This is a genomic window from Massilia sp. TWP1-3-3 (genome assembly GCF_049897805.1).
GTDB lineage: Bacteria > Pseudomonadota > Gammaproteobacteria > Burkholderiales > Burkholderiaceae_D > Telluria_A.
The window spans coordinates 1-57281 of the sequence record NZ_JAFCWX010000012.1; the positions used below are offsets into that span (position 1 = coordinate 1).

A 57281-nucleotide genomic window follows, 5' to 3' on the forward strand; every position below is an offset into this window, starting at 1 on the left:
TGCGGCGGTGCTGACCGGGGTCATGTTTGCACTGGCCAGTGTCTGCGAAGTACGCTATCTGGACAAGATTCTGCGCCACCAGGCAGTCAAGCTGGGGGCGAAGAGTCGGGACCATGATCCGGATCACCCTTGGGAGCGCCGCCCTCCGGATTAAGTGGCGCGCACAAATTCAAGCATGGCCCCTGCCAGCCGCTTTCAACGTGGTCTATCCGGCAGGGGCGATTCGAGCCGAGCGGATGCGAGATCGCCCGTTCAGGGCGTACCCCTGCGTTCGCCCGGAGCTCCTCCAGAGCGGTCGGCCACGGAACCAAATCTGCCGCCACTGTAATGCTCCCGCCCCATGAACGCCGGCGGAAAAGGTCCTCCGAAAAAACATCGCGACAAGTTCGAAAATTCAACCTCAAATAGGATGGTACGCCGCCCCTAAAATACTGCGGAACGTAACACACGCCAAGCGATTGGCATGGGTTTATGGGAAATCCTCAACAGTTTGGCAATCGAAGTGATTAAATGCCAACCGCACTCTCTGCTGGACGGGACAGCAATTGCTCCAGCAATGCAATGCGATGACGGTGCGGTGTGGTGATGGCGTAAAAGCTTTCCTGCAAGATCGTTGAATGCCCAACGGTCACGAGAACACCGGCCCGTAGCTCATCTTGCACCACGACTTCTGGCAGCACCGTCAGCCAGCCACTGTCGCGCGCAATCAGGCGAAGCATGGCCATGTCATCGACCTCTGCTCGAATGCGAGGACTCACGCCTGAAGACGCGCACAGCGCATCGAATTGGGCGCGCGAGGCGTGCCGTGGACCTGGCAGAGCGATGTCTTCCCCGTCGAGGTCATCAGGAATGCGCAGGCTTTGCGATTTCCAGCGGCTCGCCGGCCCCACCACCGAGATCGACTGGCTACCAAGAAAGCGGCAATGTAGCGGACGGTCTGGATGGACTGGAACGGTTTCGTTGGCGAGGACCACGTCGAGCTGGTGCTGAACCAGTCGCGCGATCAGCCCTTCCAGCAATCCAGACTCCAAAGTCAACACAATGGCAGGGTTTGCGAGCAATGGCCGGATCCAGTTCTCCTGGTAGTTGCGTGAGAGCGTGGCCACGCTGCCCACGCGAAGCCGAGTGATTCCGACCGATCGCCCCTCTAAGCGACCCAGCATCTCCTGGCCAAGGCCGAAGATGTTGTCGGCGTAGGCGAGCACTAACTGTCCAGTGTCGGTCAGTGTCAAACGACGACCTTCACGGATGAATAAATCTTCGCCGATGCGCTCTTCCAGCTGACGAATCTGGGCTGAGATTGCCGATTGGGAAGTATGCAACTCCTCGGCCGCACGGGTCAGGTGCCCCAACTTGGCGACGCGCCAAAAATAAAAAAGATGATGAAAATTAAGTTGGTCGAGTTGCATCGTTCTGTTTTATGTATCAATTCGTTCTGATCAATGTATTTTACAGAACGAATGAACGCAAGCATCATCCTCCCATCAAAATTGAAGAAAAAAATGCCATGAATGTTCCCCACATCCTCTTCTCGACCAGCGCGCTAGCGCCGGCCGCTTTCATGCTGACAGCGGCGCTGCTGACCCGGGTGGACCGGTTCTCGACAGCAAGGTTGTGGCGAATCTTTCAGGTCACCTCTGGTGGCGCACTGGCATTGACGATTATTCTCGTCTGCGCCGGTCCTACCGGCGCGCTCTGGCCTTCGGTCTTGCAAACATCGACCTTCGGTCTGATCCTGGCCCTGCTAGTGCAATTTCTGGCCACGATCATCGGTAGCTTTTCCTCCCGCTACTTGCAGGGGGAAACGGGCCAGAAAAGCTATGTTGCCGCACTTGCCACAGTAGTGGCTGGCGTGCATCTGCTTTTGATGGCCGACCACTGGCTAATCCTGATCGTCGCATGGGCAGTGGTAGGGGTGGCCCTGCAGCACCTGCTGTGCTTTTACCCGGATCGCGCCTTCGCCCAATTGGCGGCCCATAAAAAGCGAATAGCGGACCGGCTGGCCGATGGACTGCTGCTCATCGCTGCAGTCCTGGCGTGGGTAGAAGTTGGCAGCGGCTCATTATCGGCGCTATGGGCGCATATAGCGCGGGAGGGCACGTCCACTTCCTTGCAACTGAGCGCTCTGGCGCTAGTATTGGCCGTTGTCCTGCGTACGGCATTGCTTCCGGTGCATGGTTGGCTGATCCAAGTCATGGAAGCGCCGACCCCGGTGTCGGCCTTGCTGCACGCGGGCGTGGTCAATCTTGGCGGCTTCGTGCTGATTCGCTTCGCACCGCTGCTGGAACAAGCTGCTCCGGCGCGCGCCCTGCTACTGGCGTTCGGCCTTTCCACCGCTGTGTTGGCGGGCATGGTGATGTTGACCCGTATCAGCATCAAGGTCCGACTCGCTTGGTCCACCGTGGCCCAGATGGGATTCATGTTGCTCGAATGCGCGCTGGGACTGTACACACTGGCCGCCCTGCACCTCATCGGCCATTCACTCTACAAGGCCCACGCTTTCCTGTCCTCGTCGACGGTCGTGCGCCGGACCCGTCTGCAGGCATTGCATCAGTCTTCGATGCCAACCCCCTTCAGTCTGGTAGCAGCTCCGGCGCTGACAATCTCGGTCGTACTTCTGATGTCCTTGCTATCAGGTCATGCTGCATGGCCGTGGTGGTGGTGCGTTGTGCTGGGCCTGGCCTGGGCGCCATTGCTGTGGCTTCGCGCTGTGGCGGGCAGTCTGCCTGCGAATTTTGGGCAGGCGCTGTTCGGTCTGTTGATAGTCATCGGCCTCACCGCTGGCACGATGGTTGCGCATGCGCTGCCGCTTGGGATACAGGATAACCCCCATCGGAATCTTGGGCTCATTGCGCTGTCGGGCATGGTGGCGCTGTACTTTTGGCTAGCATTGCTGCAGCTACGGCCAAGGCTGTTCTTCACCTGGCGGCGCTGGAGCTATGCCGGCTTCTACTTGGACGAGGCCTACACCCGGATGGCTTTGCAATTTTCCTCTTCGCGCTGGATGGTTGAATCCCGCAACAGCACTGGCCGTCAAGCCGTCACTGCTTCGCTGGCCGATGTCCCGCGCTGAACTGTTAAACAGGAGAACTTCATGATGGATACCTTGACCCCTCTCGCCCAGTCAGACACGCATGGCATCGGCCATGACGACGCGGTGAATGCTCAGATCGAACAAGCCTGCACGCAAGCCTGCCAGGCGATCGCGCCCGCATGGCCCTTGGACCGGGCCATCGCGGTCAACCCGCATTGGTCACGCGTTGGCATGCCGGTGCGGCAAGTCGCCGCGCGCATGGCAGCCCTGGCCAGTGTCCAGGTTTTCCCGCCGCGAGAGCAGCAACGGCGCGCCTGGAGCGAGGGCCGAATCAGCCCCGCCGATCTGGAGCATGCGCTGCGCCAGTTGGATGAGGCAAGGGCGATTGGCTTGACCGCTCGCCAGTGTATAGATGCCTTGTCATCGCGGGTGGCGTTGCAACAGCTACCGCTGCTGATTGATGTGCTCGACAGCGATCCGCTACGCCATACCCGGCTGTCGTGGCGCCAAGCCATCACGCATCAGGTAAGCCAGACCTGCGCGGCTTTCTTTGATGAGCATCAGGCCGACTGGCAGCCTGAACGAACCGGGGGCCTGTATGCATTTTGGCGAGACACGCTGCAGCACGACCATGGCATTGGCCTGCTCATGGGCTTGCCCGATATTGACCGTGCAATCGACGCGCTGCCTGCCACCGCACAGGACGCAGAGCGTTGGGTGCTGAAGCGTCTGGGCCTGCCGCACACGGTATGGGCGGATTACCTGGAGGCAGTGCTGCTTACCGTCAACGGCTGGGCTTCCTGGTGTGCCTATCTGGGCTGGCAGGCAGGACTAGAGGGGCATCAGGACGCGCACTTGCGTGAGCTGCTGTCGATCCGCCTTGCCTGGGGCGCTCTGCTGCTGGAATGCAAGGACGATAGCGCGGCCAAGCATGCGTTCACGGTATTGCAACAGGCATGGGGTCAAGCCCCTCGACTATTGGCAGAGGCCGAACAAGCACTACTCATCGATGAGGTTTGGCAAGTGGCCCTGGAGCTTGGCTACCAGCGCACCTTGGCACAAAGGCTGCTCTCAGCAAGTAGTTCAACCATGGCACAGCAAGAGGTGGAAGTACAGGCGGCCTTTTGCATCGACGTTCGTAGCGAGCCCTTGCGCCGCGCGCTGGAGACGGTGTGGCCTGCTGTCCAGACCCTTGGGGTTGCGGGGTTTTTCGGTCTGCCGGTCGCCTACACGCCCTTGGCTACGCAAGCACGGCGACCGCAATTGCCAGGCCTGCTCGCTCCGGTCTTTGAGGTGACGGATTGCATCGTGCAGCCGGGTGATGCCAACTGCGAAACTGATGCTGCGCTACAAAGTACCGCTGGTCGCGCACGCCAGGCTCGCCTCCGTCTAAGCGACCAGTGGCTCTCTGGCAGCCGATGGCCGGGCGCAGCATTTTCTTTTGTTGAGGCAGCGGGCCTCGGCTACCTGGGTAGACTCGGCAATTGGCTTCTACCCAGCAAGCAGGACCGCCCCAGGGACGACCTGGAGGGCTTGCCACTACGCTATCGCCGTCTGTGCCGCCCGCAGCTCGTCGGGCTAGACTTGGATGCCAAGGTCGCGCTGGCAGCCGGCGTGCTCCATGCCATGGGCTTGGAGCACCAACTGGCACCACTGGTCCTGTTGATTGGTCATGGCAGCCAGTCCGCCAACAACGCCCACGCCGCCGCGCTGGAGTGCGGTGCATGTTGTGGCCAGACAGGCGAGGTAAATGCGCGTAGCTTGGCACAGTTGCTCAACGAGCATTCAGTGCGCGAAGGTTTGCAACTAAGGTGCATTCCGATTCCCGACACCACGGTGTTTATGGCGGCGCTGCACAACACCACCACGGATGAAATCGAAGCCTTCGACCTTGATCTCTTGCCTCCTGCAGCACTCGTCCGGTGGGAACAGCTGCGCGCCGTATTTGCCCAGGCGTGCGATCAAGTGCGCCGAGAGCGCTCTCCCAAGCTTGGACTAGATCCGCTTGCGTCTTCCGACGCTCTCTTGAGCCAGTTGCGGCGTCGTGCCAACGACGGGGCGCAAACGCGCCCGGAGTGGGGTCTTGCCGGCAACGCGGCATTTTTAATTGCACCACGCCACAGAAGCCGCGGAGTCATGCTCGGTGGGCGATGTTTTCTGCACGACTACGATGCCAGCCAAGACGCTGACGGGAGCGTGTTGGCGCTGTTGATGACCGCGCCGATGTTAGTGACGCACTGGATCAACTGGCAGTACCACGCGTCCACCTGTGATCCGGTCCGGTTGGGCAGCGGAAACAAGGTGCTGCATAACGTCGTGGGCGGAAACCTCGGCGTATTCGAGGGCAATGGCGGCGATTTGAGAATCGGCCTTTCCCGCCAGTCGCTGCATGATGGTGAACGCTGGGTGCATGAGCCGCTCAGGCTGACCGTGATCATCGACGCGCCTCAGGCGGCCATTGAAGCAGTCATTCGTGAACATGCAGTCGTGAAGCACTTGCTGGAAAATGGCTGGCTTCACCTTTGGCGTTTCGAGCACGCTGGCTTTGTGCGCTATGTGCACGGGAACTGGCCCGCAGTCCTTTTTGAGGGGGCTTGAGGTTGCGGCACGCCGACTGTGTTGGTTGTATGGCCATCAAGGCTGCTCCAGTAAGTTTCGTACACTTCCGGTGTGGCTAAGTACGACGGTTTGGATGGGAATACGATTTTTTATCACGTCGTTAGCAATTTCGATCAGATGTCGATACAGACGGCATAGATTATCGATCGCTGGTGCGTGGCGTCAGATGAGACCCTGGAATCATTCGGTATAAATGGTGTCACCAGCAACCATTTTGACGAGACAGGATCAGACATCATGAAAAATTTTAAACGTAATTGCCTGGCAGCGATGCTATCGAGCTTAGTACTTGCCGGCGCGTATGCTCCAGCCGAGGCATCGAGCCACCGCGAGGCGCCTTTCCTGACCAACGCCCCAAAAGTTGATGGTACCGACTTTTACATGTTCCGCAGCTACGCTCCGGGTCGCGAAGCTTACGTGACGATGATCGCCAATTACATCCCATTCCAAGACCCGCAGGGCGGCCCGAACTTCTATCAGTTCGACCAGAACGCGCTCTATGAGATCCACATCGACAACAACGGCGACGCAAAGGAAGACATTACTTTCCAGTTCCGCTTCAAGAATACCTCGAAAAAAACGGCGCTGGACATTGGCGGCAAGTCCGTGCTGATCCCGTTAATCAATTCATCGACGATTTCCGGCGTCAACCCGCCTTCGCTGAACGTGCGTGAAACTTATAGCATTGACATGGTCACGGGCGATCGCCGCCGGGGCAACCGCACCCGGCTGATATCAGCCACGGGTGGCGCCAGCGAATTCGACAAGCCGGTCGACAACATCGGCGACAAAACCTTCGGCAGCGCCACCGCTTACGAAACCTATGCGAACCAGCACATATATGACATCGCAATGGGCGCCTGCGGCACGGGCCGCGTCTTCGTCGGCCAGCGCAAGGAACCGTTCTACATCGCGGTCGGCAAAATCTTCGACTTGTTTAACCTCGATCCTCTCGGCTCTCAGGTCAATGGCAACCGGAATGACCTCGAAGGCAAGAATGTCAGCACCATCACCATGGAAGTGCCGATCGCCTGCTTGACTCACGGCACGGAACCGGTCATTGGCGGCTACACTACCGCCAGCATGCGCCAAGGCCGTCTGCTCAACCCGGCGCCGGGGCCAGGCATTAACAATGCGGTCAAGGAAGGCGGCGCATGGAGCCAGGTTTCGCGCGTGGGTATGCCGCTGGTGAACGAAGTGATCATCGGGCTGGACGACAAGGACCGTTTCAACACCTCCAGGCCGAAGGATGACGCCCAGTTCATCAACTACGTCACCAATCCGGTGCTGCCGGCCGTCGTCGAGAAGCTGTTCCCGTCGGCCAAGGCGCCGACCAACTTCCCGCGCACCGACCTGGTCACCGTTTTCCTGAAGGGCCTGCCAAACCTTAACCAGCCTGGCAATGTTGTCGCGTCTGAAATGCTGCGCCTAAATACGCTGATCGCACCGACCCGGGCGGCGTTGCAGAACCCGCTTGGGGTTGCCGCCGGTGACAATGCCGGTTTCCCGAACGGGCGGCGGCCCGGAGACGATGTCGTCGACCTTTCGCTGCGCGTTGCCATGGGCGGCCTGTGTGTGCTGACGGGCGACACCGACAAACTGAAAGTGGGCTGCAAGCCTTCCGACGCCCCGGCCGGCAGTCTGCCGCTGACCGATGGCGTGCGCAAGACAGCCGCCGACTTCAAGACCGTGTTCCCTTACCTGAACACCCCGCTGCCAGGCAATGGAAGTCACGCATGCACAAGCTGCTCGCAGCCAGACGCAAGCCGGTAATGCCAACGTCAAGGAGATACCATGAAGCGACTCAATTTCATCCGCGCAAGGCATGCAGCAGCCATCGTACTGGCCTTGCTCGCCGCCGTCGCCCTGTCAGGCTGCGGCGGCCATCACAGCGACGATGATGGCGACAACCCTACACCAGCGCGCGATGCCTTCTTTGCGACCGTTTCTGCAATCGTTTCGGCGTCGTCCGAGACGACCGAAGCGAACACGATCGATGTCGTCGTCACCACCGCGCCGGAAGATACCGAGCCTGAACTGCTGCGCTGACCCGACACGCCGCAAGAGCGCTCCGGAAGCTGGGAATAGGGATGCCGTGAAGCGGTTATGTTCTTTTGAACATAACCGTTCTTATGGAAAACAGTTCGTTGTCGAAGGTGCTGGCTGCGGGGGCGATTAGTGCAGCGGCAGGAGTACCGGAGGCGACCTGCGCCGCGACCACGGCGCGCAGTGCGTAGTGCGTAGTGCGTAGAACAAAGTCTCAGCGGCTCGTACTTCAAGATGTCGTCGGCCTAGGCTTTCTGTGCGCAAACGCGTGCACAAGAAAATCACTGCGCCGCAACTGATTCCAGTAGCAAGCTGTCCTACCGCACACACTACATACGCACTCGTGTGAATGTTTGATTTAGATCAAAGTACGGTCATTGCTCCAGCTTTTTTAATGCAAAGCGGAGATTTCACCAGTCAGATAGCTGGAAGCGACTTTTTCTACTTCCTAAGGATGTCGATGAACTGGCCAACACACCACGGGGCGATGGCAACACGGATCCGGTCGCACGACTGGACTACAACTTGTCTGGGGCCAATCCATACTTGGCCGCAGAGCTTGCGCGCAGCGGTTGAAATCGTTTTGCAGATGAGCTTGCCGGCGATCCTGTGCTGGGGACGTCATGCGATTGTTATTGCCAACGATACCTGCTCGGCGCTATCGCCCGGACGCGACAAGCAGCGGACCGGCTGTGTACTCGAGGATAGCTGGCCCGATTGCCCGGCTTTTCGCGACGGCATCTATCTCGCCCGCAACGGCTGCGCCAGCTTTGAACGCGACGTACAGCTCGAGGTCGGCAGCAAAGGCAGCACGAGGACCGCATGGTTCAGCCGAAGCTATTCCCCGCTGCACGACGAAACCGGACAGGTTGCCGGGGCGCTGGCGGTATTTGTCGAGACCACCGATCGCGTGCTTGCCGAAGCTTCCCTGCGCGAAAGCGAACACCAGTTGTCCGCCATTTTTACCCATGCACAAGTGGGGCTCTCGCTCCTCTCATTGGAGGGAAAATTTCTCCGCGTTAATGATTCCCTGTGCCGAATGCTTGATCGCCCGCGCGAGGCGCTGGTGGGCTCGAGCGTCATGGACATCACCTATGCAGGAGACGTGGAGCAAACGAGGCATACCTTTGGCAAGGTGATCGCGACGGGAGAACCGCAAAGTATCGACAAACGCTACGTGCGCCCTGACGGAGAGTACGTATGGGCCAACAGCAGCATCTCGGGACTCGAGAACGGGCCCGGGCGCACCTTCACCATCCTTGCGGTCACTGTCGATCTCACCGCCCGCAAGCTGGCCCAGGACGCGCTAGCCGATAGCGAGGCAAAATTCCGCGCGCTGGCTGAGGCATCTTCCGCGCTGATCTGGCAACTGGACGAGAAAGGTTCGGCGATCTATATCAACCCGCGCCACGAGGTACTGCTGGGCATTCCACCGGATCAACTGCTCGGCTATCGTTGGGCCTTCATTGTTCACCCCGATGACCGGGCTGCCGCGATGGATGCTATGCGCAATGCAGTGGCGACGCAACAGCCGACGCAACGCCGGGTGCGGATCCGCTTCGTCGATGGCGCATGGCACTGGATGGAGGCGCACGCGGCGCCCTGGTTCACCGCCACCGGTGACTACGCTGGCCATGTCGGCATCGCACTCGACATCGACGACGCGGTGCGTGCGCAAGAAGATCTGCTCATTAGTAACGAACGATTGAAACTGGCAATTGAAGGATCAGGCGACGGCATCTGGGATTGGGATTTGGCGAGCAACCAGATCGTGTACTCGCCGCGGGCAATGCATATCCTGTGTCTCAGCGAGCCTCAGCCGGATGATCCTTTCCTGGGGATCGAACGGCATGTGCATGCCGACGACATCGGCTTGCTGAGGGCGGAGCTGCAGGCCTGCATTGACGGCACAAGACCGGCGTTCAGGATGGAATATCGGGTACGCACTGTTGATGGCGGATGGCGCTGGGTGCAGGCCCGGGCAACCGTCGTCGCGCGCCATATGCATACCCAATTGCCGCAGCGTATGACGGGAACCATCACCGACATTTCGGAAAAACGCAGGTCGGAGCAGGTGGTATGGGAGCATGCCAACTTCGATCTGCTGACCGGCCTGCCAAACCGGCGCCTGTTTCGCGACCGTCTCGATCATGAAATTTGCAAGGCTCAGCGCACCGGCCTTCCGCTGGCCTTGCTGTTTATCGACCTGGACAGGTTTAAGGAATCCAACGACCTGCTCGGGCACACCATTGGTGACGACGTGCTGGTGGAAGCGGCAAGCCGCATTCGCAACTGCGTGCGTCAGTCAGACACGGTGGCCAGGCTGGGAGGGGATGAGTTCACCGCCATTCTCACCGAACTCGACGGCGGTATGCACGTGGAGCGGGTAGCGCAAAAAATCAACGAGACGCTTTGCCGGCCTTTTACATTGGGCAACGAAGTCGTGTACCTGTCTGCCAGCATTGGTATCACCTTGTATCCAAACGATGCGCTTGACGCCGAAAACCTGATCCGCAATGCCGACCAGGCGATGTACGTGGTGAAAAGCCAGGGACGTAACCATTTCAGTTACTTTACGCCGTCCATGCAGCACGAAGCCAATGAACGGCTGCATCTGATCAGCGACCTGCGCAATGCGCTTTCGCGCAAGCAGCTTCGCGTGCATTACCAGCCCATCATCGACCTGATGAGCGGGCGGCTGGTCAAGGCCGAGGCACTGCTGCGCTGGCAGCATCCCACGCGCGGCATGATTGAACCTCTACGTTTTATCGGTTTTGCGGAGGAGACTGGACTGATCAGCGAGATCGGCGACTGGGTATTTCGCCAGGCCGCACGTTGCTCTCGCCAGTGGGGCAAACATACCGGTGCGCCTTTCCCGGTCAGCATCAACAAGTCGCCAGTGCAGTTTGTTTCGCGGCTTAACGAAATCAACTGGCCGGATTACTTGCGAGAGCTGGGGCTGACGGGCAGTAGCGTGTCGGTGGAAATTACGGAAGGCTTGTTGCTCGATGCGTCGCCCGTTGTGACCGCCAAACTGCTGCACTATCATAACGCCGGCATCAAGGTGGCGATTGACGATTTTGGCACGGGCTATTCGTCTATCGCCTATCTTAAAAAATTCTCGGTTGACTATCTCAAGATCGACCAGTCATTTGTGCGCGACATTGCCTTCGACATGAGTGACCGGGCCATCGTCAGATCGATCATCGCCATGGCGCATGAGCTCGGGCTGGAAGTGATCGCCGAAGGCATCGAGACATTGGAGCAGAAAAAGCTGCTGGTGGACGGTCAATGCGACTTCGGGCAAGGGTTTCTGTTCTCGAAAGCGGTCCCGGCAGATGAATTTGAACGCTTGCTATGCGCGTCGGTTCGGGCCTGACCAGCCGATGAACTGCACATTGGGCAATTTAAGCGGGTAATCGACCAGTGAGTGCGTCGGTTGGATTAGCTCGGCGAGTGCGGTTGCGGTCGAGGCTGCAAAAGGAGTGCTGCCCCAGACAACTTCGGAAAGTTGTAAGCTGGTTGTCGCCAAAACAGGATTTTGGCGCCGCTTTTTTGAGCGCAGTTCTTTGCCCTGTTTGTTTATGGCCTCATCGGCACTTTTTTCGGATCGAGGCGCACGATCCTGACTGGTTCCCAGCTTCTCCTATCGCCACTGCGGCGCTCCGGACGTATGGCTTTTGGCCGCTTCATGATCGGGGCGTTTGCGCAGCAGCACGCCGTCCAAGTCCGCGTGACGCTATGCCCTCGTAACGAATTGGCTAGGGCTGTGACGTTGTTCCTCGTTGTTCCTCGTTGTGCCAACCTATGCACGTGCCGAGCCGCGGGCCGGCTGAGAGATAGGACGACACCGATTTTTTGCAGCGTTACAAACATGGCGGCGCCCTTCATCGGAGTGCCGTAATGGCAGTGCCACACCATCTGTTTTTGCGACATGTTTTCCTGCGCACAAATATCGCGCATTCCCGCGCTACTTTGCCGCTGTTTCCCGTTTCGTAGACCTGCCAGCCCACTATTTTTCGGCTTTTGATCTCCATGAATAGATACAAATAGGCGTAGAGTTTCATTTCTCATGACCGGCGTTAGCAAATGCGGCAGCGCGCTAGTCAGGCGTCCAGCAAGGCTGAGTCTGTTCACAAGTTACGTGTCGTCAAGCATGTAGCACAAGTGCTCACGAAGACTTTTTTAATCCATCGGCATCCGGCTTGACAGAGGGAGATGGTGCACCGAATAGAATTTTCTATTTCAGCGCTGCTCGAACCATGCTTTTACCGCATCGAATTCCTTTAGAGACTCTTCATAAGGCATGTTGTCGGGCACCACGCCGTGCCCGCCGAGCGGCACGCGGCGAAAAGTCACGTCGCGATTTTGCGCACGCAATTGGGCATACATGACTTCGGTCGACAGGATCGGTGTGCTGTTGTCACGCATGCCGCTTCCCAAGTACACCCGCGCCCGCGCATGCGACAGGTTGTCAGCCGAAGACTGCGCGAAGAAGCTGCTCCAGCGCAGATAGGTGTGGCCCCATGCAAATTTGCTGGTACTCGAGGAGTCGGCGTTGATGTTACTGACGGTTGCGTCCAGTTCCTGCAGGCGGCGCAGCTTTTCGCCATCGTCTTCATTCAACCGGTAAATGTTGGCGGCGAAGTCGTACAACTGGGTTGGCCCGCTGCTACCCAGCAACGCAACGTGTGTTACGTCGGGAATCGCGCGCGCCAGGCCCGCTGCCATCGTCGAACCCTCCGATATGCCGATGATCAGCACGTGTCGGGGATCCACATTTGGCAGCGTCAGCGCGTGTTGCACGGCCAGCCTCAAGGCGGTCAGCCACTGGTCATAGGAAAAATAAGCATTGAATTGTTTGGGGCAGTCTTCCGCGCCCTTGAGCGAATCAATTGACAGTGACGGCTGGTAAGGTTTTTCGACCGCCATCAGCACCACGCTGCCCTGTTTCAGCCACGGTATCCACGGAAGAAAGCCGACCGCCGGCTTGCCGCTCTCGACGTTCGTAAATGGCGGCGTACAGCCGGATCCTTGAATGAAGAGCACCAGCGGTGATTTTTTGGCCGCATGGGAGAGATAATAGCGAACCGGCGGATCGCCATTTCGCAGCAGGGTATATCGGCTATGTGGAAACATCCCGAAGTTGAGCGTTTCTTCTTGTACGCTCGGCGCTGCCGAAGCGGCGCAGGCGGTTTCGGCAACGCCCGCCGCTAATAACAGTGTGGCGATGAGCGAGGTAATATAAAGGCAGCCGGCCTTTCGCTTGTATTGCTGGTGCGAGAATTGTCCCACCCAGGGCATAAAGCGCAGCACCCGGTGATTTGTCGGCACATGCTCCGGCGCAGTGCCGCTCCACTGCGCAGTCGCCCCGCATTGCCGGTGGCTCAGCGGGTACTCCATAAGGCTGCAAATGTAGGCCTGGTACCTGCGAATGCAGGCCACGACCAGCTCCTTCGGGAAACGCATTGCTTTATCTCGTAGCATGTCCGATAACCTAGTGTTGACGTCGCAGTGTACCTGATCGAGGGCGCCGCGCTGCCAGCGAATGACCCTTTCGCGCCAGTCAACGCCCGGTGTTCGATCCGGTCCGACTGCGGTTCGCTGCGGTAGCGGGCACGTTCCGCGACGCGGCTGCCGCCTGTAATCGTCCAATACTCTGTGTTGCCTCCGGCATGCCGGGCCAGACAGCGAGCACGCGCCGATAGGCTTCGATGGCGAAGGCATAGTCGTCGTTTTTGTCATAGGCCATGGCAAGGTAAAAAGCAGCTCTCCCGCTCTCAGGATACAGTGTGTTCGCCAGTTTGAAAATTTCGATGGCCGGCTGATAACGTTTTTGCTCCATAAAAGGTTCGCCCCAGGAGATCAAAGCACGTTCGCCCGGTTTGAAAGTAACTTCGCGCCTGGTCATCTCGCCATACACATCCGTCAAATTCTTGTATTTGCGCAGCGCAAATGCACTGGCCAGCGTCGCCATGGTGGGGGGATTTCCTTGCGCACCTTGTGTGTCGAGTGACAGCAGGTGCGCCGGTACACCGTTTTCCCTGGGCGTGCTGTGCATGAATTTGCGCGCCGGTGCATCGTTTTTCAGGTAGGCGTCGAGGAAAGCATGCACGTATCGGCCCATCCAGCCGTGCGCCAGCGTAGCCTCGTCGCGCGAGTACTCGCCGAATCGATGCTCCGGTCCCAGGCGCAGCGATTCCGACTGAAACGCCGCGTGGGCCATGGTGTACATGGTGGCGTTGTAAAGGTCGGCGTATTTCATCTGATTCATGAGGCTGTAAGTGGGTACCTGCTTGCTCCTGTTCATGACTTCCGCCGTCTGCGGTATCGCACCCAGATACAACATGGGCAAGGCCAGCCGCTCCGGCGTCGCATACGCGGCCGCCTGGACAATCGACGGGAAATATCGCACCGAGCCGTCCAGCGCGACCAGCGCGTTGATGCGGTCATCCTTTGCCGCTGCCAGCACGTTCGCCAATCCGCCGAAGCTATAGCCGACCACTGCCAGATGGGATCGGTCGGCTTGTGCGAGGGTGCCGGCAAATCCCGTCAAGAACGAGATATCGGCCGCCTGCGCTTCGGCCCCTTCGAGATCGGTATTGATGCTGCGGGTGTGTACGCCCGTGCTCGCTGCGGCGAGTACCAGGTAGCCGTGGCTGGCGAGGTACTCGCACAAATCGGCGTTCTCGTGCGCTGACGAACTTGATCCTGGTGCGTAAATCACGACCGGGAATTTTCCCGGTGCGGCGGGGGCATCGCGAACGGCCGACATCGCCCTGGCGCGCTCGGTGCGCTTTTGCGCATCGCTCAGGTTTGCATAGTTTTCTTCCACATTTGCCGCGACCGCCTGGTCTACCTCGGCAGCACTGCGCCCAAAATGGACTTCGGTCGCCGCCAGGCGCAGGTAATCGTCATAGCGAAGCGGCGTGCCGGCCACCTTGTTGGCCGGGTACCAGATCAACGTTTGCAGCGGGCGTGCCCGCTCACCGCTGGCAACAGTCCCGCTCGTCAAATCGGTCTTGTCCTTGTAGACGCGTGCGTAGTCGTATTGCTGCACGACGCGCAGGCCGACACCGTGTGCTCCCTGGCCATCCGGAAACCTGACCTCGGCGGCGGTGCAGTAGTGCGCGCTGGCGCCCCACAATATGAATAATAGGATTTTACGCATGCAATTCCTGAGAAAAAATTAGAGGAGGAAGTCGTTTGATCGCGCCCGCTTGCATGCCTGCACTTGGCCCATATGACAACGGGACAGTATCAGTCGCGCCCCCAATGTTGTCAACAAGGAACGGGGGCGGCATCCGTTCCTGCTGTGCTCCCTATCCGTATTCCCCACTTTTGAGGCTGTTGCCAAAGGCGCGACGGTGCAGCAGCACTGGCGACCCATAGAACCGACGAGTCATGTTCTCCTTGAATCGATTGACGGCCACGGCGACGCTTGATTGCTGGTCCCAGGCAAACAGGGAGCAGCCGGCGGCGATTGGTCGCAGGCGCCAGGCGGACGGCACCAAGCTGTTATTTTTGCACTATGGATATCCTCACGTACTTCAACAAAATGGCTGCGGCCTTGGGATTGCGATTGGCCGCGGCCGGACTTAAAAGGGGGCTTTGCTGGTCATTACCGTGCCGAACAGGGCGGGAATGGACAGCGTCAGGTACCCGTCCCTGGGCGCGGCGCCGGTGCCGTCGAGCGCGTCGATAAACTGCGCCGCGCGGGCTCCGGCCGGCAGGCGCGCGCGCACCATTCACGCCTTGTTGGCGTTGTTGACGGCGCAAATGGCCCAGGTGGCGCCGTCGCGGCGCGCCAATACGATCACGTTTTTGTCGATGAACAGTGGCGCGTCGGCCCGCCTCGTCGCCGTGATACACGGCCGGCGCGCCGGGGAACATCATTTGGAAGAACACGGCCAGGCCAAGACGGCGCCGCGCCGGCGCGACGGTCGCCGGATCGGTGAGCGCGCCTGGTCGTGCGTCGAGAGCAGGTTCATGAGCGCGTAAAAAGCTTGCGGCGGATAGGCTTCGCGCATCAGTTCCAGGTTCTGGTAGGCGCTTGTGGCGTCGGCCCCGGCGGCGTAGTCGAGCACCGCGTTCCTGAAGATGTAGTTCATCGTTGAGTCGAACGTGTCGCCCAAAAAGTACTTCGAGCTGTCGAACCAGGTTTCGGCAATTGTCAGCGCGTCGGGCGTGCCTTGCTCACCGTGCGGCAGGACGAAGGGCGCACGGTGGTCTGGGTGCGGCTGGGCGCCACTGTGTGCGAGCGTATCGAGGTGGAGCAATTCGACGCCGTCCTGCGCGACCTGGGGCTGCCGGACGTCGACGGCATCGCCTTGCTGCGCGAACTGAGGATGATGGCGGGCAGCCCCGCCAAGGCTGCGCTGCCCGTCATCATCCTTAGCTCCCGCGACGGCTTGGAGGAACGCTTGCGCGGCTTTCATGCGGGTGCTGACGACTACCTGGTCAAGCCATTGCACGTTCCCGAACTGCTGGCGCGCCTGCGCGCCGTGGTGCGGCGCACGCAGGGCGAGGGCGGCGCGATGGTCGGCTTCGCGCTGGTCATCCCGGGCATGACGCTGGTCGGCCTGGTCAATGCGCTGTACGACGCCAAGTCCACGGCTGGGTGCGCTGGAGCGAGAGCGATGCGGCCAGCGGCATCCGGCTCGAGCGCATGCACGAGGTGGACGACGAGTGGATGCTGACGCGCTCCGGCCTGCGCTACCTCCTCTCGCCCACGATCGCCAGCCTGCCGTTTTTGCTGATCATCGCCCTTGGCGTGATCCGGATCGGCCTGGGACCCTTGCGGGTGATCGCCGCCGCAATCGAGAGCCGGGCCGGGGCCGACCTGAGCGCGCTGCCCTCTTCACCTTACCGGGAATTGACGCCGCTGATCGAGCCGATCAACCGCTTGATGGCGCGCCTGCGCCTGCGCCTGCGCATCGAACACGAACACGAACACGAGTTCCTGTCGGACGTCGCGCACGAACTCAAGACACCGCTGGCGGCGATCCGGATCAATGCCCATCTGTTGTGCGCACGGCTCGACAAGCTGGTCGGAACAATCGATGTCGGCCAGGGCTTGCGCGACGGCGTGGGGCGGGGGGATACCGGGCAATGACCACCGGGGCAGCGGGCTGTGACTAACCATTGCCGAAAGGGCGGCGGCGCGCAACGGGGCGACCATCTCGCTTGGTGCATCGGCCGGCAGCAGCGGCCTGGAAGTGGGCGTGCGCTTTGGTGGGTAGGGTCTATGCCGCGCGGGGTTTGTGCGACGGCGTGCACCTTCGCCGCAAATTGTGGAAAAATCCCAACGCTTTAATTCGTCATCATCATCTAGTCGGTAAATATTTTTTTGGTGCGCGACGTGCGATTTATTTCGGGCGGGCGAACGCATTCAAGGCTCGCCAAAGGACGACAATCTTTGTCAGTCGGCGCGTGCTGCCAGTCGCCTTGCGCGCTTGCCGACGCGGCATTTGAATGCGTGCGCGGCACGCAAAATCGCGGCGCAAAGCACGAGCGCCGTGTGCATTGGAGGCGCGCAAAAACAGCTTGCCAGGCGATGATTGGAAAGGGTTCGCGTACGTCTTGCAGCCAGGTCGACGGCCTGCACGCGCCGCCGCTGAGCGCAAAAATTGCGCCTTGCGATGTCGGCGTGCGCAGTAGTTTGGTCGCGTCGTCAACTGCGCTGCACGCGCATGCGCGTACGTTTGGCGAACTCAAAATGCGCGGCGAAAAACGCGTGCTGAAAATTTTTTCGTGACGAATCAACGCATTGCAAATTTGCGGGCCGCGCGATGGCGTTCGACGGCCGCTAAAGTGAATGCGCGCCCGGTGATCTTTTTTTGCGCGCGATGTGCGTGCATCGGCGCCGTTGGCGCGGCACAAAAACCGGGTGCGCGGTGTGCGCCGTCGGTCGTCGCACCGACCACGTTTGCATGCGCGGCGCGGCGCGGCTCTGCGTTTTTTTGCGTGGCCGGGTTGGCCGCGCGGCGGCGTGCAATGAGCGCAAAGCCTTCGCAAAATAACGGCGCGCAACGGCGGCCGTGATGCGACAAAAAATGCGCGTCATCGTTTTCAAAAACGCGTCGTCAACGCTACATTGACGCGCCGATTGGCGCGCGCAAAATGCATCTTGAAGAAGACCCTATGTGCGTTGGGCGCGTTCGCCGCAAAAAAAAGTAAATGAATCGTCGCGCGCCTGTTGCGCACTGACAAGGTTTTCGTGTACTTTACGTGATTGAATTTGTCAAAACGTGAACGCGCATTTTGAAGGCGCGAACTGAGACAGAAAACCGATGAAAAATAGGACGCTGATTCAACCAGATATGCATTTAACTTCTACGAAAAAAACAAGCCGCACTGCCTGATCCTGTTCAGGCATGGCGGCTTTTTCTTTTCGGGTTTGAAGCGGGTCGGGATGGGAGCAGCGCACTGGAAGACCGTATTCGTCGTTCCGTTTTCAGGAATGACTGTAGCTGAAGCGCTGCAAAAGTGAGGAGTTGCAGCAGTTCAGCTGGCGCCGAATTCATTAGCATAAACAAGGATCACGTTTGTGCCGATGAATAATTCGCCTGGCCTAGTTACGGGCCGGACGGGTTTAAATCTTGTAGCGTGATTTTTTTCTCATCTCAGATGAAGGAGAACTTAAATGGCAACAGCCGCTAAGAAACCAGCAGCAAAAAAGCCAGCCGCGAAAGCAGCTGCCGACAAACCAGCAAAGAAGGTAGCCGCTAAACCAGCAGCGAAGCCAGCAGCGAAAGCGGCAGCCAAGCCAGCCGCCAAAGCCGCAGCGAAGCCAGCAGCCAAGAAGGCGGCAGCGAAGCCAGCAGCGAAGCCAGCAGCGAAGAAGGCAGCAGCGAAGCCGGCAGCGAAGAAGGCAGCAGCCAAGCCAGCAGCAAAGAAAGCCGCAGCCAAGCCAGCAGCCAAGGCAGCCAAGCCAGTAGCCAAAGCAGCCAAGCCAGTAGCCAAAAAAGCGGCAGCAAAGCCAGTCGCTAAAAAAGCAGCAGCGAAGCCAGCAGCCAAAAAAGCAGCAGCCAAGCCAGCAGCGAAAAAAGCAGCGGCCAAGCCAGCAGCCAAGCCAGCAGCCAAAAAGGCCGTAGCAAAGCCAGCAGCAAAGCCAGCAGCAAAGGCAGCAGCCAAGCCAGCGGCGAAGAAACCAGCAGTAACTAAAGCAGTAACTAAAGCAGTAACTAAAGCAGTAACTAAAGCAGCAGCAAAGCCAGCAGCGAAAGCAGCAGCAAAGCCAGCAGCAAAAAAGGTGGCGGCTAAGCCAGCAGCAAAAAAGCCGCTTAAGGCTGCACAGCCAGCAGCCAAGCCGGCCGTCAAGCCGGTAGCAGCGCCTGTAGCAGTCAAGCCAGCAGTGCCAGTCGTGAAGAAAGCGGCTGCGCCTAAAAAGCCGGCGGCGCCAAAAGCGGTAGCTCCAGCACCGAAGCCAGCAGCAGCTCCTGCACCAGCAGCAGCGGCCGCGCCAGCTCCGGCACCGGCAGCGAAAACTGTGTTGGCTCCAGCAGCAGCATGGCCTTTCCCGACCAGCAGCCGTCCGTAATTGGCAGCTTGTGCCTGGTTAAGGCAAAATACCGCTGTGTGACGCTTGTCACGCAGCGGTTTTTTTTAAGGAGTCCTCGTGCTCAGTATTATTCAGTTGATTGTCGATGCGATTGCCACCATCCTGGGCGGGGCCTTGCTGCTGCGCTTCTGGATGCAGGCAATCCGCGTGCGTCCGCCGCCGTCGGTGTCGCAATTCACCTTCACCCTTACCGACTGGGTCGTGCGCCCCTTGCGCCGCATCGTGCCAGGGATGGGCGGTTACGACTGGGCCAGTCTGATTGCGGCATTCCTGATCGTGGCGCTGGCAACCTCGATTTTCCTGCTGGTGCCCGGAGCCACGGGACCGGACGTGGCCAAGCTGGCCCTGTACCGCTTCCTCACGTGGATCCTGTACGGCTTCATGGCCATGATGATCGTCGAGGCGGTGTTTAGCTGGATTAACCCGCACGCGCCGCTGGCGCCCTTCGTGCGCGCCCTGAACGAGCCGTTGCTGCGCCATCTGCGCCGCGTGGTGCCGCTGCTCGGCGGGCTGGACCTGTCGATGCTGGTGGCGCTGATCCTGATCCAGATTGCCCAGATTTTGCTGCGCATGCTGTTCGGCTATCAGTGACGCGGGCGTGGTGTTCGGTGTTGCGCGGCGGGGTCCGGCTGGCGGTGCAGATCACGCCAAATGCCAGCAGAACAGAAGTGATCGGCGTGCTGGGCGAGGCGCTCAAGCTCAAGCTGCAGGCGCAACCGATCGAAGGCAAGGCCAATGAAGCGCTGGTCAAGTACCTGGCCAAGGCGCTGGATGTACCCAGGAGCGCGATCACGATCACGCACGGGCTGACCGCCAAGAAGAAGCTGCTTGAGATTATTTCGGCGACGTTGACGCCCGATGAAGTAGAAAAGCGGCTGGTGTAACGCTGTATCCGTGCAGCGGCGCGCACACTGCGGGGTGTGCGCAGCCTGCTTGATTAGTAGCGGTACCCGAACTCCACCTCGAAGCGGTCGGCAATCTGCTCGGCCGTTACCACATGGTTCTGCCCGCCCTGATGCGCGATCTTGATCGCACCCATCAGGCTGGCCAGCTTGCCCGTGGTTGGCCAGCCGTAGCCGTTGACGATGCCAAACAGCAGTCCTGCACGGTAAGCGTCGCCGCAGCCGGTCGGGTCGACGATCTGCTCGGCCTGCACGCAAGGGATTGCGTGGCGCTCGCCCTTGACGTAAATTTCCGACCCCTTTTCGCCGCGCGTGATGATCAGCGCCTCCAGACGCTCTGCAATATCGGGCAGTGTCAGGCCGGTGCGGCTCATCAGCATTTCGAATTCGTAATCGTTGGCCGTGACGTAGCTGGCTTCGTTGATGAAGGCGATCAGCTCGTCGCCGCTAAACATCGGCAACTGCTGGCCCGGGTCGAACATGAACGGCACGTTTTGCTCGGCGCAATCTTTGGCGTGCTTGATCATGCCGTCGCGCCCGTCCGGGGCGATGATGGCGATCCGCAGCGCGCCCTGTTCACTGACATTGTTTTCATGCGAAAACTGCATCGCACCAGGGTGGAAGGCATTGATCTGGTTGTTGTCCAGGTCGGCCGTGACGAAGCATTGGGCCGTGTAGCTATGCGCAATTTTGCGGATGCCGCGGGTGGAAATGCCCATCGTCTCGAATCGCTCGAGGTACTCGCCGCCATCCTGGCCGATGGTGGCCATAATCAGGGGCTCGCCGCCCAGCATCTTGAGGTTGTAGGCAATGTTGGCCGAGCAGCCGCCGTATTCGGTGCGCAGAGTGGGCACCAGGAACGAGACGTTCACCTTGTGCAGCTGGTCGGCCAGCAGGGTTTCGCCAAAGCGACCGTTGTATTGCATGATTTTGTCGAACGCGAGCGAGCCGCAGATCAAGGTGGTCTTGGTCATGATAAAGCCTTAAGGATAAAAAACTGCAATATGGAAGCCTGAAGCTTTCAGCTGTTTGAGCTCAAAGACGATCTTGACCTGCTGCTCGCTGCGCCCGGCAAAGCCCTTGGCCGGTGCCACGCTGGCCGGCAGGAACTGGGCCGGCGTGAACACGCGCCGCACCAGCGCCTTGTCGGCAGCGTCGGTCAGTTCGAGCTCGAGGTAAGGCCAGGCTTGCGTGAGCGTGCCTTCATTGCGCAGCAGCGTGGTCAGCTGGAATTTGTTGGCGCCGAGCGATTGCAGCTCGCCCGTGTCGAGCACCATCGTTTCAATCTGGGCGGGAAGTTCGATCTTGCAGCGCAGCAGCTTGCAGCTGGCGGCCAAGGCCGGCGTCAGTGCCGGGTAGCGCGCCGCCAGCACGTTGCGGAAAATGGATACGCCCTGGGCGAGCAGGACCAGCATCAGCACGACCGAGCCGGCGCCCATGGTCAGTCGGCGCCGGCGCGCGGCCTGTTCCTTTTCGCGGTGCAGACGGACGAATTCGGGCTCGTCGGCCTCCAATTCGGGGTGCACCTTGCGCGGCTCGGGCGCGGGCAGTTCGCTGACCGGTCCTTCGTCAGGGGCGATGACCGATGGGCGCACCAGCGGCAGCGGGCCAAAATAGAGGTCGTGTTCGGCTGCCGGCTTTTCCAGTTCGTCCGGGCAGGGCCAGTCCTCCGGTTCGTCGCTTGAGAGCTCGCCATCGTCGGCGACCGATAATTCGAGGGAAGGAGCGGGCGCGGCATTGTCCCCGTGGCCGTCATCATCGCGCTCATCTTCGAGCTCGGCTTCAAGGCTGGTTTCAGAGACGGGATCGGAAACTGGCTCCGATAAATCGAAATCAAGCACATAGCCGGGCGGCAGCTTGATGGGCGTGGCGGCCTCGACGGCGGCGATTTGCTCGTCGAAGGCGGCGCTGGCGCTCGGCGCTTCGGGTTCCGGTTTCGGTTCGGCCGGTTCGGGCTCGGCCTCGAACGCAAAAATCGTCTCGGGCGCCATATCGTCTTCCGGCCCGGGCGAGGCAATTTCCGGGTCCGGAATACTGTCGGGGATGGCGGCAATACCCTTGGGAGGCGGCGCGTCGAGGTCGACCAGCGAGGCATTGCCGTCAAAAATCTCGCGGCAGGTGCCACAGCGTACTATGCCCCCACGTAACTTCAACTGGTCGGCAGCGACCCGGAAAGTCGTTTTGCAGTGGGGGCAGACTGTGGCGAGCGCCATGCCTTTACTGACCGCGCGCGGGAGGGACGGTGTCGCTGCCGAGCTGGCCGTGCAACGCAACCCAGCCATCCTGCTCCGCCCACACGCCAAGCTTGATATACGGCGCGTACGCTTCGGCCACTTCTTCAGCCTGACGCGCCAGCACGCCGGACAGGATCAGCGATCCGTTCGGGGCCACGCGTCCCGCCAGCATCGGCGCCATCACCTTGAGCGGGCTCGACAGGATGTTGGCGACCACGATGTCAAAGCGTCCGCTTGCATGCTGGGCCTTGGCCGAGACGGCAAAGTCATTGGGCAGGTAAAAGTCGATCTCGCACTGGTTACGCGCGGCATTGTCGTTGGCCGACTCGATCGCCTGCGGATCGATATCGACGCCGGCAACGTCGCCCGCGCCCATTTTTTTGGCGACCATGGCCAGGATGCCGGAGCCGCAACCGTAGTCGAGCACGGTTTTTCCGGGGGCGGGATGCGCCTCCAGCCATTCCATGCACAAGCGCGTGGTCGGGTGGCTGCCGGTGCCAAAGGCCAGGCCCGGGTCGAGTTCCAGGATGATGGCACTCGGGTCGGGTGCTTCGTGCCAGCTCGGCACGACCCAGATATTCTTGCCAATGTGGATAGGGGCGAACTGCGATTGCGTCAGGCGCACCCAGTCCTGGTCGGACACGTCGCGCACCGTAAAGGCGGGCGCCGCCGCCAGCCCGATGGCCGCCGCAGCCTCGGCCACGATGGCGGCCTGGTCGGCGTCGACGTCGGTCAGCGCGACCACGCGGCTGTGTTCCCACGCCGCCTCTTTGGGCTCCATGCCAGGTTCGCCGAACAGCGGCTTTTCCTGGTCGGTGCCTTCGTCGGCGTCTTCCACGGACACCGACAACGCGCCGGCTTCCATCAAGGCGTCGGACAATGCCTCGGCGTGCCCTTGCGCAATTTCAATGACGACTTCCGTCCAGCTCATGCCTGTGCCTTGCTTTCCGACTTGTTGGCGAGGGCGCCCACTTTCGGCAAGTCCGGCTTGTCGGCCAGTTTTTGCTCAAGATAGTGGATGTTGGTGCCGCCTTCGATGAAGCGCGCATCGATCATCAGTTCGCGATGCAGCGGGATATTCGTCAGGATACCCTCAACCACCATTTCCGACAGCGCAATTTGCATGCGGCGAATCGCCTGGTCGCGCGTGGCGCCGTAAGCGATGACTTTGCCGATCATCGAATCGTAGTGGGGCGGCACGTAATAACCGGCGTAAGCGTGCGAGTCGACCCGAATGCCGGGGCCGCCCGGCGCGTGCCAGGAAACGATGCGACCAGGCGAAGGGGTGAACTTGAACGGGTCTTCGGCATTGATGCGGCACTCGACGGCGTGGCCCGAGAGCATGATGTCGCGCTGGCGGAAACGCAGTTTTTCGCCGCAGGCAATGCGGATCTGTTCCTGGACGATGTCAATGCCGGTGATCATTTCCGTCACCGGGTGCTCGACCTGCACGCGCGTGTTCATTTCGATGAAATAAAACTCGTTGTTCTCGTACAGGAATTCGAAAGTACCGGCGCCGCGGTAGCCGATCTTGCGGCACGCTTCAGCGCAGCGGTCGCCGATTTTTTCAATCAGCTTGCGCGGAATGCCCGGCGCCGGCGCTTCTTCGATCACTTTCTGGTGGCGGCGCTGCATCGAGCAGTCGCGCTCGCCCAGCCAGACGGCGTTCTTGTGTTCGTCGGCGAGGATCTGGATTTCGATGTGGCGCGGATTTTCCAGGTACTTTTCCATATACACTTCTGGATTGCCGAACGCCGTGCCCGCTTCAGTCTTGGTCATCGCGACCGCGTTGAGCAAGGCCGCTTCGGTATGCACCACGCGCATGCCGCGTCCGCCGCCGCCGCCGGCCGCCTTGATGATGACCGGATAGCCGACCTTGCGCGCGGTGGTGATGATTTCCTTTGGGTCGTCCGGCAACGCGCCTTCGGAGCCGGGCACGCACGGTACGCCCGCGCGGATCATCGCCTGCTTGGCCGAGACCTTGTCGCCCATCAGGCGGATCGATTCGGAGCGCGGGCCGATGAACACGAAGCCGGATTTTTCTACCCGTTCGGCAAAGTCGGCGTTCTCGGACAAAAAGCCGTAGCCGGGGTGGATCGCTTCGGCGTCGGTCACTTCGGCCGCGCTGATAATGGCGGGCATGTTCAGGTAGGACAGGGCGGACGACGCCGGGCCAATGCAAACCGACTCGTCGGCCAGCTTGACGTACTTGGCGTCCTTGTCCGCTTCGGAGTGGACAACCACCGTCTTGATACCCATTTCGCGGCAGGCGCGCTGGATGCGTAGCGCGATCTCGCCACGATTGGCAATAAGGATTTTCTCAAACATGGTCGTCGATCAGCCAATCACAAACAGTGGCTGGCCGAACTCGACCGGCTGGCCGTTTTCGACCAGGATCTTGGTCACAACGCCGGAAACGTCGGAGTCGATTTCGTTGAGCAGCTTCATCGCTTCAATGATGCACAAGGTTTCGCCTTCCTTGATATTGGATCCAACATCGACGAACGCCGGGGAACCAGGCGAGGACGAACGGTAGAAGGTACCGACCATCGGCGACTTGACGATATGGCCGGTAGGCTCGGCGACGACGGCGACGGGCGCTGCGGCAGGGGCGGGGGCGTGCGACGGTGCGTAGTGCTGCTGCATGCCTTGCGGCTGCATCATCACCATCTGGTTTTGCGGCATGGCGGACGACTTGACGATGCGTACTTTGCTTTCGCCTTCAGTCACTTCAAGTTCAGCGATATCGGACTCGGCGACCAGGTCGATCAGCGTCTTGAGTTTTCGTAAATCCATGTGAAACCCCTTGGAATTATTTTGATTTTAAGAGTATGCGGCCAGCGGATAAAAGCGTAACCGCGCAAATGCTTGAAGATGCCAGGAGATTAACGCTTTTTCAAAGCGAAGTCTATGGCAAAACGATATCCTTCGGTACCCAGTCCACAGATGGTGCCTTGGGCAATTTCCGACAGAAAGGAGTGGTGGCGAAACGCTTCGCGTTGGTAGATGTTCGAAATATGGACTTCGACGAACGGGATCGCGACGCCGGCAAGGGCGTCGCGCAAGGCGACGCTGGTATGGGTCAGTCCGCCCGGATTGATGACAATCGCGTCCACGCCCTCGGTCCTGGCGGCGTGAATACGGTCGATCAGGGCGCCTTCGTGGTTGCTTTGAAAACACAATAGCGTCGCGCCCGCCGCCTCAGCCTGGGCTGCCGCAGCTTGTTCGATGTCGGCCAGGGTGTGCGTGCCGTACACCGCAGGCTCGCGCGTTCCCAGCAAATTCAGGTTGGGACCGTTAAGCAGCAGGAGCTTTTTTGCCATTGTTGGGATCGATCGTCGCGAAAGTCACGCATTTTGCCGCCAACGGTTCCCATTGGCAAGCGAAAAAAACCGAACGCCGGGTCGGTTTTCAAAGGGTGGAGTCTACTCTATTTAGTGCATCTGGCGCCGTCAAGACTTCAGCCTGGCCAGGTCGGCCTTCAATTCGTCGAACTTGAGCTTGCCAAGATAGGTCTTGAGGACCTTGCCGTCGGCGCCGATCAGCACCGTGTAGGGCAGGCCGCCATTGCTGTTGCCGAACTGGCGCGAGAGGTCCGTGCCGCTCATGCCGGCCACATACAAGGGATAGGAAATTTTCAACTTCCCGGCAAATTCGGCGATGTTGGCAGGCGAATCGATGCCGATGCCGATCACGTTGATGCCTTGGGCGGCACTGGCCAGGGCCAGCTGGTCAAGTTCGGGCATTTCCTGCACGCAGGGTGCGCACCACGGCGCCCAAAAATTGACCACCAGCGGCTTGCCTTTCCATTGGCCCAGAGATTGGCTGGCGCCGCTGGCATCGTTCATGGACTGGGCGAACAGGGCGCCGACCGGGGTCGTCGCCGCGGCCGCTGCAACGGCAGTTGGCGCCGGCGCGGGCGAGCGCGCCGGGGCGGCAGCTTCGTGGTGCAGGGCCAGGTAGGCGCCGAGGCCGGCGAAGACCAGCGCGACGATACTATAGACAAGGACGTTATTTCGGGTCATGCGGATTCCTGGGTTGGTGCTGCTGGTGGTGAAACTTGCTGCATGAGGGCGCGCAGTGCGGCCGCATCGGCGCGCGCCGGCTTGCCGTCGGCGCGCGGCTTGAGGGCGCCGCGCAGGTCGTTCAGTTCGTACAATTCGGCGTGCACGCCCTCCTTGTGCCACAAAAAGCTGACGGTTTCGACCGGCTCGAAGCGCGCACCCTTGAAATGCGGCGTTTCCGTCAAGTCAAAATCGACCTTTTTATCGAGCAGGAAAATCTGCACTTCCTTGGCACTGTCGGCAAACAATTGCAAGGCGATGTCGTCGTGTTCGCCGGCGCTGCCCGTCAATACGGGGCCGGTGACATACGGTTTGAATTCGGCCAGCGCATCCATGACTTGCAGCGCGATAGTGCGCAGGCGCAGCAAGCGCGCCGGTTGCGTGTCGAGCTGGAACAGCGCCTGGTAGCGCAGTACTTCTTCCTCGATTTCGGTATTGTCGGGCAGCACGCCGGACGTGGCCTGCATGTCGCCCAGCACTTGCGTGGCAGCCTTGCGCTTGGCAGTCGCGTAGTCGGCGCCGTCCTGGGCGACCATGCGCGCCGCGGCGACGGCGATCTGTGCCCGCATCTGGGCGAGCTCGTCTGTCGGGTTCAGCATGGAGGTGGTCATGGTCATGGGCAAGGGCAAGGGCAAGGGCAAGGGCAAGGGCAAGGGCAAGGGCGTGGTCATTCAGGGCGGCGTCAGCTTGAACATCATGCGTGAGATATTACCTTGGAATGGAAAAACGCATGGGGTCGGGTAAAATCGCGTATTCATTCTTTCGGTCAGCGTTTACACATGCATATTCATATACTCGGCATCTGCGGCACCTTCATGGGTGGCCTGGCGGTACTGGCCAAGGAAGCGGGCCACAAAGTGACTGGCTGCGACGCCAACGTCTACCCACCGATGAGCACCCAGCTCGAAGCCCAGGGCATCGAACTGATCCAGGGTTTTAGCGCCGACCAGGCCAAGCTGAACCCGGACTTGTATGTTATCGGTAACGTGGTCTCGCGCGGCAATCCGTTGATCGAGGAAATTCTCAACCGCAGCTTGCCATATATGTCTGGCCCCCAATGGATTGGCGAACATATCCTGCGCGACAAGTGGGTACTGGCCGTGGCCGGCACCCACGGCAAGACCACCACCTCGGCCATGCTGGCGTGGATACTGGAAGACGCAGGCTATGCGCCGGGTTTCCTGATCGGCGGCGTGCCGATGAACTTTGGCATATCGGCGCGCCTGCAGGGCGACGCGCCGTCCGATTTTTTCGTCATCGAGGCTGACGAATACGACACCGCGTTTTTCGACAAGCGCAGCAAGTTTGTCCATTACCACGCCAAGACGGCCGTCATGAACAACCTCGAATACGACCATGCCGACATCTTCCCCGACATCGGCGCCATCGAAACCCAGTTTCACCACCTGGTGCGCACCGTGCCCGGCATCGGGCGCCTGATCGTCAATGGCGACGAAGCGTCGCTCGGGCGCGTCATGAAGCGCGGCCTGTGGAGCGAGGCCGAAACCTTTGGCGCCAGCGCCGGCGTGAACTGGACCATGACGGAACACCAGGGCGGCAGGTTTGACGTCGAATTTGCCGGCGCGGCAGTCGCCACCGTCAACTGGGACCTCACCGGCAAGCATAACCGCATGAACGCGCTGGCGGCGATTGCGGCGGCGCGCCACGTGGGCGTGCCGGTGGCCCAGGCCTGCGAATCGCTGGCGCGTTTTGAATCCGTCAAGCGCCGCATGGAAGTGCGCGGCGTGGTGGGTGGCATCACCGTCTACGACGACTTTGCGCACCACCCGACGGCCATTGCCACCACCGTGGGCGGCCTGCGCCAAAAGCTCGGCAGCGGCGAAGGCACTGGGCGTATCCTGGCGGTGCTCGAGCCGCGCTCGAACACCATGAAGCTGGGCGCGATGAAAGATGCGCTGCCCGGCAGCCTGCGCGACGCCGACCTGGTGTTCGGCTTTGGCAGCCAGCAGGCGCTTGGCTGGAGCCTGGCCGACGCGCTAAAACCGCTGGGCGCCATCGCCCACAGTTTTGACCAGATCGACTTTCTGGTGCAGGCCATTCTGGATGCGGCGCGCCCCGGCGACCATATCCTGGTCATGAGCAATGGCGGCTTTGGCGGCATCCACCAGAAACTGCTCGAAGCGCTGGCCATATGATCCTTTATTTGCACGGCTTTCGTTCTTCGCCCAAGTCGATGAAGGCGCGGGTGGTGGGCGTGCGCATGCTGGAAATGGGGCTGGACGCCGAACTGCGCTGCCCGCAGCTGCCCGCGTCCCCCAAGGCGGCCATCGCACTGGCCTTGAAGCTGGTCGAAGGGGTGCAGGCCGACCAGCTCTCGATCATCGGCTCGTCGCTGGGCGGCTATTACGCGACCTGGCTGGCCGAGCAGCTGGGCTGCCGCGCGGTGCTGCTCAACCCCGCGGTCGATCCGCTCGCAAGCCTGGACGGCCATGCGCTGGTCACCACGCAGTACCACTCCGACGAACCGTTCGAATTCAAGGCCGAATATTTTGACGAGCTGCGCGCGCTCAAGGTCGAACGCATCACGCAGCCTGAACGCTACTACCTGCTGGCCGCGAGCGGCGACGAAGTGCTCGACTACCGCACCATGCTGGCCCATTACGAGGGCGCGCGCAGGCACGTGATCGACGGGAGCGACCACGCCATTTCCGAGTTTTCCGCCTATGTCGACGAGGTGCTGGCATTCTGCCTGCCGATGGGCCCCACCCTGTGAGCGTGGCCACGCTGCGCCAGGCCCGCTGGCATGGTCACGTTAACGCCGTCAATGCGCCGGGGGCGATGCGCGCCTGGCTGACGGCCGGCGGTTCGCTGACCGCGCGCCTCACCGCGCACAGCACTGCTTTCCGGGTCCAGCGGCTGCACCAGCGCACCGCGCGCTGCCTGTTCGACGAGGCGCGCGCGATCGGCATGCAGCGCCCCGGGCGGGTATGGGAGCGCGAAGTGCTGCTGCGCTGCGACGGCGCGCCGGTGGTGTTCGCGCATACGGTGGTGCCGATGTCGGCCACCGCCGCCGACTGGCCATTGTTTAACGCGCTGGGCGAACGCTCCCTTGGCAGCACCTTGTTTTATGACCCGCGCGTGGTCCGGGGCGAACTGGAATTTGCCCGCATCCGCGCCGGCCACCCGCTGATGCAGCGCGCCCGCGCGGCGCTGGGCGTAACTGAAGACACGATTTTTTTTGCGCGGCGCTGCCTGTATCGCCGCCATCGAGGAACGCTGCTGGTGACCGAGGTATTTTTGCCCGCGGTCCTGGAACTGGCAGCGTGCACACCGACCAAACAAAGTAACAACACAAAGTAAATAATGAATCTATTTTTCGAAGAATCCGGCGACTTCAAGGTCGGCACCGTGCTGTCGCAAGCTGGCGAGGCGTATCAGGTTGAAATGCCAAGTGGCAAGCGCACCAAGGTCAAGGTCAAGGACGTGCTGGTCCAGTATGAAAAGCCGCCCGCCCAGGAATTGCTGGACGCGGCCAAGGCAATCGCCGCCGACGTGGACTTCGAGTTCCTGTGGGAAGTGGCGGGCCAGGAAGAGTTCGGCTTTGCCGAGCTGGGCGCCGAATACTTCGGTCATGCGCCGCAACCGTTCGAGGCAGCCGGGCTGATCCTGGCGCTGCACGGCGCACCGATCTACTTTTACAAAAAAGGACGCGGGCGCTACAAGGCCGCGCCGGAAGCGTCGCTGCGCGCGGCGCAGGCCGGCATTGAAAAGAAACGGCAGCAGGGGCTGATCCAGGATGCTTATGTCGAGATGCTAAAAAACAACCAGATGCCCGACGCGATGACGCCGCTGGTGCACCAGTTGCTGTTTAAACCGGACAAGAACAGTCTCGAATACAAGGCGCTGGACGCGGCCTGCAACGAACTGCACACCAGCGCGCCGCGCCTGATGCTGGCCACCGGCGCCATTGCTTCAGCTAAAGAGTTGCACATGGCGCGCTTTTTGTTCGACAATTTCCCGCGCGGCGCCGGTTTCCCCAGCGTGCCCGTACCCGCCACGCCGGGCGGCTTGCCGCTGGCCGACGTGGCCGCGTTCTCGATCGACGACGTTACCACCACCGAAATCGACGATGCCTTCTCGGTCGTCACGCTGCCCGACGGCATGATCCGGGTCGGCATCCACATTGCCGCGCCCGGTCTTGGCATCAAACCGGACGACGCGGTCGACAAGATGGCGCGCAGCCGCATGTCCACCGTCTACATGCCGGGCGACAAGATCACCATGTTGCCGGATGAAGTCGTGAATGCCTTTACGCTAGCCGAGGGCAAGACGTGCCCGGCGCTGTGCCTGTATGCCACGCTCGACCCGGCCGACTGGAGCGTGAAGTCGACCGTCACGCGCGCTGAAATGGTGCCGATCAAGAGCAATTTGCGCCATAACGACCTGGACGAGCTGGTTAATGAAGAGACGCTGGCCAGCGGCGAAGGCGAGTATCCGCACAAGGCCGAGCTGGCCGTGCTGTGGCAATGGGCCTTGCAGCTGGAAGCGGGGCGCATGAAAAAGCGCGAGCAATTTGGCTTGAAGCCTGAGCAAAACAATCGCGTCGACTTCAATTTTTATGTGGATGACGACGTGGTCTCGGTGGTGCGGCGCAAGCGCGGCGCCCCGCTCGACAAGATCGTCGCCGAGCTGATGATTTTTGCCAACAGCACCTGGGGCAAGCTGATGCACGACAGCGGCGTGCCGGGCATTTACCGCTCGCAAGGTCAAGGCGTGGGTGGCTGGGCGGCCAAGATGCAGGTGCGCATGGTGACCCATGCCGCGCCGCACCAGGGTTTGGGCGTGGACCAGTACGCGTGGAGTACCTCGCCCTTGCGCCGCTACACGGACCTGGTGAACCAGTGGCAGATTTTGGCCTGCGCCGGGCATGGCGTGACCGCGCCGCTGGTGGCCCCGTTCAAGCCGCGCGACGCGAACCTGTTTGCGATCGTGTCGGCGTTCGACGCGGCGTATGGCGCCTACAACGACCATCAGCAAAACATGGAGCGCTACTGGTGCCTGCGCTGGCTGGGGCAGCAAGATGAGCGGAAGGTGGAGGCGGTGGTGTTGAAAGATGAAGTGCTGCGTTTGGCCGACATTCCACTGATCGTCCGGCTGCCGGGCATGCCGCCGGTGGCGCGCGGGGCGCAGGTCAAGCTCGATATCTTGCGCTGGGACGAGGTGGACTTGACGATCGAGGCGCGCTTGCTGGAAGTGGCCGCCGCGGCGGCCGACGCCGATCTGGAATACGAGGAAGAAGACAGCGGGCAGGCAGCGGCCGAGGAAGCGGTCGAGGCCGAGGGTGTGGTGGCGGTGGTTGCGCCCCAGCCGGAGGCCGAAGCGCCGTAGGTCGCAGGCGACGCTTGGCGGAATGCACTTCGTTTTTCCGCCCTACGGACGACGCATGGCGCAATGCGCTGCCGCTTTTCCGCCCTAACGGTTACGTTTGCCTCGGACCGTAGGGCGGAAAAGCGCCAGCGCATTGCGCCAAAAGTCGCCACCGGCCCCATATCACCCCGTCACCCCGGTCTAAAAAAGCCCTGGCGCCCCTTCCCCCACCACTGTGCCCACACAGCATCCCCATCCCGGCTATTAGTATGTAAAATGGCCGTTCCTTGATACAACAGTTCATTCCCGTTATCGCGTGAAGCACTTTAGCCAACTCAGTCCGCTCACTATCGCCGTCGCAGCCTCCGTTGCGCTGCACGCTGCCTTGTTGACCGTGCGTTTCGTCGCCCCTGAAGTGTTCGAGGTGAAACCGGCCGACCCGGGCCTCGAAGTCATCCTGGTTAACGCCAAGCACGCCAAGGCGCCGCTCAACGCGGACGCGCTGGCCCAGGCCAATCTCGACGGCGGCGGCCAGGCCGACGCCGGCCGCTCCAAGTCGCCGCTGCCGGACATGCGCCGCATGGAGGTGGGCGACTCCGTGAAAGCCACCCAGCGCCGCGTCGCCGAACTCGAAGAGCAGCAGCAAAACCTGCTCACGCGCAGCCGCGCATCGAACTTCAACGCAGCGCGCATCACCGAAAAAGACAAGCCGGACCCGGCCCGCACCGGGAACGATATGCTCGACAGCAGCAAGGCCATCGCCCGCACCGCCGCCGAAATCGACCAGCGCATCGAGGACCAGAACAAGCGTCCGCGCAAGACGTTCATCACGCCGAGCACGCGCGAAGTCGGTTACGCCCAGTATTACAAGGAAATGCAGCGCAAGGTCGAGGAAGTCGGCACGCTCAACTTTCCCCAAAAAAACGGCAAGAAAATGTACGGCGAGCTGGTCGTCTATATTCCCATCTTCCAGGATGGCAGCATCTACATGAAGGATGGCGGCGTGCGGGTGGAAAAGAGCTCCGGCAACGCCGAACTCGACAAAGCGGCGCTGGCCATCGTGCGCCGCTCGGCCCCGTTCGGCCGCTTCCCGCCCAAGATGCTCTCGACCGACAAGGATGACCTGTGGGTCATCATCACGCGCTTTAACTTTACCCGGGAAGAAAAGCTCGAGGCTGAATTGAGTGGCGCCAAGTGAGCCCGAAGATCGCCCCTTATTGCGTCATCGGCAATCCGATCGCCCATAGCAAGTCGCCGGCCATCCACGCCGCGTTTGCGCTGCAAACGGGGCAGGATATGGTGTACGAGCGCTGCCTGGCGCCGCTGGACGGTTTTGCCGCCACAGTCGCCGCGCTGATCGCCTCCGGCTGCCGGGGCGCCAACGTCACCGTTCCCTTCAAGCTCGACGCGGCCGCGCTGGCGACGACGCTAAGCGCCCGCGCCCAGGCGGCCTGGGCCGTCAACACGCTCAGCTTCACCGAGGGCGCCATTGCCGGCGACAACACCGACGGCGCCGGCCTGGTGAACGATATCGTGCGCAATGCGCTCTTTTCAATTGCCGGCAAGCGCGTGCTGCTGCTGGGCGCGGGCGGCGCGGCGCGCGGCGCCATGCTGCCGTTGCTGGGCGAAAGCCCCGCACAGCTGGTCATTGCCAACCGTACCCGCGCCACGGCCGATGCGCTGGTCCAGCATTTTGCGGGGCAGGGCGGCCTGCTGTCGGCCTGCGAATTTGCCGATCTGGACGGACCGTTCGACCTGGTGGTCAACGCCACTTCGGCCAGCCTGAGCGCGGCCATGCCGCCGCTGCCCGCCACGGTATTTACCAGCGCGACGCTCGCGCTCGACATGATGTACGGGAAAGAGCCGACCGTGTTCATGGATTTTGCCAGCGCCCACGGCGCCACCGCGCGCGACGGCTTGGGCATGCTCGTTGAGCAGGCGGCGGAAGCTTTCGCCATCTGGCGCGGCGTGCGCCCCGAGACAGCCATGGTCCTGGAACAGATGCGCTCGTCCCTATGAGCCGGGGCAAACCCGCTCGCCGCCCGATCCTGATGCTGCTGCTGGGAACGTTGCTGATCCTATTTGCCGTCCAGCTCTATTTTTTCCTGATGGTGTGCTGGTATGCGCGGTTCAACCCGCATCAGACCAACATGATGAGCGACCAGCTCGCCTCCCTGCGCGAAAAGAACCCGAACGCACAGCTCAAGTACGAGTGGGTTGCCTACGAGCGCATTTCGCCCAATCTGAAACGCGCGGTGATCGCCTCGGAAGACGCCAATTTCGCCGACCATGACGGCGTCGACTGGGAAGCGCTGCAAAAAGCCTACGAGCGCAACAACAAGCGCCACAAGGTGGTGGGCGGCGGCTCCACCATCACCCAGCAGCTGGCCAAAAACCTGTTTTTGTCCGGCTCGCGCAGCTATGTTCGCAAGGGCCAGGAACTGGTCATCGCCTACATGCTTGAATCAGTGCTCAGCAAGCGCCGCATTCTGGAGCTGTACTTGAACGTGGTGGAATACGGCAGCGGCATTTTCGGCGCCGAAGCGGCGGCGCGCTACTACTACCATACCAGCGCCGCAGCCTTGGGCTCGGCGCAGGCGGCCAGGCTGGCGGTAATGCTGCCCAATCCGCGCTTTTACGACAAGCACCGCGATACCAGCTACCTGGCGCGGCGCACCAATTTGATCGTTCGGCGCATGGCTGCGTCCGAACTCCCTTAACTTCATCGCAGAGGCTGTCCATGTTATATCGTCAACGCGGCGCGCTCAGTCTTTACTGGGTCGCCATTATCTCGGCCGCTGCGGCGGCGCTGGCCATGGCCGCCCTGATGTCGATGAAGGGTGAGCGCAACCTGTTCGCCGCCGGCGCCGACGAGGCAAAAAAACTGGCTGCCGACAGCGGCGCGCAACAGGCGCTGCAAGCGGCCCGCGACAGCGTGACCGGCGTCGACAGCCGCATGAAAAGCTGCGTCATTCATGGCAAGAAGGTCATCTCCAACACGGATTGTCCCGACACCAACAAGAGCACCAAGCTGGTCGTCATTCGGGAAGGCAATGTTGCGCAGGCAGTCAAGGCGCCGGTCACGCCGGCCGGGCACGCCACGTCCAACGCGGCAATCGACAAAATGATTGAAAAACAGTTGCAGTAGAGCGAAATGTTCGTTTCGGGGTGGTCGGCCCCAGGGCTTACGGGTACACTTGCGCTGTTTTGAATCCCGGCCGAGAAAAGCGCATGATCAACGTATTCGTCTTACAAAATGGCCGTCTCAACCAGGTTCCGATCGAAAGCCGGGAAGACCTGGAAAGCGTCGCGCCGGTATGGGTCGACCTGACCGATCCGAACGACGACGAGCGGGCCTGGGTCAAGACCATCTACGGCGTGATTTTGCCCGGCGAAGATGAAGTCAAGGATATCGAAGCGTCGGCCCGCTACTACGAAGCGGAAAACGGCGACTTGCACCTGCGCACCGACTTTTTGCTGGAGGAAGACGACGGCCCGTCGCGCGTGGTCACGGTCGCGTTCATCCTGGCGCGCAAAATGCTGTTTTCGGTCCATACCGACGACTTGCCCGTGTTCCGGCTGGTGCGCATGCGCGCACGCTCGCGGCCCGGTTCCATCGCCGACTACATGGACGTGCTGCTCGACCTGTACGCCACCGACGCCGAGTATTCGGCCGATGCGCTCGAAGGTATTTACGAGAGCCTGGAAGGCGTCAGCCAGCGTGTGCTGCAAAAGGAATTTACCGACCAGGACGCTGCGGCGGCCCTCAATTCGATCGCGCACGAGGAGGATTTGAACGGCCGGATCCGGCGCAATATGATGGATACGCGGCGCGCCGTCAGCTTTCTGATGCGCGGCCGCTTGCTCAATGCCGAGCAGTTCGAGGAAGCGCGCCAGATTTTGCGCGACATTGAGTCGCTCGACGGCCACACTTCCTTTTTGTTCGACAAGATCAACTTCCTGATGGACGCCACGGTCGGTTTTATCAACATTAACCAGAACAAGATCATCAAGATGTTCTCGGTGGCCTCGGTCGCCTTCCTGCCGCCGACCCTGATCGCCAGTTTGTACGGTATGAATTTCAAGATCATGCCGGAGCTGGACTGGCGTTTCGGCTATCCGCTGTCATTGCTGTTGATGGTGACGTCGGCCATTGCGCCGTTCTGGTATTTCCGCCGGCGGGGCTGGCTGCGCTAATTACCGGCACAGTAAAATAAATTGCGGGGAGCTGGGTCCGTCCTCAGGATGGGCGGATCTGCAGAGCCATTCAATGCTTTAAATATTGCTATTCGGCAATATCATGCTGCGCATTCCATTAGTCATTTAACACCAGATGGCGCCCTCGCAAGACTGTTGCAACGGCGCCATCTTGATCCTTATTTCAGTTTCGCAAACACCCTGCGCGCCGCGGCGATGGTCTCTTCAATCACCGCGTCGTCGTGCTGCGCCGAGACAAACCCCGCTTCGAACGCGGCCGGCGCAAAATACACGCCTTCGTCGAGCATGGCGTGGAAAAACGCATTGAAGCGCGTTTTGTCGCCCGCCATCATCTCGGCATAGGTGCCCGGCACGTCTTCGCTGAAGTAAATCCCGAACATGCCGCCCACCGAATCGGCGCAGAAAGTCACGCCTGCCTCGGCCGCCGCCGCCGCCAGACCGGCCGCCAGCTTGGCCGTCTGCGCCGTCAACTGCTCGTAAAAGCCTTCCTGTTGGATCAGCTTGAGCGTGGCCATGCCCGCCGCCACCGCCACCGGATTGCCCGACAAGGTGCCGGCCTGGTAGACCGCGCCGATCGGGGCCATGTGCTGCATCAGTTCCGCGCGCCCGCCAAAGGCGGCCACCGGCAAGCCGCCGCCGATCACCTTGCCCAGCGCCGTCAGGTCGGGCGTGATGTCGTACAGCGCTTGCGCGCCGCCCAGCGCCACCCGAAAGCCGGACATGACTTCGTCGAAGATCAGGATTGCGCCATGGCGCGTGCACAGCTCGCGCATGGTGAGCAAAAACTCGGGCGTGGCGCGAATCAAGTTCATGTTGCCGGCCACCGGCTCGACGATCACGCAGGCGATGGTCTCGCCCATGGTTTCAAAAGCGTCTTCGAGCTGCGCCACGTTGTTGTAGTCAAGCACCAGCGTGTGCTTGACAAAGTCTTCCGGCACGCCGGCCGAGGTCGGGTTGCCGAAGGTGAGCAGGCCGCTGCCGGCCTTGACCAGCAGCGAGTCCGCGTGGCCGTGGTAGCAGCCTTCGAACTTGACGATCTTGTCGCGCCCCGTGGCGCCGCGCGCCAGGCGCAGGGCGCTCATGGTGGCCTCGGTGCCGGACGACACCAGCCGCACCTGCTCGATCGACGGCACCAGGCGGCAGATTTCTTCGGCCATCAGCACTTCGCCTTCGGTCGGCGCGCCGAACGACAGGCCGCGCGCGGCCGCTTGCTGCACCGCCGTCACCACCTCGGGATGGGCGTGGCCGACGATGGCAGGGCCCCACGAGCCGATGTAGTCGATATAGCGCTTGCCGTCGGCGTCCCAGAAGTAGGGGCCCTCGGCGCGCGTAATGAAGCGCGGGGTGCCGCCCACGGATTTAAAAGCGCGCACGGGCGAGTTGACGCCGCCCGGCGTCGTCTTCTGGGCGCGCGCGAACAGCGTGTCGTTGCGGGAAGTGTCGGGAATGGTCATGACGTAGTCGATCCGTGAAAAGTATGGGCAAAAAATTTGTTGGGTATCAGGCGCCCCATGCCGAAACGCTGGGCATGCGCCAGTGCCGAGGCAGTGTACTCCTGCGCGCGCCGGACCGCGTCCATTGGTTCCAAACCGTGCGCCATGAACGCGGCGATCGCCGCCGACATGGTGCTGCCGGCCCCCGTGAACGGGCCAGGCAGGTGGCGCCACTCGAAGCTGGCGCACACGCCCTCGTCGTTGAACAAAGTATTTGCGCGCAGGGCCGGGTTGGCGCCGCCGGCCAGGCAGGTTGAAGTGACGAGCACGTAGCCGCAGCCGTCGCCGGTCAGCTCGGCCACGTCTTCCAGCAACATGTCGGCGCCGCCTTCGCGCCACGTTTCGGCCATGCGCGCCAGCTCCACTTGCGACAATAACAAAATCGTCGTTTGCGGCACCAGGATCTGACGAATCGCGATCAGCATGTCGTCGTCGGACAGGCCGGAGTCTGGCAGGCTGGACAAAAATGGATCGAGGATCAGCGGCACGTCCGGATAGTCGGAGACGATTTCGGCGATCGCCGTGGCCTGCTCGATGCTGGTCAGGGCGCCCACCTTAAAGGCGGCCACCGGCATGTCTTCGAGGATCAGGCGGGCCTGGTCGACCAGCCAGTCGGCTTCGATATCGAAAGTGTCTTCGACGCGCGCGCTGTCGGCGATCAACAGGCCGGTGGTGACCGACAGGCCATGGCAACCGAGCGCGCCAAAGGCGGCAAGGTCGGCCTGGATGCCGATGGCGCCGACCGGATCGGAGACGCCGAATGTAAGGATAAGGGGAGTTGTTTGGATTTGCACGACTGGTAGATTAAGATACCTGATTGCCCGCATTTTACTAGATAGAAGGAACGACAACGTGAGTAGTATTGATAGCAGCGGCGCGCGCGCCACCCCATTCCAGACCTGGATGTGCCTGATCTGCGGCTGGGTCTACGAGGAAGAACACGGCTTGCCCGACGAAGGCATCGCGCCGGGAACGCGCTGGCTAGATGTGCCGATGAACTGGACCTGCCCGGAGTGCGGCGCCCGCAAGGACGATTTCGAAATGACAGTTATCTAATTGGAACGCGGCGTTTTTAATACAGAAGTTGAATGAATGCAACAGATATCGCACAAGTTGCTTGCCCTATGGTATCGTTCAGTTTCACGCCGAGTAAACTGAAAATGACAATGACGCCGCAAACCACAGTCTTGAAAATCATGGTGATCGACGACAGCAGCACGATTCGTCGCTCCGCAGAGATTTTTCTCACGCAGGCCGGCTATCAGGTTGTGCTGGCCGACGATGGCTTCGACGCTCTGGCCAAGATCAACGACCACCATCCTGCGCTGGTGTTCTGCGACATTTTGATGCCCCGCCTGGATGGTTACCAGACCTGCGCCCTGATCAAAAAGAGCGCGAAGTTTCACGCCACGCCGGTCGTGATGCTTTCCTCGAAAGACGGCTTGTTCGACCGCGCCCGCGGCGCCATGGTTGGTTCCTCGGCCTACCTTACCAAACCTTTTAGCAAAGACAGCCTGCTGGCCGCTGTGCGCGAGCACACCGCCGACGCGTCAAAATAATCCTGGAGAACCCCGTGGCCATTACAAAAATTCTTATCGTCGACGACTCTCCTACAGAGCGTTACTACCTGACCGACATCCTGGTCAAGAACGGTTTTACCGTCACCACCGCCGACAATGGCGAAGAAGCCTTCATCAAGATCAAGGCCGACAAGCCGCACCTGATCCTGATGGACGTGGTGATGCCGGGAGCGAACGGCTTCCAGGTCACGCGCGCCATCTCGAAAGACCCGGAACTGGCGGACGTGCCGATCATTATCTGCTCGTCGAAAAACCAGGAAACGGACCGCGTCTGGGGCTTGCGCCAGGGCGCGCGCGAGTACCTGGTCAAGCCGGTCGACCCTGAACTGCTGCTGGCGAAAATCGCCGCACTCAACGTCTGATCCCATGAGCGCTGCCGCCCACAGCACGCCACAGAGAGCCGTCCAGTCCGATGGGGCCGGCCGGCGTACCCGTTTGCGCCAGTACCAGGTGCAGCTGCTCGAACGCATGCAGGCGGCGCGCAACAATGCCGGCGCCCGCGTCAACCAGCTCGGCGTGCAAATGGGCCCCGAGCGCTTTCTGCTCGACCTGACGCAGGTCGGCGAAATCGTCCCGGTGCCGTCGGTGACGGTCGTCCCGCTGACCCAGAGCTGGTACCTTGGCCTGGCCAATGTGCGCGGTAACCTGATCAGCGTGATCGACCTGGCGCGCTACCAGATGGATTCAGAGACGGCGATCGGTTCCGACAGCCGCCTCATTACGTTTGCCAACGGTCTCGGTTTCAACTGCGCCCTGTTGGTCTCGCGCGTGTACGGCCTGCGCCATGCGGCCGGCATGGAGACCTCGGGCGAGCGGCTGCGCGACGCCGACGCCGTCGAATGGACGCCGCTCGACTTGGCGGCGCTGGTTGCCGAAACACGCTTTTTGCACGTCGGATTTTAAACCACGCACGAGTGGTATCCATATCTACCTTAGGGATTGGGAGCTGTAATGGGATTTGCTTGGAAGAGTTCGCTGGGGCTGGCCCCCAAGGGTGGTGACGACAATGTGGGCGTGCTGGCGGCCCCCGACACCGAATTCGGACCTGAACTGGGCTCCGGCGACGAGCCGGGCCACGAGGCGGCGCACGGGTTGGCGCACGTGCCGGCCCAGGTGCCGGCGCCGTACGATGCGCCCCCCGCGGCCTACGCGAATGGCGGCTTCGGCGACACCGTCACCGCTCCGGTTGACGAGGCGCCATCGCACTTCGGCAGCAGCGCCGTGACCCTGGACGACGACGGCGACTCCGACATCAAACTGCCCTTCATCGGCGAGCTGTCGCTGCCGCGCCAGCTGCGCATCCTGTTCATCGTCTTTGGCGTGAGCGTTTTGGTGACGGTGCTGGCGCTGTGGATGAACGCCCGCGCCAACGCCACCTCGTCCGACCAGACGCAGATTGCGTCGGACGCGCTGATGCACTCGCAGCGAATCGGTAAAGCGGCGCCTAACGCGATCCAGGGTAACCCGGAAGCGTTTGCGCAGCTTGAAGAGAGCCGCGCGATGCTCAACAGCGACTTGAACCTGCTCGAAAAGGGCGGCAAATTCGGCGGCGCCAGCGTGCCGTCGGCCCCTAACAGCATGAAGAAGATGCTGGGAGCCGCCCGCAGCAAGTGGATCAGCACCGACAACGCGGCCGGCACCATCATGAAGATGAAGCCCGAGCTGACCGGCTTTGAAAAGATCCTGCGTCAACTCGACATCCTGTCGCCGGAACTGCTGTCGATGACCGAAGAACTGCTGAACCAAAAGGTCCAGAAGGGCGCCACGCCACGCGAACTGGCCGCCATCGGCCGCATGACCATGCTGACCCAGCGCCTCTCGCGCAGCGCCAGCGAGTTCCTGACTTCGGGTGGTATTCGTCCCGAGACGGCATTCCAGCTGGGCCGCGACGCCACCACGTTCCGCACCACCATCGACGGCTTTTTGAATGGTAACGAGACGATGCAGTTAAATGCGGTACGCGATCCTGAAATGCGCGCGCTGCTAGGCGAAATCAAGAACAAGTTCGACGCCTACCACAAGCTGATCACCTCGGTGCTCGACAACCTGCCCAAGTTTACGGCCGCCAAAGGCGCCGAGCTGTCGATCTTCTACGAGAACGAAGAAGTCAAAAAGCTGCTGACCACGGTGCAGACCACTTTCCGCCAGGAGCAAGATTCGCTGGGCGGCTGGTTCCTGCTGATGGCCGCCGCAGCCCTGTTCACCGCCGCCGTCGCTTTCGCCATCGGTAAGATCATGCTGCAAGACTCACGCACCCGGGCCCGCGCTGCGGAAGGCCGGCGCCAGGAAGCTGACGCGATGCGCCAGCTGGCCCAGACCAAGGAAGAAGAAGCGAAAGCAACCAACGACCAGAACCAGGCAGCTATTTTGCGCCTCATGAACGAGCTGCAGGAAGTGGCGGACGGCGACTTGACGGTGCACGCAACGGTGTCCGAAGACATCACCGGCGCGATTGCCGACTCGGTCAACTACACGGTCGAGGAATTGCGCGGCCTGGTGGAGCGCGTCACCACGACTGCCGAGCAGGTGACGTCGGCGTCCGGCAACGCACAGAACATTTCGACCGAGCTGCTGGCGGCGACCGAACAGCAGTCGCGCGAGATCCAGGATGCTTCCGAGACGGTGCTGAAGATGGCAAGCGAAATTACCGACGTGTCGAAGTCGGCCAACGAATCGGCCGAAGTGGCGCGCCAGTCCGTGGTTGCGGCGCAGCAGGGTTCGACCGCCGTGGAAAACGCGATCAAGGGTATGCACGAAATTCGCGAGCAGATCCAGGAAACCTCCAAGCGCATCAAGCGCCTGGGCGAATCGTCGCAGGAGATTGGCGAGATCACCGAGCTGATTTCCGACATTACCGAGCAGACCAACGTGCTGGCGCTGAACGCGGCAATTCAGGCGGCATCGGCCGGCGAAGCAGGACGCGGCTTCTCGGTGGTTGCGGAAGAGGTGCAGCGACTGGCGGAACGTTCGGCCGGCGCGGCAAAACAGATTGGCGCGCTGGTGCGTACCATTCAGACCGATACCCACGATGCGGTGGCCGCGATGGAAAAATCGACGCAAGGTGTGGTCGAGGGAGCCAAGCTGTCGGATGCCGCGGGCGCCGCACTGTCGGACATCTCGCGCGTGTCGAACCGTCTGGCCGAACTGATTCAGGGCATTTCGTTCGCAACGGAGCTGCAGGCAACGTCGGCCAACGGCGTGGCCCACAACATTCAGCACATTCTGTCGGTGACCGAAAGCACGCAGGACGGTACGCAGCAGACTGCAAACTCGATTCGCCAGCTCTCGCTGCTGGCGCAAGAACTGAAAAACTCGGTATCGCGATTCCGCGTAATCGCCTGACACGTCAACGACGGATCGACCAGGAGCGCCTGCCCCGCCTTGCAGGCTACGGCAGGCGCTCTTGCTTGATCTTTCATAGTTCGCCATGGCGGCCCGATTGAACTCAAGGTAAGCAAAACGATGACTGATTTTTCGCACGCGCCCCAATTTGACACTGGGCCGCTCGGCTGGGTGATGGGCGAAATCCGTGAAGCGCTGGGCAAGTCCGGCGCGGCGCTCAATGACGCCACATCCCTGAACGACGACGCCCAGGCAGACTCACTCAAGCATGCGAAAGCATACTTGCACCAGGCCCACGGGGCCTTGCAGATGGTCGACGTCGACGGCGTCGGCGTCATGACCGCCGTGGCCGAGGAAGCGCTCGACCGCTTCCGCGATGCCCTGCTGCCGTGCACGCGCGAGAACGCGCAGGTCGTCACCGCCGTCTACCAGGCAGTCATCGAATACCTCGAAGAGCTGCTCTCGGGCGCCGACCAGCAGCCGGCGCGCCTGTTCCCTTATTACCGCGACGTCCAGGAAAAACTGGGCGCGGCGCGCATTCACCCGGCCGACCTGTTTTTCCCCGACCTGTCGCTGGCCGCCGTGCTGCCGCAGCACGCAGCGCCTGCCACCCAGCCCGACTACGCAGCCTGCCGCGCGCGCTTTGAAAAGGCGCTGCTCCCATTCATCAAGAGCACCGACGCCGCCTCGCAGCAAGCCAATGCAGCGGCCATGCAGGAAGCCATCGCGCTGATCGCGGCGGCGCAAAAGGAATCGGCCGGGCGCACCTTCTGGGTCGCCATGCAAAGCTTTGCCGAACTGGTTGCCAAAGGCCAGTTGGGAAGCACGCTCTACACCAAGCAGCTGTTCGGCCTGATCAACCTGCAGATTCGCCGCCTGACCCAGGGCGAAGGCAGCCTGCCCGAAGCGATGATGCGCGACGCGCTGTTTTTCATCGCGGCCGCAGCCAAACCGTCGCTCACGGCGCAAGCCTTGCGCACGGCTTACCGCCTTGAAGGCGTCATTCCGGGCAATTACGAGACCAAACGCTATGGCCGCATCGATCCGGAAGCGCTGAAAAGCGCCAAGGAAGCCCTGGCGCGCGCCACCGTCATCTGGGACAAGCTTTCGTCGGAACTGGACGAAGCGCTGGAAGCGGAATTCCAGGAATTGCTGGCCATCGTAGCTGCCGCCGGCCAGAAGCTTGGCGCGCCGGCCTTGGCGCGCCTGCAGGCCGAACTGGTACGGGCCAACACGGACGTCAAGACAATCGGGCGCAAACCGCAATTTAACCTCGAGATGGCTACGGCCATGCTGTTCGTCGAAAATGGCCTGGACCAGATCCGCCAGTTGCCGGACGACTTCGATGCGAACGCCGACATTGTGGGCGTGCGCCTGCTGGCGCTGGCCGCCGGCCAGACGCCGCCGGACGCGCCGCAGTGGCAGGGCGACCTGTCGCGCCAGATCCAGCAGTTTCATACCGTGGCCGTGCTGGCCGCCGAAATGAAAAACGGCCTGCGCCAGGTTGAAAAGGTGCTGGACGATTACTATGCGGACAGCGCCAAGCGCGCCACGCTGAGCCAGATCGATCCGGTGCTGCACCAGCTGCAAGGCGCGGTCGCGATCCTGGACCAGGAAGACGCAATGCGCGCCGCGCTGCACGTCAAGGAAGCGGTGCGGGTATTGGCTGCGGGCGAAGGCAGCCCGGAACAGGAAGCGGCGTCGCTGCAGAACATCGCCCAGAACATCGGCGCGCTGGGCTTTTTCGTCGACATGCTGGCCAAGAATTTTGATGCGGCCAAAGAGCGTTTTGCGTTCGACCGCGAAGCAGGCATGCTGCGCGAAGTGCCGTTTGAAAAACCGTCGGGCGAAACCGCGTTCGAGCCGGAAGCGGTGATCGTGATCGAGGAACCGGTGAGCGTGAGCGTGAGCGTTATTGCGCCGGTCGACGCGCCCGTGGCGCCGGCCGAGCCGGCGGCGCAAACTCCCGCAGCTCCTGCCACAGCGGCTGCGCCAGCGATCATGGGCGCACCACCCATGCAGGTTGAAGGCGAAGTCGAAGCCGAACTGCTCGAAATTTTCATCATGGAAGCGCAGGAAGTGCTCGAGCTGGTCAGCGCCACGCTGCCGCGCCTGAAAGCGCAGCCGTCGAACCAGGAAACGATGACGGTCGTGCGGCGCGCATTCCACACCCTCAAGGGCAGCGGGCGCATGGTCGGCCTGAACAATTTCGGCGAGGGCGCGGCCCTGGTTGAAAAAGTCATGAATTTGTGGTTGTCGGAAGGGCGCGAAGCAACGCCCGACCTGCTGGCGTTGCTCGGCTGGGCAAGTGCCGACATGACCTTGTGGGTTGACGAACTGGCCGCCAGCGGTCACTCGCCGCGCAGCAGCGAAGTTCTGGTGGCCGCGGCCACCCGCATGCTCGACGGCGCGCCGTTTACGATCGAAGCGCCGGCCAAAGCGGAAATCGAGATCGTTGCCGAAGCAGTCGACCTGCCGCAGCTGATCGATCCGTTTGCAGTGCCGGTGCTTGAAGAAGTGACCGAAGCGCCGCTGCTGCTCGACGACGATCCGCAGGAAGCGCTGCTGGGCGCTGAGGTGGCTGATGAGCTGGCCCATGATCCTGTCGATGCCTCGCCCGAAGAAGAAATGGTCGCCGAACTGCCGTTCGATGCCGACCTTGAAGAGCCATTCTTCGTGGATGCGGAAGAACTGACGTTTGCCTCCGAGCCTGGCGACGTGGAAGCGGTGCACGACATCGAGGACGCGGCCGAGACGCTGCAAGCTGCCGAAGTGACCGAAGCTGCCGAAGTGACCGAAGTTGCGGATGTGATCGCAGCTGCCGAGGTGACCGAAGTTGCCGATGCCGTTGAAGAAGCGTCGGTCGAGCCGGCCGTCGAGGAGCCTGTCAGCTTCGCCATTCCAGGCACCGGCAACGTGATCGAGTTTCCCGGCATGGTGCGTCCGACGCCGCCGGTGGACGACAACACGAAGCGCATCGGCACGCTTGAAATTCCGCTGCCGCTGTATAATATCTACCTGGCCGAGACCGACGAAATCGTCCGCCTGCTGACCCAAGATTTCAGCGAGTGGCGCCACGAGCCGCATCGCCTGGTGACGCCGCAGGCGCTGAAGGCGGCCCATACCCTGGGCGGCACCTCGGCCACCGTCGGTTTCGCGGCCCTGTGCGAGATTGCGCATGCGCTTGAAATGGCGCTCGACACACCGGCGCCGGTGCTCGACGCGTCCGAGCGCGATTTGCTCGACGAGACCGTCGACTGCGCGCGTGAGATGCTGCAAGGCTTTGCGCTGGGTGAAATCGCCGAGCCCAATCCGGGCCTGGTGGCGCGCCTGAACAAGCTGCGCGAGCGCCTGGTCGAGCAAGAGTCGGCCGTCTACGTCGGCGCCGAAAGTTCCGAAGTGAGCGTTGCCGACGAGCCGGAAGGGATGGATACGCTGTTCGCCGAGACGCTCGAGAGCGTGACCGCCGAACCGGCCGAGCACGTCCCTGACATCGAAGAAGTGCTCGCCGCCGAAGAAGTCCTCGCCGCCGAGGAAGTTCTGGAAGAAGCTTTGGCCGCCGATCAAGTGCCCGATTTCGAGGAAATCGTCGCCCAGGCAACGCCGGCGGACGAACAGTCCGATCCGCCGATCGAAGCGTACGACCTGTTGGACGAGCCGTTCGACGACGCTGAACTGGATCTGGCGTCGCCGTCTTCCGGCACGGTGGTCCCGGCCCCGGTCATCGAGTACACCGAACTGCCTGAACCCGTGATGGCAATGGACGAGGAGGATGACGAGGCTGAACTGGTGCCGGAGCTGATCTCCGAGCCGGAGCCGATCGCCACGCCTGAACGCATTGCGGTGCCCCAGCTGATCTCCGAGCCCGAGCTGCTGGCCGCTGAAGTGCTGGCGACCGAAACGGCGATCAGCGACACGGCCGTGCAGAACGCCGTGGCCGAAGTGCCGCTTGGCGACGACCTCGATGCCGACTTGCTGCCGGTGTTCCTGGAGGAGGCGACCGACTTGCTGCCGGAACTGGGCGAAGGCTTGCGCAAGTGGCAGCAGCAGCCGGGCGACACCACGCCGGCCAAGGGCCTGCTGCGCATCCTGCATACCGTAAAGGGCAGCGCGCGGATGGCAGGCGCCATGCGCCTCGGTCAGCACACGCACGAAATCGAAACCCAGATCGAGAACATGGTTCACGCCGGCACCTCGACGCCGGCCGCGTTCGACGAACTGATGGCCAACTACGACCACGCGCTGCTGCTGTTTGAACAGCTGCAAAACCCGCAGCCGGTCGCAGTTCCCGGCGCTTCTCCCGTGGCCGGCGCCGCGCCGCTGGTTGCCGACGAGGCGGTCGCCGCCCAAGCGCGCACGCCGCTGGTGCGGGTGCGCGCGGACATTCTGGACCGGCTGGTCAACCAGGCCGGCGAAGTGTCGATCACGCGTTCGAAACTGGAAAACCAGGTGTCCACGCTCAAGTCGTCGCTGTCGGACTTTTCGGAAAATCTGGCCCGCCTGCGGCGCCAGTTGCGCGAAGTCGAGATGCAGGCCGAGTCGCAGATCTCGTCGCGCATGTCGATTTCGAGCGAACGCGAATTCGATCCGCTCGAGTTCGACCGCTTTACCCGCCTGCAGGAATTGACGCGGATGATGGCCGAGAGCGTGAACGACGTTGCGTCGTTCCACGAAAGCTTGACGCGCACGGTCGATTCGGCAACCGACGACTTGACGGTGCAGTCGCGCCTGACGCGCGACTTGCAGCGTGACCTGATGCGGGTGCGGATGGTGCCGTTTTCCAGCCTGTCCGAGCGCTTGTTCAAGGTGGCGCGCCAAACCGCCAAAGAGATCGACAAGCGGGTCAACCTGGATATTCGCGGCGGCGGCGTGGAGATCGACCGCAGCGTTCTGGAGCAGATGGCGGGACCATTCGAGCACTTGCTGCGCAACTCGATCGTGCACGGCATCGAGTCGCGCGACGAGCGTAACGCCAACGGCAAGACCGACATCGGCGAATTGCTGGTGCAGGTCAGCCAGCAGGGTAACGAGGTGGTCATCCAGTTCAACGACGATGGCGCCGGACTTGACCTGGACCGGATCCGCGAGAAGGCACGCGAGAACGGCTTGGTTGCCAAGGATGCGGTGGTGAGCGACGCGGAAGCTGCCGACCTGATTTTTGAGCCGGGCTTTTCGACTGCGGACTCGCTGACCGCTCTGGCGGGACGCGGCGTGGGCATGGACATTGTCCGTTCCGAGGCGGCCGCCCTGGGTGGGCGCGTGTCGATCGTCACCGAAAAAGGCAAGGGCGCGCGCTTTACGATCAACCTGCCGCTCACGCTGTCGGTCACGCAGGTGGTGCTGACCAACAGCGGCGCCAAGACTTACGCGGTGCCGTCGATTCTGGTCGAGCAGGTGCTGCAGATTAAGGAAGCGCCATTGAACGCGGCGCGCGAGGCGGGCTTCATCGAATTCCAGGGCCAGAAAGTGGCGCTGCATTTCCTGCCCACGCTGCTCGGGGACGGCGACGCCCATCCGATGGTGCAGCGTTCCTGCCCTGTTCTGGTGCTCAAGCACGGCAGCGACAGGCTGGCGATCCAGGTCGATAATATCGAAGGCAACCGCGAGGTCGTTATTAAAAACATCGGCCCGCAGCTCTCGCGCATGATCGGCATTGCCGGCGCCACGGTGCTCGGTTCGGGCGAGATCGTCCTGATTTTGAATCCTGTGGCGCTGTCGCACCACATCGATTTGCATCCGCAGTTAAAGCCTGCCGCCGCGATCGCCGCAGCTGCCGCGGCGCCCGAGTCCAGGGCGCGCGACTTTGTGGTGATGGTGGTCGACGATTCGCTCACGGTGCGCAAGGTTACCCAGCGCCTGCTCGAGCGCGAAGGCTACCAGGTGATGCTGGCCAAGGATGGCGTCGACGCCCTGGAACACCTGCAGGAAACCGTGCCCGACTTGATGCTGGTCGATATCGAAATGCCGCGCATGGATGGTTTCGACCTGACGCGCAATATCCGCGGCAACGACAGCACGGCCGGCGTGCCGATCATCATGATCACTTCGCGCACGGCCGACAAGCACAGGAACTATGCGCTGGACCTGGGTGTGAATGCGTATTTCGGCAAGCCGTTCCAGGAAGACATGCTGCTGGCCGCCATTGCTGGTTTGCTCAAGCGGGAGATGCCGGTTACCCAGTAATTGAAGTCGCCTGCAAATAAAAACGCCCCATTGAAACGGGGCGTTTTTTTCATTCAAGCTGCCTGGATTTTCACCACGGCGTAGCGCTCCAGGGTCTTCTTGCGCGCCTCATCGTGCTGCACGATCGGTCCCGGATAATTGGCCGCGCCCCCGGACAGCCATGGCGCATGAATCTCCTTGTCCGACAGCTTTGCCAGTTGCGGCAAATAGCGCCGGATGAACTTGCCCTTCGCATCGAACTTCTCGGACTGCGTAATCGGATTGAAAATCCTGAAGTAGGGCTGCGCATCGCACCCGGTCGACGCGGCCCACTGCCAGCCGCCATTGTTCGACGACAGATCAAAGTCATTTAACAGCAGCGCAAAATAGCGCTCGCCCCAGCGCCAGTCGACCCCCAAATCCTTGATCAGGAAGCATGCGGTCACCATGCGCAGGCGGTTATGCATGTAGCCGGTCTGGTTCAGCTGCAGCATCGCCGCGTCCACCAGCGGATAGCCGGTGCGCCCTTCGCACCACGCGGCAAACAGTTCCTGCGCTTCGGGTCCGGCCTCCCATTCGATGGCGTCGTAGGCCGGCTTGAACGCGCGCTCGGTCACGCGCGGATGATGGAACAGGATCATCGCGTAAAACTCGCGCCAGATCAGCTCCGAGAGCCACACCGGCGCGCCTTCGCCGCCGGCGCCGTTGGCGATGATGCCGTTCACGGTGCGTACCAGGTGCCGGATCGACAGCGTGCCAAAGCGCAGGTGTACCGACAGGTAGGACGGTCCCTTGACGGCCGGGTAGTTGCGCGCTTCGCCGTAGTCGGCAATGCGGCCGATAAAGTCCTCGAACAAGGCCGCCGCGCCTGACATGCCCGCAGCGATTGGCAAATTGGCCGGCTCGAAGCCGATGTCGGCCAGCGTCAGCAGGCGATGGTCGGCCGGGGCGGGCGCAAAATGCGCCGCGTGCGCCTCGATCTCGTACCCGTCCAGGCAGGACGGCTCGGCCAGCATGCGCTTGAGCCAGGCGTTCTTGTAGGGCGTAAAGACCGAAAAGGTTTGCGCGGCCAGCGTCAATACTTCGCTTTTTTCAAAAATCACCTGGTCCTTGAAGGTGAACAGGCTGCGACCGTCCGCTTCGAGCACTTCGGCCACGGCCGCATCGCGGTCGATTGCCTGCGGTTCGTAGTCGTGATTGGCGAACACGGCGTCAACACCCAGTTCGGCCGCCAGCTGCGTGATGCCAGCCACGGCGCCGGCGTGGCGCACCAGCAGGTGGCCGCCCATCTGGCGCAGCTCGGCATCGAGTTCGGCCAGGCTGGCATGGATGAATTCGACGCGGCGGTCCGCGCGCGGCAAGACTTCCAGAATATCGGTGTCGTAGATAAAGACACAGTAGACGGCTTGCGAGGACGTCAGCGCATGGTGCAAAGCGGCATGATCGAAGGCGCGCAGGTCGCGCCGGAACCAGACGAGAGATTTGTTAAAAGTCATTATTGTGTTGAGAGTCAATATTAAGGTGCTATTTATCGTTTACCATCGCGTAAGCTGCGCCCCGGAAAGGTGCGTTCGATGGTCGCCGGCGCATTTCAGTGTAAACTGCTGAAAAACTGGCGCGCGGCGCGATGATGGTAGCAGCAAACCCTCAAAGATCGAGGAAGAGAGAGTGATGCGTATGAAGAAAAGCAAAATCGATAAGACTTCGGCCATGCCAGGCATGTCGCCCGAGGCAACCGGCCGGTTCGAGGAAGGATTTGCTTCGTCGTCGGGCTCTACGCTCAATCTGGAAAACCATTTCCTGATCGCGATGCCATCGATGGAAGACCCGGTCTTCGGCGGCGCCGTCGTGTATATCTGCGAGCATAACGACAAGGGCGTGCTGGGGGTGATCATCAACAAGCCGACCGACATGACCATGGAAATCCTGTTCGAACGGATCGACCTGGCCATTTCGTCCGGTTTGCACAGCAACGTCGTCAATGAGCCGATCATGTTCGGCGGCCCGGTCCAGGACGACCGCGGCTTCGTGCTGCATACGCCCGGCACCCCCTATTCGTCGTCGCTCACCGTGACCAGCGAGGTTGCCTTCACCACCTCGATCGACGTGCTAGAAGCCGTCGCCAACGGCAGCGGTCCACAGCGCCTGCTGGTATCGATCGGCTATGCCGGCTGGAGCCCGGGCCAGCTCGAAGACGAAATCGGCCGCAACGGCTGGCTCACCGTGGGCGCCGACCCCCATGTGCTGTTCGACCTGCCGATCGAAGAGCGCTACAACGCCGCCATCAAACTGCTGGGCATCGACCCCATGATGCTCGCCTCCGAAGCCGGCCATGCATAGTGGGCAGCATGGGAGCTGACCCGGTGGCTGACCTGCTGGCCGAGCTGACCGTGCAACCCGCGGTAGAACTGGTTTTCGGTTTCGACTTCGGCATCAAGCGCATCGGCATCGCCATGGGCAATACCCTGACCGGGCAGGCGCAGCCGCTGGCCGTGGTCAAGGCCATCGACAATGCGGCCCGTTTCAAGCAGATTGGCGAGCTGATCGCCGAGTGGCGACCGGCGCGCCTGGTGGTCGGCGAACCGCTGCACCCCGACGGCGCCGAACACGAGATGACGCTGCGCTGCCGCCGCTTCGCCAACCAGCTGCATGGCCGCTTCAACCTGCCGGTCACGCTGGTCGACGAGCGCTACTCGTCCGCAGTCATCCAGACCAAGCGCGGCGAGATCATCGACGCGAAAGCGGCCGCAATCATTTTGCAACAATACTTTGACGATCATGCCAACATCAACTAAGGATTTCGACGCCGAAGCGCTTTACCTGGTCCTGCGCGACCAGGTCAAGGCCGGCCTGTCCGGCGTCGCCGACGCCGCCATCGTGGGCATCCATTCGGGCGGCGCGTGGCTGGCCGAAAGGCTGGCGGCGGACCTGGGCCTGCAGCAGCGCCTGGGCTTCATCGACGTCTCGTTCTACCGCGACGACTATGCCAAAAAAGGCTTGCACCCGGACGTCAAGCCGACCCATATCCCGTTCAACGTGGACGGCGCCACCGTCGTGCTGGTCGACGACGTGCTCTACACCGGGCGCACCACGCGCGCGGCCATCAACGTGCTGTTCGACTATGGCCGCCCGGCGTGCATCCGGCTCGCGGCCCTGGCCGACCGCGGCGGGCGCGAGCTGCCGGTGGCGGCCGACTTCGTCGCCACCACCGTCGCACTCGGCGCGCATCAGTCGCTGGCGCTGGCGCGCGCCGAGGACGGACAATTTACGCTAACGATAGAAAAAGACCATGCTTAACCCGCAATTGAATAAAAATGGCGAACTGCAGCACCTGCTCTCGATCGAGGGCCTGCCCAAGTCGATCGTCAATCACATTCTCGACACGGCGTCGAGCTTTGTCGGCATCTCGGACCGCGAAGTAAAAAAGGTGCCGCTCATGCGCGGCAAGAGCGTCTTCAACCTGTTCTTTGAAAACTCCACCCGCACCCGCACCACCTTCGAGATCGCCTCCAAGCGCCTCTCGGCCGACGTCATCAACCTGAACATCCAGGCCTCGTCGGCCAGCAAGGGCGAGTCGCTGCTCGACACCATCGACAACCTGTCGGCCATGCATGCCGACATGTTCGTGGTGCGCCACGCGCAGTCGGGCGCGCCCTACCTGATCGCCAGGCACTTGATCGACACCAAACAGTCGCATGTCCACGTGGTCAACGCCGGCGACGGGCGCCATGCGCACCCGACCCAGGGCCTGCTCGACATGTACACCATCCGCCACTACAAAAAGGACTTCACCAACCTGACGGTGGCCATTGTCGGCGACATCCTGCACAGCCGCGTGGCGCGCTCGGACATTCATGCCTTGACCACGCTGGGCGTGCCCGAAGTGCGCGCCATCGGCCCGCACACGCTGCTGCCGGGCGGCCTGGAACAGATGGGCGTGCGGGTGTTTACCAACATGGACGAAGGCTTGAAGGGCGTCGACGTGATCATCATGCTGCGCCTGCAAAACGAGCGCATGAGCGGCGCGCTGCTGCCGTCGGCGCAGGAATACTTCAAGAGCTATGGTCTCACGCCCGAGCGCCTGGCGCTGGCCAAACCGGACGCCATCGTCATGCATCCGGGGCCGATGAACCGCGGCGTGGAAATCGATTCGGCGGTGGCCGATGGTGCGCAGGCGGTGATTTTGCCGCAGGTGACGTTTGGTATCGCGGTCCGCATGGCGGTGATGAGTATTCTGGCAGGCACGCAGGGATGAAGGCAGGGTTGAACGCAGCAATGGACGCATCAATGAACGCAGCAATGAACGCAGTTAATAACATTCATATCGCAAACGGGCGCCTGATCGACCCGGCCAACGGCATCGACAAGGTGCAAGATCTTTATATCGTCGACGGCAAGGTCGCGTCAGTGGGCAGCGCCCCGCCAGGTTTTGGCGCCGGCATCACCATCGACGCCGCCGGCCTGGTGGTCGCGCCCGGCCTGGTCGACCTGTCGGCGCGCCTGCGCGAGCCGGGCTACGAATACAAGGCCACGCTCAAGTCCGAGATGCAGGCGGCGATGCAGGGTGGCGTGACCACACTGGTGTGCCCGCCCGACACCGACCCCGTGCTCGACGAACCGGGCTTGGTAGAAATGCTCAAGTACCGCGCCGGCAAGCTGCTGCAGGCGCGCGTGCATCCGTTGGGCGCGCTCACCACGGGCCTGAAGGGCCAGTCGCTCACCGAGATGGCCGAGCTGACCGAAGCGGGCTGCATCGGTTTTTCGCAAGCCGAAGTGCCGATAGCAGACACCAACGTGCTGCTGCGCGCGCTGCAGTATGCCAACACCTTCGGCTTTACGGTCTGGGTGCGCCCGCAGGATGCGCACATCGGGCGCGGCGGCATCGCCCACGCCGGGCCGCTCGCTTCGCGCCTTGGCCTGTCGGGCGTGCCCGTCATGTCCGAGACGATCGCGCTCCATACGCTGTTCGAACTGGTACGCGCCAGCGGGGCGCGCGTGCACATCTGCCGCATGTCGTCGGCGGCGGGGCTTGACCTGGTGCGCGCGGCCAAGAAGGAAGGACTGCCCGTCACCTGCGACGTTGGCGCCCACCACGTGCACATGACGGACGCCGACATCGGTTTTTTCGACTCCAACGCGCGCGTCACGCCGCCGTTTCGCAGCCAGCGCGACCGCGACGCCATCCGCGCCGCGCTGTACGACGGCACGCTCGACGCCATCTGCTCCGACCATACTCCGGTCGACGACGATGAAAAGCTGCTGCCGTTCGGCGAAGCATCCCCGGGGGCCACCGGCCTTGAATTACTGCTGTCGCTGGCGCTCAAGTGGGCCGACGATTACGCCGCCGGCCAGCATGGTGCGCCCGGTTCGGCCTCGCCGCTGTCGCGCGCGCTGGCCAAGGTCACTTCGGACGCGGCGCGCGTGGCGGGCTTGCCGGCGGGGTCGCTGTCGGTGGGAGCCAACGCCGATGTGGTGGTGTTCGATCCGCAGGCGCGCTGGACGGTGGAGGCGTCGGCGCTGGCCAGCCAGGGCAAGCACACGCCGTTCCTCGGCTACGAACTGGCCGGGCAAGTCTCCACCACGATCGTGGGCGGGCGGGTAGCGTTCCAGCGATAGCAATGCCGGTGTCGGGGGGCGTTTCACGATACCCTTGGGCGCGGCTCGCGCACCTTTCGGGAATGCGAGCCGCGCCTGCCGTTGCGGACGGTAAAATCCAGCGTTATCTTGCATCACCGTTTCGACCAGGTCATATTTGAAGATCAAGCTCGCCTTTCGCCTTGCCCGTGTGTTCCTGCATTTGTTTGTCGGGGTGGCTTCCTGTGCGCTGTATTTTCCGTGGGCGGGCAAGGCGCGCCGCAACCGCTACGTGCAGCGCTGGTCGCGCGTGCTGCTGGCCATTTGCGGGGTGAGCGTGCAGCAGACCGCCGGCGCGCCCGCGCTGGAACACGCCATGATCGTTGCCAATCACGTCTCGTGGCTCGATATCTTCGTCATCAATACGCTGCATCCGTGCCACTTCGTGGCCAAGTCGGAAATTCGCGCCTGGCCCCTGCTTGGCTACCTGGCTGCCAAGGGTGGCACGGTGTTTCTCGCGCGCGGCAACCGGCGCGAGCTGCGCGATACCTTCAAGGGCATGGTCGCGGCATTGCAGGCCGGCGAGCGGGTCGCGTTTTTCCCGGAAGGGACCACCGCCGCGCAGGGAACCGTGCTGCCGTTTCACGCCAACCTGTTCGAGGCGGCGGTCGACGCCGGCGCTGTCGTGCAGCCGTACGCCCTGCGCTATGTGGACGCCAGCGGCGCGCTGCATCCGTCGATCGAGTTCACGGGCGAGACCACGTTCGCGCAAAGCATGATGGCGGTGCTGGCCGGTGGGCGCATCCAGGCGCGCCTGACTTGCCTGGCGCCGCTGCCGGCCGCGAACGCGCACCGGCGCGAGCTGGCCAAGGCCGCCCACGACGCCGTTGACGCCGCGCTCGCGGCCTAGCAGCCTGTCGGACTTAACGGAGGCGGCCGAAAAATCCACCTGACCGGTCCATATTTCACCGCTTTTTTGGTCAATAGAACCACTATTGACCTTCAAAATCGTCGAAATCTGTCCTCGGCCAGCTGAATTTCCGGCTCGCCTCGTTAAGTCCGACAGGCTGCTAGTCCGGCAACCGGTCGGACCTAGTGTCCCGAGTTGGAAGTTCGTTGTATAAATATCCCGAGAATCTCCGCGATACTGGGTCAAAAATGCTCGCAAGGCCTCGGCCTTGCTCCGCTTTTGTTCCTTGTCTCTCGGCGATTTCGGAACACTTATAAGCAACGAACTTCCAACTCAGGACACTAGCCCCGCTTTTTTCCTTTTGCGCGCTGGTATTCCGGGCACTCGACTTGCAGCAGTTCCCGGTTGTCCAGACAAAAGGCGGTCAGCTTGCCGCCCCAGACGCAGCCGCTATCGAGGCCGATCACGTCCGCTCGCAGCAGCAGTCCCAGCGCCGACCAGTGACCGAAGACGACCGGCGTTCCCGCGCTGCGCCTTGCGGGCAGGTCGAACCAAGGCAGCAGGTGCGAGCCGGCAGGTGCGAGCGCGCTTTCTTTTTCCTTGAAATCCATGACGCCTTCCGGCGTGCACAGGCGCATGCGCGTGAGCGCGTTGACGATGCAGCGCAGGCGCGCCACCCCGGTGAGCGCCTCGTCCCAGCGGTCCGGCGTATTGCCGTACATCTGGCCCAGGAACGCGATCCAGTCCGGGCCGCGCAGCACCGTTTCCACTTCGGCCGCCAGCGCCAGCGTCTGCGCGGCGCTCCATTGCGGCAGCACGCCGGCGTGCACCAGCAGGTGGCCGCACGCCATGATGGCCAGCGGACGATGGCGCAGCCAGTCGATGAGAAAGTCGCGGTCGGGGGCGGCCAAAATCTCGGCCAGCGTGTCCGAGCCCGACGCTTTCTGCGCGCCGCAAGCGACGGCCAGCAGGTGCAGATCGTGGTTGCCCAGAAGGGCCTCGACCCGGCCTTCGCTCTCGAGCGCGAGGGCGGCGACGCGGCGCAGCGCGGCCAGCGAGGCCGGGCCGCGATTGATCAGATCGCCGACAAAAATGATCCGGGCGCCTTCTGGCGCATCGTCCGCGATACGGTTGAGCAAGACCTGCGCTTCATGCGCGCAGCCTTGCAAGTCGCCAATGGCGTAAGTTTTCATGCGATGGGCGATAAAATGGTCGGAATCCGCCAGTTTCACATAGAATTACGGCTCGATTCCACTACAACAGCAGGATGCGACATGATTTTAGTAACGGGCGGTGCAGGTTTTATCGGTTCCAACTTTGTTTTGGACTGGCTGGCGCAATCTGGCGAAGCCGTGGTCAACCTCGACAAGCTGACTTACGCGGGTAACCTGAACAACCTGGCGACGATCGATGGCGACGCGCGCCATACTTTCGTTCATGGCGACATCTGCGACGGGGCCCTGGTGTTGTCGCTGTTGCAGCAACACCGGCCGCGCGCAATTATTCATTTCGCGGCAGAAAGCCACGTCGACCGCTCGATCCTCGGTCCCGGTGAATTCATCAACACCAATATCAACGGCACCTTTGCGCTGCTCGAGGCAGCGCGCGCTTATTGGTCGGTGCTGGAGGCGGGCGAGAAAGCGGCTTTCCGATTCCTGCATGTGTCCACCGATGAAGTGTATGGCACGCTTGGGCCGAATGACCCGCCATTTACCGAAACGACCACTTACGCCCCCAACAGCCCTTATTCAGCGTCGAAAGCGGCGTCCGACCATTTGGTGCGCGCCTATCATCACACTTATGGCATGCCGGTATTGACCACCAATTGCTCGAATAACTACGGTCCCTATCATTTCCCTGAAAAGCTCATTCCGCTCATTATCGCCAATGCGCTGGCCGGCAAACCGCTGCCCATTTACGGCGACGGCATGCAGGTGCGCGACTGGCTCTATGTCAGCGACCATTGCGCGGCGATCCGGCGCGTGCTGGCCGACGGCGTGCCCGGCCAGGTGTACAACGTGGGCGGCTGGAACGAAATGACCAATCTCGACGTGGTGCATACCTTGTGCGACATTCTCGACCGGCAAGCGCCCAAACAAGGCAGTTACCGCGACCAGATCACCTACGTGACCGACCGCCCCGGGCACGACCGGCGCTATGCGATCGATGCCGGCAAGCTGGAACGCGAACTGGGCTGGAAACCGGCCGAAAC

General features: G+C 61.7%; 52 protein-coding genes (1 of these 52 running past the window's edge). 33 read left to right on the plus strand and 19 right to left on the minus strand.

Annotated elements, in window-relative coordinates:
- Window positions 1-506 precede the first annotated feature (506 nt).
- Window positions 507-1409 (minus strand): LysR family transcriptional regulator, encoded by a 903-nt coding sequence (locus ACP7D4_RS13900; protein ID WP_426209617.1) that lies wholly within the window; start codon window positions 1407-1409, stop codon window positions 507-509.
- A gap of 98 nt (window positions 1410-1507) precedes the next feature.
- Here ACP7D4_RS13900 and ACP7D4_RS13905 point away from each other — a divergent pair, with 98 nt between their 5' ends.
- The 5 genes from ACP7D4_RS13905 (at window position 1508) to ACP7D4_RS13925 (ending at window position 11078) form a co-directional block, all read left to right on the plus strand.
- Window positions 1508-3073 (plus strand): NADH-quinone oxidoreductase subunit L, encoded by a 1566-nt coding sequence (locus tag ACP7D4_RS13905; RefSeq protein ID WP_426209796.1) that lies wholly within the window; start codon window positions 1508-1510, stop codon window positions 3071-3073.
- Between the two features lie 21 nt (window positions 3074-3094).
- Complete coding sequence (locus ACP7D4_RS13910) at window positions 3095-5632, plus strand: YbcC family protein (protein ID WP_426209619.1); 2538 nt, start codon at window positions 3095-3097, stop codon at window positions 5630-5632.
- A gap of 258 nt (window positions 5633-5890) precedes the next feature.
- A complete protein-coding gene (locus ACP7D4_RS13915) occupies window positions 5891-7426 on the plus strand; it encodes a DUF4331 domain-containing protein (RefSeq protein WP_426209621.1) in 1536 nt (511 codons plus the stop codon).
- Window positions 7427-7447: 21 nt separating this feature from the next.
- Window positions 7448-7702 (plus strand): hypothetical protein, encoded by a 255-nt coding sequence (locus ACP7D4_RS13920; protein ID WP_426104246.1) that lies wholly within the window; start codon window positions 7448-7450, stop codon window positions 7700-7702.
- A gap of 346 nt (window positions 7703-8048) precedes the next feature.
- Window positions 8049-11078, plus strand: coding sequence for an EAL domain-containing protein (locus tag ACP7D4_RS13925; protein WP_426209623.1), 3030 nt, complete (start codon window positions 8049-8051; stop codon window positions 11076-11078).
- Window positions 11079-11944: 866 nt separating this feature from the next.
- On the opposite strand, the gene ACP7D4_RS13930 is transcribed toward ACP7D4_RS13925, so the two are convergent.
- The 4 genes from ACP7D4_RS13930 to ACP7D4_RS13945 all read right to left on the minus strand — a co-directional run bounded on the left by ACP7D4_RS13930 (window position 11945) and on the right by ACP7D4_RS13945 (window position 15810).
- Window positions 11945-13168: an alpha/beta hydrolase family protein gene (locus tag ACP7D4_RS13930; protein ID WP_426104249.1), complete on the minus strand. Its 1224-nt coding sequence runs from the start codon at window positions 13166-13168 to the stop codon at window positions 11945-11947.
- Window positions 13169-13265: 97 nt separating this feature from the next.
- Window positions 13266-14870 (minus strand): chlorophyllase/cutinase-like alpha/beta fold protein, encoded by a 1605-nt coding sequence (locus ACP7D4_RS13935; RefSeq protein ID WP_426209625.1) that lies wholly within the window; start codon window positions 14868-14870, stop codon window positions 13266-13268.
- Window positions 14871-15297: 427 nt separating this feature from the next.
- Window positions 15298-15447: a hypothetical protein gene (locus tag ACP7D4_RS13940; protein WP_426104251.1), complete on the minus strand. Its 150-nt coding sequence runs from the start codon at window positions 15445-15447 to the stop codon at window positions 15298-15300.
- A gap of 144 nt (window positions 15448-15591) precedes the next feature.
- Window positions 15592-15810 carry a hypothetical protein gene (locus ACP7D4_RS13945; protein ID WP_426104252.1) on the minus strand — a complete coding sequence of 73 codons (219 nt, stop codon included), beginning with the start codon at window positions 15808-15810 and terminating at the stop codon, window positions 15592-15594.
- A gap of 90 nt (window positions 15811-15900) precedes the next feature.
- Between ACP7D4_RS13945 and ACP7D4_RS13950 the strand changes: the two genes are divergently transcribed.
- From ACP7D4_RS13950 to ACP7D4_RS13960, 3 genes are all read left to right on the plus strand, one after another.
- Window positions 15901-16398 carry a response regulator gene (locus ACP7D4_RS13950; protein WP_426209798.1) on the plus strand — a complete coding sequence of 166 codons (498 nt, stop codon included), beginning with the start codon at window positions 15901-15903 and terminating at the stop codon, window positions 16396-16398.
- The gene (locus tag ACP7D4_RS13955; protein ID WP_426209627.1) at window positions 16368-16814 is read left to right on the plus strand and encodes a histidine kinase dimerization/phospho-acceptor domain-containing protein; all 447 of its coding nucleotides are present in this window, start codon (window positions 16368-16370) and stop codon (window positions 16812-16814) included. The genes ACP7D4_RS13950 and ACP7D4_RS13955 overlap by 31 nt, the downstream gene beginning before the upstream one ends.
- A gap of 234 nt (window positions 16815-17048) precedes the next feature.
- Complete coding sequence (locus tag ACP7D4_RS13960) at window positions 17049-17456, plus strand: hypothetical protein (RefSeq protein WP_426209629.1); 408 nt, start codon at window positions 17049-17051, stop codon at window positions 17454-17456.
- 884 nt (window positions 17457-18340) lie between these two features.
- Here ACP7D4_RS13960 and ACP7D4_RS13965 read toward each other — a convergent pair.
- Window positions 18341-19021: a hypothetical protein gene (locus ACP7D4_RS13965; protein ID WP_426209631.1), complete on the minus strand. Its 681-nt coding sequence runs from the start codon at window positions 19019-19021 to the stop codon at window positions 18341-18343.
- A gap of 62 nt (window positions 19022-19083) precedes the next feature.
- On the minus strand, window positions 19084-19212 hold the full coding sequence (locus tag ACP7D4_RS13970) for a hypothetical protein (RefSeq protein WP_426104257.1): 129 nt from the start codon (window positions 19210-19212) through the stop codon (window positions 19084-19086).
- Between the two features lie 107 nt (window positions 19213-19319).
- On the opposite strand from ACP7D4_RS13970, the gene ACP7D4_RS13975 reads away from it, so the two are divergent.
- The gene (locus ACP7D4_RS13975) at window positions 19320-19853 is read left to right on the plus strand and encodes a YggT family protein (protein ID WP_426104258.1); all 534 of its coding nucleotides are present in this window, start codon (window positions 19320-19322) and stop codon (window positions 19851-19853) included.
- A gap of 17 nt (window positions 19854-19870) precedes the next feature.
- Complete coding sequence (locus ACP7D4_RS13980) at window positions 19871-20146, plus strand: DUF167 domain-containing protein (RefSeq protein WP_426209633.1); 276 nt, start codon at window positions 19871-19873, stop codon at window positions 20144-20146.
- 53 nt (window positions 20147-20199) lie between these two features.
- Here the strand turns inward: ACP7D4_RS13980 and ACP7D4_RS13985 are convergent, their stop codons facing one another.
- The 8 genes from ACP7D4_RS13985 to ACP7D4_RS14020 all read right to left on the minus strand — a co-directional run bounded on the left by ACP7D4_RS13985 (window position 20200) and on the right by ACP7D4_RS14020 (window position 27061).
- Window positions 20200-21138 (minus strand): carbohydrate kinase family protein, encoded by a 939-nt coding sequence (locus ACP7D4_RS13985; protein ID WP_426209634.1) that lies wholly within the window; start codon window positions 21136-21138, stop codon window positions 20200-20202.
- Window positions 21139-21147: 9 nt separating this feature from the next.
- Complete coding sequence (locus tag ACP7D4_RS13990; protein ID WP_426209636.1) at window positions 21148-22377, minus strand: DUF3426 domain-containing protein; 1230 nt, start codon at window positions 22375-22377, stop codon at window positions 21148-21150.
- Between the two features lie 4 nt (window positions 22378-22381).
- The gene (prmA, locus tag ACP7D4_RS13995) at window positions 22382-23329 is read right to left on the minus strand and encodes a 50S ribosomal protein L11 methyltransferase (RefSeq protein WP_426209638.1); all 948 of its coding nucleotides are present in this window, start codon (window positions 23327-23329) and stop codon (window positions 22382-22384) included.
- Window positions 23326-24726: an acetyl-CoA carboxylase biotin carboxylase subunit gene (gene accC / locus ACP7D4_RS14000; RefSeq protein ID WP_426104265.1), complete on the minus strand. Its 1401-nt coding sequence runs from the start codon at window positions 24724-24726 to the stop codon at window positions 23326-23328. Before accC ends, prmA begins: the two co-directional genes overlap by 4 nt.
- A 9-nt stretch (window positions 24727-24735) precedes the next feature.
- A complete protein-coding gene (accB, locus tag ACP7D4_RS14005) occupies window positions 24736-25194 on the minus strand; it encodes an acetyl-CoA carboxylase biotin carboxyl carrier protein (RefSeq protein ID WP_426104266.1) in 459 nt (152 codons plus the stop codon).
- Window positions 25195-25283: 89 nt separating this feature from the next.
- Window positions 25284-25721, minus strand: coding sequence for a type II 3-dehydroquinate dehydratase (gene aroQ / locus ACP7D4_RS14010; protein ID WP_426104268.1), 438 nt, complete (start codon window positions 25719-25721; stop codon window positions 25284-25286).
- Between the two features lie 129 nt (window positions 25722-25850).
- The gene (locus ACP7D4_RS14015; RefSeq protein ID WP_426104269.1) at window positions 25851-26423 is read right to left on the minus strand and encodes a TlpA family protein disulfide reductase; all 573 of its coding nucleotides are present in this window, start codon (window positions 26421-26423) and stop codon (window positions 25851-25853) included.
- A complete protein-coding gene (locus ACP7D4_RS14020) occupies window positions 26420-27061 on the minus strand; it encodes a hypothetical protein (protein WP_426209640.1) in 642 nt (213 codons plus the stop codon). Before ACP7D4_RS14020 ends, ACP7D4_RS14015 begins: the two co-directional genes overlap by 4 nt.
- Before the next feature lie 10 nt (window positions 27062-27071).
- Between ACP7D4_RS14020 and ACP7D4_RS14025 the strand changes: the two genes are divergently transcribed.
- The 10 genes from ACP7D4_RS14025 to corA all read left to right on the plus strand — a co-directional run bounded on the left by ACP7D4_RS14025 (window position 27072) and on the right by corA (window position 35987).
- Window positions 27072-27206, plus strand: a complete 135-nt coding sequence (locus ACP7D4_RS14025) for a hypothetical protein (RefSeq protein ID WP_426209642.1) — start codon at window positions 27072-27074, stop codon at window positions 27204-27206.
- A gap of 35 nt (window positions 27207-27241) precedes the next feature.
- Window positions 27242-28618 (plus strand): UDP-N-acetylmuramate:L-alanyl-gamma-D-glutamyl-meso-diaminopimelate ligase, encoded by a 1377-nt coding sequence (mpl, locus tag ACP7D4_RS14030; protein WP_426209644.1) that lies wholly within the window; start codon window positions 27242-27244, stop codon window positions 28616-28618.
- A complete protein-coding gene (locus tag ACP7D4_RS14035) occupies window positions 28615-29196 on the plus strand; it encodes a YqiA/YcfP family alpha/beta fold hydrolase (RefSeq protein ID WP_426104276.1) in 582 nt (193 codons plus the stop codon). Before mpl ends, ACP7D4_RS14035 begins: the two co-directional genes overlap by 4 nt.
- Window positions 29193-29783: a chorismate--pyruvate lyase family protein gene (locus ACP7D4_RS14040; protein WP_426104277.1), complete on the plus strand. Its 591-nt coding sequence runs from the start codon at window positions 29193-29195 to the stop codon at window positions 29781-29783. The genes ACP7D4_RS14035 and ACP7D4_RS14040 overlap by 4 nt, the downstream gene beginning before the upstream one ends.
- 3 nt (window positions 29784-29786) lie before the next feature.
- The gene (locus ACP7D4_RS14045) at window positions 29787-31811 is read left to right on the plus strand and encodes a ribonuclease catalytic domain-containing protein (RefSeq protein WP_426209646.1); all 2025 of its coding nucleotides are present in this window, start codon (window positions 29787-29789) and stop codon (window positions 31809-31811) included.
- Between the two features lie 295 nt (window positions 31812-32106).
- The gene (locus tag ACP7D4_RS14050; RefSeq protein ID WP_426104280.1) at window positions 32107-32988 is read left to right on the plus strand and encodes a TonB C-terminal domain-containing protein; all 882 of its coding nucleotides are present in this window, start codon (window positions 32107-32109) and stop codon (window positions 32986-32988) included.
- Window positions 32985-33809, plus strand: coding sequence for a shikimate dehydrogenase (gene aroE / locus ACP7D4_RS14055; protein WP_426209647.1), 825 nt, complete (start codon window positions 32985-32987; stop codon window positions 33807-33809). Before ACP7D4_RS14050 ends, aroE begins: the two co-directional genes overlap by 4 nt.
- Complete coding sequence (mtgA, locus tag ACP7D4_RS14060; protein WP_426104283.1) at window positions 33806-34510, plus strand: monofunctional biosynthetic peptidoglycan transglycosylase; 705 nt, start codon at window positions 33806-33808, stop codon at window positions 34508-34510. Before aroE ends, mtgA begins: the two co-directional genes overlap by 4 nt.
- 20 nt (window positions 34511-34530) lie before the next feature.
- On the plus strand, window positions 34531-34938 hold the full coding sequence (locus ACP7D4_RS14065; RefSeq protein WP_426104285.1) for a hypothetical protein: 408 nt from the start codon (window positions 34531-34533) through the stop codon (window positions 34936-34938).
- Window positions 34939-35021: 83 nt separating this feature from the next.
- On the plus strand, window positions 35022-35987 hold the full coding sequence (corA, locus tag ACP7D4_RS14070; protein WP_426104286.1) for a magnesium/cobalt transporter CorA: 966 nt from the start codon (window positions 35022-35024) through the stop codon (window positions 35985-35987).
- A 179-nt stretch (window positions 35988-36166) separates the two neighbouring features.
- Here corA and hemL read toward each other — a convergent pair whose 3' ends face one another.
- Both hemL and thiD read right to left on the minus strand, forming a co-directional pair.
- Window positions 36167-37462 carry a glutamate-1-semialdehyde 2,1-aminomutase gene (hemL, locus tag ACP7D4_RS14075; RefSeq protein ID WP_426209649.1) on the minus strand — a complete coding sequence of 432 codons (1296 nt, stop codon included), beginning with the start codon at window positions 37460-37462 and terminating at the stop codon, window positions 36167-36169.
- Entirely contained in the window at window positions 37459-38295 is an 837-nt protein-coding gene (thiD, locus tag ACP7D4_RS14080; protein ID WP_426104289.1) for a bifunctional hydroxymethylpyrimidine kinase/phosphomethylpyrimidine kinase, read from the minus strand. The genes hemL and thiD overlap by 4 nt, the downstream gene beginning before the upstream one ends.
- 109 nt (window positions 38296-38404) lie before the next feature.
- Between thiD and ACP7D4_RS14085 the strand changes: the two genes are divergently transcribed.
- From ACP7D4_RS14085 to ACP7D4_RS14110, 6 genes are all read left to right on the plus strand, one after another.
- Window positions 38405-38557 (plus strand): rubredoxin, encoded by a 153-nt coding sequence (locus tag ACP7D4_RS14085; protein ID WP_426104318.1) that lies wholly within the window; start codon window positions 38405-38407, stop codon window positions 38555-38557.
- 104 nt (window positions 38558-38661) lie between these two features.
- Window positions 38662-39060, plus strand: a complete 399-nt coding sequence (locus ACP7D4_RS14090) for a response regulator (protein WP_426104320.1) — start codon at window positions 38662-38664, stop codon at window positions 39058-39060.
- Between the two features lie 14 nt (window positions 39061-39074).
- Window positions 39075-39443, plus strand: a complete 369-nt coding sequence (locus ACP7D4_RS14095; protein ID WP_426104290.1) for a response regulator — start codon at window positions 39075-39077, stop codon at window positions 39441-39443.
- 4 nt (window positions 39444-39447) lie between these two features.
- Window positions 39448-39984 carry a chemotaxis protein CheW gene (locus ACP7D4_RS14100; protein ID WP_426104291.1) on the plus strand — a complete coding sequence of 179 codons (537 nt, stop codon included), beginning with the start codon at window positions 39448-39450 and terminating at the stop codon, window positions 39982-39984.
- 48 nt (window positions 39985-40032) lie between these two features.
- On the plus strand, window positions 40033-42423 hold the full coding sequence (locus ACP7D4_RS14105) for a methyl-accepting chemotaxis protein (protein ID WP_426209651.1): 2391 nt from the start codon (window positions 40033-40035) through the stop codon (window positions 42421-42423).
- A gap of 120 nt (window positions 42424-42543) precedes the next feature.
- Window positions 42544-48606, plus strand: coding sequence for an Hpt domain-containing protein (locus ACP7D4_RS14110; protein WP_426209652.1), 6063 nt, complete (start codon window positions 42544-42546; stop codon window positions 48604-48606).
- Window positions 48607-48659: 53 nt separating this feature from the next.
- On the opposite strand, the gene ACP7D4_RS14115 is transcribed toward ACP7D4_RS14110, so the two are convergent.
- On the minus strand, window positions 48660-50081 hold the full coding sequence (locus ACP7D4_RS14115; protein WP_426209654.1) for a cryptochrome/photolyase family protein: 1422 nt from the start codon (window positions 50079-50081) through the stop codon (window positions 48660-48662).
- Between the two features lie 181 nt (window positions 50082-50262).
- On the opposite strand from ACP7D4_RS14115, the gene ACP7D4_RS14120 reads away from it, so the two are divergent.
- The 6 genes from ACP7D4_RS14120 to ACP7D4_RS14145 all read left to right on the plus strand — a co-directional run bounded on the left by ACP7D4_RS14120 (window position 50263) and on the right by ACP7D4_RS14145 (window position 55069).
- Window positions 50263-50925: a YqgE/AlgH family protein gene (locus ACP7D4_RS14120; RefSeq protein WP_426104322.1), complete on the plus strand. Its 663-nt coding sequence runs from the start codon at window positions 50263-50265 to the stop codon at window positions 50923-50925.
- An 8-nt stretch (window positions 50926-50933) separates the two neighbouring features.
- Window positions 50934-51380, plus strand: coding sequence for a Holliday junction resolvase RuvX (gene ruvX / locus ACP7D4_RS14125; protein WP_426104297.1), 447 nt, complete (start codon window positions 50934-50936; stop codon window positions 51378-51380).
- Window positions 51364-51882 carry a bifunctional pyr operon transcriptional regulator/uracil phosphoribosyltransferase PyrR gene (pyrR, locus tag ACP7D4_RS14130; RefSeq protein ID WP_426209656.1) on the plus strand — a complete coding sequence of 173 codons (519 nt, stop codon included), beginning with the start codon at window positions 51364-51366 and terminating at the stop codon, window positions 51880-51882. Before ruvX ends, pyrR begins: the two co-directional genes overlap by 17 nt.
- Window positions 51875-52840 (plus strand): aspartate carbamoyltransferase catalytic subunit, encoded by a 966-nt coding sequence (locus tag ACP7D4_RS14135; RefSeq protein ID WP_426104301.1) that lies wholly within the window; start codon window positions 51875-51877, stop codon window positions 52838-52840. The genes pyrR and ACP7D4_RS14135 overlap by 8 nt, the downstream gene beginning before the upstream one ends.
- 44 nt (window positions 52841-52884) lie before the next feature.
- Entirely contained in the window at window positions 52885-54201 is a 1317-nt protein-coding gene (locus tag ACP7D4_RS14140; protein ID WP_426104303.1) for a dihydroorotase, read from the plus strand.
- 136 nt (window positions 54202-54337) lie between these two features.
- The gene (locus tag ACP7D4_RS14145) at window positions 54338-55069 is read left to right on the plus strand and encodes a lysophospholipid acyltransferase family protein (RefSeq protein ID WP_426209658.1); all 732 of its coding nucleotides are present in this window, start codon (window positions 54338-54340) and stop codon (window positions 55067-55069) included.
- Between the two features lie 341 nt (window positions 55070-55410).
- Here ACP7D4_RS14145 and ACP7D4_RS14150 read toward each other — a convergent pair whose 3' ends face one another.
- Entirely contained in the window at window positions 55411-56262 is an 852-nt protein-coding gene (locus ACP7D4_RS14150; protein ID WP_426209660.1) for a symmetrical bis(5'-nucleosyl)-tetraphosphatase, read from the minus strand.
- Window positions 56263-56343: 81 nt separating this feature from the next.
- Between ACP7D4_RS14150 and rfbB the strand changes: the two genes are divergently transcribed.
- Window positions 56344-57281 carry the 5' portion of a dTDP-glucose 4,6-dehydratase gene (gene rfbB, locus ACP7D4_RS14155; RefSeq protein ID WP_426209662.1) on the plus strand. The gene runs 130 nt beyond the window's last position, so the window shows 938 of its 1068 coding nt (coding positions 1-938); the start codon lies at window positions 56344-56346; its stop codon lies off the right edge, out of view.

Coding starts and splice junctions, on each gene's coding strand:
- ACP7D4_RS13930 (WP_426104249.1), bottom strand. CDS start 13,168: ATGCGTTTCCCGAAGGAGCTGGTCGTGGCCTGCATTCGCAGGTACCAG.
- ACP7D4_RS13985 (WP_426209634.1), bottom strand. CDS start 21,138: ATGACCAAGACCACCTTGATCTGCGGCTCGCTCGCGTTCGACAAAATC.
- ACP7D4_RS14115 (WP_426209654.1), bottom strand. CDS start 50,081: ATGACTTTTAACAAATCTCTCGTCTGGTTCCGGCGCGACCTGCGCGCC.
- ACP7D4_RS13945 (WP_426104252.1), bottom strand. CDS start 15,810: ATGAACTACATCTTCAGGAACGCGGTGCTCGACTACGCCGCCGGGGCC.
- ACP7D4_RS13925 (WP_426209623.1), top strand. CDS start 8,049: ATGTTTGATTTAGATCAAAGTACGGTCATTGCTCCAGCTTTTTTAATG.
- ACP7D4_RS14135 (WP_426104301.1), top strand. CDS start 51,875: ATGCTTAACCCGCAATTGAATAAAAATGGCGAACTGCAGCACCTGCTC.
- ACP7D4_RS14140 (WP_426104303.1), top strand. CDS start 52,885: ATGAACGCAGTTAATAACATTCATATCGCAAACGGGCGCCTGATCGAC.
- pyrR (WP_426209656.1), top strand. CDS start 51,364: ATGCCAACATCAACTAAGGATTTCGACGCCGAAGCGCTTTACCTGGTC.
- ACP7D4_RS14105 (WP_426209651.1), top strand. CDS start 40,033: ATGGGATTTGCTTGGAAGAGTTCGCTGGGGCTGGCCCCCAAGGGTGGT.
- ACP7D4_RS13920 (WP_426104246.1), top strand. CDS start 7,448: ATGAAGCGACTCAATTTCATCCGCGCAAGGCATGCAGCAGCCATCGTA.
- ACP7D4_RS14120 (WP_426104322.1), top strand. CDS start 50,263: ATGAAGAAAAGCAAAATCGATAAGACTTCGGCCATGCCAGGCATGTCG.
- ACP7D4_RS14045 (WP_426209646.1), top strand. CDS start 29,787: ATGAATCTATTTTTCGAAGAATCCGGCGACTTCAAGGTCGGCACCGTG.
- prmA (WP_426209638.1), bottom strand. CDS start 23,329: ATGAGCTGGACGGAAGTCGTCATTGAAATTGCGCAAGGGCACGCCGAG.
- ACP7D4_RS13915 (WP_426209621.1), top strand. CDS start 5,891: ATGAAAAATTTTAAACGTAATTGCCTGGCAGCGATGCTATCGAGCTTA.
- ACP7D4_RS13900 (WP_426209617.1), bottom strand. CDS start 1,409: ATGCAACTCGACCAACTTAATTTTCATCATCTTTTTTATTTTTGGCGC.
- ACP7D4_RS14065 (WP_426104285.1), top strand. CDS start 34,531: ATGTTATATCGTCAACGCGGCGCGCTCAGTCTTTACTGGGTCGCCATT.
- accB (WP_426104266.1), bottom strand. CDS start 25,194: ATGGATTTACGAAAACTCAAGACGCTGATCGACCTGGTCGCCGAGTCC.
- ACP7D4_RS14035 (WP_426104276.1), top strand. CDS start 28,615: ATGATCCTTTATTTGCACGGCTTTCGTTCTTCGCCCAAGTCGATGAAG.
- ACP7D4_RS13955 (WP_426209627.1), top strand. CDS start 16,368: ATGCACGAGGTGGACGACGAGTGGATGCTGACGCGCTCCGGCCTGCGC.
- mtgA (WP_426104283.1), top strand. CDS start 33,806: ATGAGCCGGGGCAAACCCGCTCGCCGCCCGATCCTGATGCTGCTGCTG.
- mpl (WP_426209644.1), top strand. CDS start 27,242: ATGCATATTCATATACTCGGCATCTGCGGCACCTTCATGGGTGGCCTG.
- ACP7D4_RS14020 (WP_426209640.1), bottom strand. CDS start 27,061: ATGCTGAACCCGACAGACGAGCTCGCCCAGATGCGGGCACAGATCGCC.
- ACP7D4_RS14150 (WP_426209660.1), bottom strand. CDS start 56,262: ATGAAAACTTACGCCATTGGCGACTTGCAAGGCTGCGCGCATGAAGCG.
- ACP7D4_RS14015 (WP_426104269.1), bottom strand. CDS start 26,423: ATGACCCGAAATAACGTCCTTGTCTATAGTATCGTCGCGCTGGTCTTC.
- ACP7D4_RS14085 (WP_426104318.1), top strand. CDS start 38,405: ATGTGCCTGATCTGCGGCTGGGTCTACGAGGAAGAACACGGCTTGCCC.
- ACP7D4_RS13970 (WP_426104257.1), bottom strand. CDS start 19,212: ATGCTGCTGCTGGAGCCAACACAGTTTTCGCTGCCGGTGCCGGAGCTG.
- ACP7D4_RS14110 (WP_426209652.1), top strand. CDS start 42,544: ATGACTGATTTTTCGCACGCGCCCCAATTTGACACTGGGCCGCTCGGC.
- ACP7D4_RS14025 (WP_426209642.1), top strand. CDS start 27,072: ATGGTCATGGGCAAGGGCAAGGGCAAGGGCAAGGGCAAGGGCAAGGGC.
- corA (WP_426104286.1), top strand. CDS start 35,022: ATGATCAACGTATTCGTCTTACAAAATGGCCGTCTCAACCAGGTTCCG.
- aroQ (WP_426104268.1), bottom strand. CDS start 25,721: ATGGCAAAAAAGCTCCTGCTGCTTAACGGTCCCAACCTGAATTTGCTG.
- ACP7D4_RS13935 (WP_426209625.1), bottom strand. CDS start 14,870: ATGCGTAAAATCCTATTATTCATATTGTGGGGCGCCAGCGCGCACTAC.
- ACP7D4_RS13990 (WP_426209636.1), bottom strand. CDS start 22,377: ATGGCGCTCGCCACAGTCTGCCCCCACTGCAAAACGACTTTCCGGGTC.
- ACP7D4_RS13905 (WP_426209796.1), top strand. CDS start 1,508: ATGAATGTTCCCCACATCCTCTTCTCGACCAGCGCGCTAGCGCCGGCC.
- ACP7D4_RS14100 (WP_426104291.1), top strand. CDS start 39,448: ATGAGCGCTGCCGCCCACAGCACGCCACAGAGAGCCGTCCAGTCCGAT.
- ACP7D4_RS13940 (WP_426104251.1), bottom strand. CDS start 15,447: ATGGTGCGCGCGCGCCTGCCGGCCGGAGCCCGCGCGGCGCAGTTTATC.
- ACP7D4_RS13910 (WP_426209619.1), top strand. CDS start 3,095: ATGATGGATACCTTGACCCCTCTCGCCCAGTCAGACACGCATGGCATC.
- hemL (WP_426209649.1), bottom strand. CDS start 37,462: ATGACCATTCCCGACACTTCCCGCAACGACACGCTGTTCGCGCGCGCC.
- ruvX (WP_426104297.1), top strand. CDS start 50,934: ATGGGAGCTGACCCGGTGGCTGACCTGCTGGCCGAGCTGACCGTGCAA.
- ACP7D4_RS14090 (WP_426104320.1), top strand. CDS start 38,662: ATGACAATGACGCCGCAAACCACAGTCTTGAAAATCATGGTGATCGAC.
- accC (WP_426104265.1), bottom strand. CDS start 24,726: ATGTTTGAGAAAATCCTTATTGCCAATCGTGGCGAGATCGCGCTACGC.